Genomic DNA, 55548 nt, shown 5'->3' with positions numbered 1-55548 from the left:
GGTCAAGGACCTGACCGCGGTGGCCGGGGTCCGCATGACGCTGGGATCTGCGGTCTTCGCCGACTTCGTCCCGCAGGTCTCCGCCGCGGTGATCGAGAAGCTGCGGGCCGCGGGCACCGTGATGACCGGCAAGACGAACACGCCGGAGTTCGGGCTGCCCTGCTACACCGAGCCGGACGTCGCACCGCCGGCCCGGACGCCCTGGGACCTGACCCGCACCGCCGGCGGCTCCAGCGGTGGGGCCGCGGCGGCGGTCGCGGCCGGGCTCGCCCCAATCGCGCTCGGGAGCGACGGCGGGGGCTCGATCCGGATCCCGGCCTCGGTCTGCGGACTGGTCGGCTACAAGCCCTCCCGCGGGCGCATCAGCAACGCGCCGTTCGGGCCCGACCCCGTCGGGCTCGTGACGCACGGGCCGCTCGCGCGGACCGTCGCCGACGCGGCGGCCTTCGTCGACGCCGTCGCCGGGCCGGTCGCCGGCGACCCGTGGTGGGCGGCCCCGCTCCCGCCGGGGGAGACGTTCCTGGCCCGCACCGAAAGCGACCCGCCGCGGCTGCGAATCGGTCGCTTCGCCGCCGGAGTGCTGGTGGCGGCCGAGTTCCACCCCGACGTGCTGGCCGCCTGGGAGCAGGCATCGACGCTGCTGACCGAGCTCGGCCACGAGGTCGTCGACGTCGAGCCGCCGGCGGCGGCGGAGCACCACCCGCACTTTCTCGACGTCTGGTCGTCGCTGGCCGCGAGCGGCCCGGTGCCGCCGGGGGCGGAGGAGCGGCTGCGGCCGCTGACCCGCTGGCTGCGCGAACGCGGCCGGTCGGTGGACGCCCCACGCCTGCTCGGTGCGATCGGCGAGCTGCAGGGGCTGGCGCGGACGACCGCGCGGGCGTGGGCGGGGTTCGACGCGATCCTCACCCCGACCCTCGCCACGCCGCCGGTCCGCATCGGCGAACTGCGCAACGACGAGGACCCGGCCGCAGACTTCGCCGCCCAGTTCGCGTTCACGCCGATCACGTCCTTCTTCAACCTCACCGGTCACCCCGCGGTGTCGCTGCCGCTCGGAACCGGGGAGGGTGGGCTGCCGCTCGGCGTCATGCTGGCGGGGCGCCCGGCGGGTGACGGCGACCTGCTCGCCCTCGCCGCTCAGATCGAACGCGCAGCGCCGTGGGCGCATCGCCGTCCGGAAATTTGGTAGAGGACCTCCGTGACCGAGCTCTCCCCGAACCTTGTCGCCCTCGCCACCGCGTGCGGCGTCGCGACCGAGTACTGGGACTGGCGCGGCGAGTACGTCGCGGTCCCGGAGTCGACGATCGTCGCGGTGCTGGAGTCGCTGGGCTGGGAGGCGTCCACCCCGGCGGCGGCCGGACGGTCCCTGGCCCAGCTCGAGGCCGACCGTTGGCGGCGCGTCCTGCCACCGGTCGTGACGATGCGTCAGGACGCGGCCGGCCCGACCACGTTCCCGGTGCACGTACCGCACGGCGACCCGGTCGAGGTGTGGATCGAGCTGGAGCAGGCCGACCGGGCGGAGGTCCGCCAGGTGGACCGCTGGGTCGAACCGACGGTCGTCGACGGGGTGCTCACCGGCGAGGCCACGTTCGAGCTCCCGAACGACCTGCCGCTCGGCTATCACCGGATCTCGGCCCGCAGCGGTGAGCGCAGCGCCGAGAGCGCTCTGATCGTCACGCCCGCCTCGCTCGAGCTGCCCGCCGAGCTGCGCGGGCTCGACGGCGAGCCCCGGCGCAGCTGGGGTCACCTCGCGCAGGTGTACCAGGTGCGCAGCGAGCGGTCCTGGGGTCCGGGCGAGCTCGCGGACCTGGCGGCCTTCGCCGAGTGGTCGGCGTCCGAGCTCGGTTCCGGCTTCGTCCTGATCAACCCGCTGCACGCCACCGCCCCGCTCCCGCCGATCGAGCCGTCGCCGTACCTGCCGGTGAGCCGTCGCTTCGTCAGCCCGCTGTACCTGCGGGTCGAGGACATCCCGGAGTACACGAGGCTCGACGCCTCGGTCCGCGCGGCGGTCGACGCCCTGGGAGAGCCGCTGCAGGGCCGCGGCGGCGTGGACGAGCTGCTCAACCGCGACGTCGCATGGACGGCGAAGCGGGCGGCGCTCAAGCTGATCCACGGCGCCGGGCTGTCCGCGGAGCGCGCGCAGGAGTTCGCCGCGTACCGCGAGCGGGAGGGCGTCGCCCTGCTCGACTTCGCCACCTGGTCCGCCCTGTGCGAGGAGCACGGCCCGGCCTGGATGGCGTGGCCGGAGGAGCTGCGACACCCCGCGACCGAGGCCGTCGCCGCCGAGCGGACCCGGCTCACCGACGCCGTCGACTTCGCCGCGTGGTTGCAGTGGCAGCTCGACCAGCAGCTCGCCGCGGTCAAGGAGCGCGCGGCCGCCGCGGGCATGCCGATCGGCGTGATCGCGGACCTCGCGGTCGGCGTGCACCCCGGGGGCGCGGACTCCTGGGCGCTGAGTGACGTCCTCGCGATCGGCGTCTCCGTCGGCGCCCCGCCGGACGCGTTCACCCAGCAGGGGCAGGACTGGAGTCAGCCGCCCTGGAAGCCCAACCGGCTGGCCGAGCTCGGGTACGCCCCGTTCCGCGACATGATCCGCGGCGTCCTGCGGCACGCCGGCGGGATCCGCGTCGACCACGTCATGGGCATGTTCCGGCTCTGGTGGGTCCCGGCCGGGCGCAAGCCGTCCGAGGGGACGTACGTCCGTTACGACCACGAGGCGATGGTCGGCGTGCTCGCGCTGGAGGCCGCGCGGGCCGGGGCCGTCGTCATCGGCGAGGACCTCGGGACGGTCGAGCCGTGGGTGCGCGACTACCTCCACGAGCGCGGGATGCTCGGGACGTCGATCCTGTTCTTCGAACGCGACGAGGTGGGGCCGCTGCCCGCCGACGCGTGGCGGCGCCTGTGCCTGGGAACGGTCACGACGCACGATCTGCCCCCGAGCGCCGGGTACCTCGCGGGCGAGCACGTGAGCATCCGCGACCGGCTCGGCCTGCTCACCCGTCCCGCCGACGAGGAGTGGATGGGGCTCTGGGACGAGGTCGCGAGCTGGCGGGCCCGGTTGGAGGCCGAGGGCATCGACCCGGGGCCGGTCGGGGACATCCCGGCGCTGGTCGACGCCCTCCACCGCTTCCTGGCCCGGACGCCGACGCTGCTGTGCGGGGTCGCCCTCGCCGACGCCGTCGGGGACCGCCGGACGCTCAACCAGCCCGGCACCTACCTGGAGTACCCGAACTGGCAGCTGCCGCTGCTCGACGCCGACGGGCGGCCGGTCCTGCTGGAGGACCTGGCGGGGCCGTCGCCGGTGGCCGACCGTGTGCGTTCACTCGCACAGGCGTTCGCTAGTCTCACCTCGTGATCGGTACTAGCTGGCGCCCGCTTCCGAAGGCCTGGTTCCGGGCTGCCGTTCTCGGTGTTGTCCTTGCGTCCTCGACGCTCGCCGCGTCGCCGGCGATGGCGCTCACGCGCGACGACGGTGACGACCCCGGCGAGGGGATCTCGAACCTCAAGATCATCGGGATCTTCGTCGGCATTCCGGTCGGACTGATGGCCCTGATCTGGCTCACGGTCTCGATCCCGTACATGATCCGCGGCCCGCGCTACCGCCCCGGCAAGGAGTGGACGGCCGAGGCGGAGTGGTACGGCGCCCCCGGCGAGGACGGCCCGGCCGCGATCGAGAGCGGCTCCGCCGACCCGGCGCTCGAGGGTGCCCCGGCGGACGCCGGCACCGACGCCCCGGGCGGTGGGACCAGTGCTCGCTGGTGAGGCGTTCTCCGAGCGCCAGCGCGAGGAGATCGTCAAGGCCATCCAGCAGGGTCGCCGCACCAGCGGAGTGAACTTCTCGGTCTACGTCGGCGCCGCCGACGGACCGACCCGCGCCGCCGCCAAGCGCCGCCACGCCGAGCTCGGCGCCGAGGCCGCCGACACCGTCCTCGTCTTCGTCGACCCCGCCTCCCGCAGCCTCGAGATCGTCACCGGTTCCCGCGCTCGGCGCTGGGTCGACGACCGCGCCTGTGCCCTCGCCGCGATGACGATGACCACCGCCTTCGCCGCCGGCAACCTCGCCGGCGGCATCGTCCAGGGCATCCAGCTCCTCGCCGAGCACGCCCGGCACCCCGCCTCGCTCCACACCGCTCACTGAGTCCGGCGCGCTCCGCGCCGACTCCGCCGCGACGTCAGAAAAGGGTGACACCCCTTACTGCGCAGTAAGGGGTGTCACCCTTTTCTGACAGGGCGGTTCAGCCGGCGGCGCGGTCGCACTCCTGGGCGCGGAGCGCGCGCTGGACGCCGTCGCGGGCCTCGGTCAGCAGGCGGCGCAGGGCCGGGGCCGGGGAGTTCTCGGCGAGGAAGCGGTCGGTGCGCTCGACGGTGTCGGCCGAGATCCGCCACGACGGGTAGAACCCGTTGACGATGTTCTGGGCGATCTCGTTGGTGCGCTCCTCCCAGATCCGCGGGACGGCCTCGAAGTAGGGCTCGACGAACTGCTCGAGGATCTCGCCCTGCTCGATCTGGACGAACCCGCCGATGATCGAGTTCTGCATCGCGTTCGGGAGCTTGTCGTCGCCGACGACGGAGGCCCAGGCCTCCTCCTTCGCCTGCACCGTGGGACGGGCGGCGAGGGCGCCGGCGGCGTGGCGCTGGCCGGCCGCGGTGTCGTCGCGGTCGAGCTCGGCGTCGATCTCGGACTCGCCGGCGACGCCGCGGGACACCAGGCGGTGGAGCATGTGCCAGCGCAGGTCGACGTCCATCGCGAGGCCGGGGACGAGCGGCTCGCCGGCCAGCAGCGCGGCGAGCAGGTCGAGCTGCTCGTTGGTCCGGGCGACCGAGGCGAACGTGCGCGCCCAGGCGAGCTGGCTGTCGCTGCCGGGCTCGGCGGCGCGCAGGTGCTCCAGGGCCGCTGCCGCGAAGCGGGACAGCCCGGGCTCGCGGTACCCGGGGTCGGCGAACAGGAACAGGGCCGAGATCGCCTGCCGCTGCAGCGCCTGCTGGACGACGATGCCGGTCTCGCTGCCGATGCCGCGCAGGACGAGGTCGACGTAGTCACGCGCGGGCAGCTCGGCGTCGCGGGTCATGTCCCAGGCCGCGGACCAGCACAGGGCGCGGGGAAGGGACTCGGCGATGTCACCGATGTGCCGGCCGAGCGTCGCGAGCGACGCCGGGTCCAGGCGGATCTTGGCGTAGGTGAGGTCGTCGTCGTTGACCAGGACGAGGTCGGCGGCGCGCTTGCCGATCAGCTCCTTGACCTCGGTGCTCGCGCCGGCGACGTCGAGCTCGACGCGGTCGCGGCGGCTGAGCTTGCCGTCGACGAGTTCGTAGAGGCCGATGGCGATGCGGTGCGAGCGCAGCGTCGGGTAGTCCTCGGGCGCGCTCTGCTGGACGGTGAACTGCCGGAACGCCCCGAGCTCGTCGAGCTCGAAGACCGGACGCAGGACGTTGACCTGCGAGGTCTGCAGCCACTCCGCGGACCACGCGGACAGGTTCCGGCCGGAGGTCTCCTCGAGCGCCGCGAGAAAGTCCTTCAGCGTCGTGTTGCCCCACGCGTGCCGGGAGAAGTACGTGCGGATCGCAGAGACGAAGTTGTCACGTCCGACCCACGCCACGAGCTGCTTGAGCACCGAGGCGCCCTTGGCGTAGGTGATGCCGTCGAAGTTCACCTCGACGTCGTCGAGGTCATTGATGTCGGCGACGATGGGGTGCGTCGAGGGCAGCTGGTCCTGCCGGTAGGCCCACGTCTTCTCGACGTTCGCGAACGTCGTCCACGCGTTGGTCCACCGCGTCGCCTCGGACTGGCAGAGCACGCTGATGTAGGTCGCGAACGACTCGTTCAACCAGAGGTCGTCCCACCACTTCATCGTCACGAGGTCGCCGAACCACATGTGGGCGAGCTCGTGCAGGATCGTCTCCGCGCGCCGTTCGTAGGCGGCATCGGTGACCTTCGAGCGGAAGACGTAGTCCTCGAGGATCGTCACGCAGCCCGCGTTCTCCATCGCGCCGGCGTTGTACTCGGGCACGAACAGCTGGTCGTACTTCGTGAACGGGTACGGCTGGTCGAACAGCTCGAGGAAGAAGTCGAAGCCCTTGCGGGTGACGTCGAAGATCTCGTCGGCGTCGAGGTGCTCGGCGAGCGAGCGGCGACAGGCGACGGCCATCGGGACGACGAGGTCGCCGGGACCGCGGTACTCGCTGCGCTCGACGTGGTAGTCGCCGGCGACGAGCGCGACGATGTAGGTCGACATGCGCGGGGTCGCGTCGAAGACCCAGACGGACGAGCCGTCCCGGCCCGGCACCGGTCGCGGCTCGGGGGTCTCGGCGTTGGAGAACACGGCCCACTGCGCGGGGGCGAGGACGGTCAGCTGGAACGTCGCCTTGAGGTCGGGCTGGTCGAAGCAGGCGAAGACGCGCTTGGCGTCGGCGACCTCGAACTGCGTGTACAGGTAGGTGCCGTCGTCGACCGGGTCGCGGAAGCGGTGCAGGCCTTCGCCGGTGTTCATGTACGCGCAGTCGGCGACGACGCGCAGCGTGTTGTCCGCGGCGATCTCCGGCAGGTTCACCCGGGTGCCGTCGAAGTGCGTGGCCGGGTCGAGCGCCTTGCCGTTGAGGGTGATCTCGCTCACCGACGGGGCGATCAGGTCGAGGAACGTTCCGTTCTCGCGGCCGACGAGCCCGTCGAACTGCACGACGGTCGTCGAGCGGAACGTGCGGTTCTCGCCCGACGGGTCCGGGACCAGATCGAGCTCGACCGCGTAGGAGTGGACGTCGACCGTGGCGGCGCGGGCCGCCGCCTCGTCGCGGGTCAGATTCTTGCCGGGCACTGAGGAACTCCTGACTCGTTCGACGGGACGGCTCATCCTTCCACGCGGGGTGGGCAGGACTTTCACAGGAATGCGCCGAGTGGGGCGCAGGTTGCACCTGGTGAGGACCTACGGAACGGAGTACCCCGTGAGTGAGCGCAGCACCGTCGATTTCTGGTTCGACCCGCTCTGCCCCTGGGCGTGGCTGAGCTCGCGATGGATGCTGGAGGTCCAGACGGTCCGGCCCGTCGACGTCAAGTTCCATCTGATGAGCCTCGCGATGCTCAACGAGGACCGTGACATCCCCGACGAGTACAAGAAGCTGCTGGCGACCGGGAAGAACATCGGCCGCGTCGTCATGGCCGCGCAGGTCGGGCACGGCGACGAGGTGGTCCCCGGCCTGTACACCGAACTCGGCCGCCGCTTCCACCACGAGGACCGCGAGCGCGACCAGGGGACGGTCGCCGAGGCACTCGCCGCCGTCGGCCTGCCCGCCGACCTGATCGAGGCCTGGGACGACGAGAGCTGGGACGAGAAGGTCCGCGCCTCCCACGAGGAGGGCCAGAACCTGGTCGGGCTGGACGTCGGCACCCCGATCATCCGCGTCGCGGGCACCGCGTTCTTCGGCCCGGTCGTGACCCCGGCCCCCGCCGGTGAGGACGCCGGCAAGCTCTGGGACGGCGTCGTGCTGGTCGCGTCCACGCCGGGGTTCTACGAGCTCAAGCGGACCCGCGACGAGGGTCCGCGCTTCGACACCGGCGCCGCGCCCCTGCACGACCGGGCGGCCTGACGCCCGACTGGGCTTGTTTGGCAGACTCGCGCCATGCGCGTCTACCTGGGGTCCGACCACGCCGGCTTCGAGCTCAAGGACCACCTGCTGCGGTGGTTGGAGGAGACCGGGCACGAGCCGGTGGACTGCGGCCCGACGATCTACGACGCCCAGGACGACTACCCGCCGTTCTGCCTGGCCGCCGCGGCCCGCACCGCGCAGGACCCGGGCAGCTTCGGCGTCGTCCTCGGCGGATCGGGCAACGGCGAGCAGATGGCGGCGAACAAGGTCCCGGGCATCCGGGCCGCGCTGGTCTGGAGCGAGGAGATCGCCTCGCTCGCTCGGCAGCACAACAACGCCAACGTCATCAGCATCGGTGCGCGCATGCACACGCTCGAGGAGGCCGCCCGTTTCCTCGAGGTCTTCCTCGACACCCCCTACAGCGACGAGGAACGGCACAACCGCCGCATCGGCATGCTCGCCGACTACGAGAAGACGCACGAGCTTCCGCCGCTCCCCGGCGAGGAGGCCGAGAGCGCGCACCCCGAACTCCTGACGTGACGCGGACCTGAAGGGCCGTCAGAATGCGCATCGGAGTCGTGGGCGCCGGCGGCGTCGGCGGCTACTTCGGTGCGCGGCTGGCCGCGGCGGGGCACGATGTCGGCTTTCTCGTCCGCGGCGCGCAGCTGACGGCGCTGCGGACGAACGGCATCGAGATCCACAGCCCGCGCGGGAACCTGCACCTGTCGAGAGTGCGCGCGAGCGACGACCCGGGTGAGCTCGGCGCTCACGACGTCGTCCTGCTGGCGGTGAAGGCGTACGCGATCGACGGGGCACTGCCGGCGCTGAAGTCGCTGCTGGGGCCGGACGGCTTCGTCGTTTCGTTGCAGAACGGCGGCGTCGCCCCCGCCGAGCGTGTCGCGGCCGTCACCCGGACCGTCCACGCCGTCCTCGAGCCCTCCGCCCGCGCCGCGGCAGCGCAGTTGTGAAAAAAGGGTGACACCCCTTACTGCGCAGTAAGGGGTGTCACCCTTTTTTCACAGCTAGCCGAGCTCGCGGAGGCGGGGCATGACGTCGGCGGAGAACTGCTCCATGAAGCGGACCTGGTCGGCGCCGGGGAAGTGGATGACGAGGTTGGTGAAGCCCGCCTCGATGTAGGGGCGGATGCCCTCGACGGCCTCGTCGGGGGTGGAGGCGACGATCCAGCGCTTCGCGACCTGCTCGATGGGCAGCTCGTCGGCGAGGCGCTCCATCTCCTGGGAGCTGGAGACCGAGTGCTTCTGCTCGGCGGTCAGCGACAGCGGCGCCCAGAAGCGGGTCGCGTTGAGGGCGAACTCGGCGTCATGGTCGTAGGAGAGCTTGACCTCGATCATGCGGTCGAGGGAGTCCATCGACCGGCCGGCCTTCTCCAGGCCCTCGTGCAGTGCGGGGACGAGTTCCTCCTGGTAGAGGGCCATGCCCTTGCCGGAGGTGCAGATGAACCCGTCCCCGGCGCGGCCGGCGTAGCGGGCCACGACCGGGCCGCCCGCGGCGACGTAGATCGGGATCGGCTGCTCCGGCTTGTCGTACACCGTCGCCCCGACGGTGGTGTAGTACTCGCCGGAGTGGTCGACGGAATCCTCGGTCCACAGCCGGCGCATCAGGTCGATGGCCTCGCGCATGCGGGCGAAGCGTTCCTTGAACTCCGGCCACTCCATGCCGGAGACCGCGATCTCGTTCAGCGCCTCACCGGTCCCCAGGCCGAGCATGACCCGACCCGGGTAGAGGCAGGCCATGGTCGCGAAGGCCTGCGCGATCACCGCGGGGTTGTAGCGGAACGTCGCGGTGAGCACCGACGTACCCAAGGTGATGCGCTCGGTCCGCTCACCGACGGCGGTCATCCACGCCAGCGAGAACGGCGCGTGCCCGCCGTTGTGCCGCCACGGCTGGTAGTGGTCGGACACGACGGCCGAGTTGAAGCCGTACCGCTCCGCCGCCACGCCGAACTCGACCAGTTCCCGCGGCCCGAACTGCTCCGCCGACGCCTTGTACCCGATTGCGATCGCCATGACGGAAACCTAGCGACCACCCGGCAGCGAGGTGTCACGGCGTGTGCTCCAGGGCTGTCGGAAGAGCAGGTAAAGGATCGGGAAGGCCCCGGGCGGGCTCCGGTTCGGGGCCCGGAGCCGCTGCTACGTTCCGCGGTCATGAGCGTCGTGGAGGAGACCGGTGGCTTCGAGCTGCGCCGGCTTGCGTTCGTCCTCGCGCTGGTGCTGACGGTGGCCGCGATCGCGGTCGGAACCTGGGTCCTGGGCTCCGGCGACGATTTCACCGAACCCGACCGGACCCCGCTGGTGGCGGACCTGAGCGCGCCGACGCGCGCCGAGCCTCCGCTGTCGGTCGCCCCGCCGCCCGGCGACTCCGGCTGAGTTCGGCCCGGCAGGTGCGCCGCGGGACGTACCATGCCGAAACCGGACACATTCTCAGGAGCTCTCACGTGCGATTCCGTCCCGCCGCACTGGCTGCCGCCGTCGTGCTCGCCACCGCCGCCCTGCCGGTCTCGCCCGCCTCCGCGGGGACGCACATCAACCCGGGGACCAACCCGGGGATCAACTGGGCCCCGGTCGAGAGCGCCACCATCTACCCGGGCGTCGGGACCGAGGCCGGCGGCGCCGGCTGCACGGCGAACTTCGTGTTCACCGACCGCGCGGAGAACGTGTACATCGGCCAGGCGGCGCACTGCACCTCGGCGGAGGGCAGCCCGCTCAGCGGCAGTGGCTGCGCGTCGCCGTCCCAGCCGCTCGGGACCCGCGTCTCGCTCGGGTCGTCCGGCGTCAGCGGCGAGTTGGCCTACAGCAGCTGGCTGACCATGCAGAAGGTCCGCGAGACCGATGAGATCACCTGCCTGAGCAACGACTTCGCGCTGATCCGTATCCCCGCCGAGGCGGTCGCGAAGGTCAACCCGTCGGTGCCGCTGTTCGGTGGCCCGACCGGTGTGATCGACAACGGCGGTCTGCCGGCGGGGGAGCCGGTGTACGGCTACGGCGCCTCCGGCCTGCGCGCCGGCATCGAGACTCCGCAGCAGGGCTTCAGCCTCGGCACCGAGCCGCCCGGCTGGTACCACCTGGTCTACCTGCTCCCGCCCGGCGTCCCGGGGGACTCCGGCGGCGGGCTGATGGACTCCTCCGGCCGGGCGGCGGGTGTCCTGATCTCGCTGAACACCCTGCCGCCCGGGAGCAACGGGCTGACCGACCTCGCCCATGCCCTCGCCTACGCGCAGCAGCACTCCGGCATCAAGGGTCTGACGCTTGTCCCCGGCACGGAGTCGTTCACCGGCTGATCACCGGGTGATCACCGGGTGAAGTGCGCGGCGTGGTCCACCACGCCGACCTGGATCGAGTAGGTCTCGTAGTAGCGGTCAACGCCGGCGCGCTGGGCGGCCCGGTGCTCGGGGTGGTCGCGCCACGCGTCGTGGCTCGGCCGGTCCGCGAACGTCACCAGCGTGACGCGCTCGCCGTCGGCCGCGGTGAAGATCTTGTGCTCGACGTAGCCGGGCATCGTCCGCGCCAACTCGCTGATGCGCGTGGCGTGCTCGACGTACTCGTCGCCGGCGTCCGCGGCGAGGCGGGACCGGAACACGGTGACGACCTGCCCGACGCGAAGTTCCACGCGGGGAATTGTGCCCCGGAACGAGGCCCCTCGTCCGAACGGACGAGGCGAAACCGGCCGGACGGTGGACAGGTCGGTGCTTGTCCCGCGCGTCTCAATGTCGGGATCGTCGTAATCAAGCTGGCTTTACGGGGGAATCGTGTTCGGTCTGAAGAGGGACATCGGTCCGCATGTCCGCCTGGTCGCGCCCGAGCTGGGGCGGCACCGGGAGCCGAGCCTGCGTCTGCGCGCCCACCGCCGGGGCGTCGACAACATCCTCGCCGAGGTGATGCGCATCGAGCGCACCGCCGACGGCGCCGCCAGTCGGCTGCTCGCCAGCCAGCTCGCCGAGGCGGCCGTCGCCGTCCTCACCGAGCTCACGGGTGAGGACTTCGCGCCGCTGCGCGAGAAGCTCGCCAACCACGCCCACCTCGGCTGTTCGGTCGCCACGGCGGAAGACATGTCCGACGGCTGCGCCGTCGGTCTGACGGAGCCTCATGTCGACACCGCGCTGCTCTACCTGGCGCTGGAGAACAAGGTCGAGGACGAGCTGATGAAGGCCGTCACCGACTGGATGATGGAGGCCGGGTACTACCTGCGCCGCACCGGCCGCGAGGTCGCGGACATCGTCCCCGCCCTCCGCACCGACCTGCCCCGCCTGTTCCCGCAGCGCGTCGTCGCGCCCGCGCCGGCGAAGCCTGCCGTGCCGGCTCCGGCCCGGCCCGCTCCGGCGAAGCCCGCGGTGCCGGCTCAGGGTCAGCGCCGGGTCAACCCTGCGGTCCACTCGGGCTGAGCACGTCCGCCCCGGCGGCGGCCCACTCGGCCTCCGTCGCGTCGCGCACGGTCTTGGCCATCGCGACGAGGTCGTCCAGCGGCACGCCGGTGGCGAAAAGCTCGAGCGTGTAGCCCGGGGCGATCTCCCAGGCCACGACCGCGCCGCTGCCCGGGTCCTCGGGGTCCATCGTCCAGAACGCCGGGTGCCCGTTGATCTCCCCGTCGGTCGCGGTGGACGTCTCGGAGACCGACTCGGTCTTCCGCTCCGCCAGGGACTGCGTGTACGCGGTCAGTGACAGGTAGGCGTCGGTGTCGTCCGTCGCCGGGCCCGCGTACTCCGTGTACCAGTCGACGCCCGGCAGCGCCCCGAGCGGTTCGGCGCGCTTGCGCTTGGCGTCGCGCTCGTCGGCGCGCATCCGGACGACGTCGGTGAGCTCCCAGTCGGGGGCCGGGGTCGCGTCGGGAAACAGCGCGTAGTGGGGGTCGGGCAGGTCGGCCTGGGCGGCCTCGGCCTGCGCGGCGGCGGCCGGCTGCGCCGGGTCGTCGGAAGCTCCGCCGCACCCGCCCACCGCGAGCAGCGACGCCAGAACCACGGCGAGTGTCCAACGCTTCACCCGCACATCATCACCGTCGCGGCCCCGATCCGCAGCGCTCCGACGTTAACGGTTCGGTCAGGCGCAGGGAGATCAGCGCGGGCGGGATCGGCGCGGGCGGGATGGGCGCGGGTCAGCGCGGCGCCGCCATGCGCTCGGCGATCCAGGCCGCGGCGATGGGCCAGGCGTCGTCGAACAGGGCCATGCCGTGCTTGCGGCTGTCGAAGACGATCAGCCGGGACGGGACGCCGGACGCGAGGTTGACCTGGTGCAGCCGGATCGCCCCCTGCGGGTCCACCCACTCGCGGTTGCCGGCGAAGATCAGCATCGGGGGGTCGCCCGCGTCGATCCTGGTGAACACCGCGCGCTTCTCCGCGATCTCCTCGCACGTCTCCGGCGTGCAGTTGATCAGGTCCTCGGTGAGCGCCTCGGCGAGGTCCTCGGACAGGTGCGTCAGCATCGTGTTCTTGGCGACCAGAGCGAAGTCGACCGGCGCGGACAGCGTGATCAGCCCGCGGGCGAGCTTGCGGCCCGCGCCCTGCGTCAGGGCGGAGGCGGCGACCTCACCGCCGGCGGACGAGCCGATCACGACGATGCGGGACCGGTCCACGTGCAGATCGGGCGCGTGTGAGTGGATCCACCGCAGCGCGGACACGACGTCCCGTCGCTGCGAGGGCCACCGGTGCTCCGGGGCGAGGCGGTAGTTGACCGAGATCGCGACGTACCCGAGGTCGACGGCCGCCTGGGCGGCCTCCTGCATGTCCTCCTTGTCGCCGCCCGTCCACGACCCGCCGTGCACGAACACGATCGTCGGCGTGAGCGCCTGGCCGGGCTTGGCGATGGCGGCCGACGCCGGGAGGTAGAGGTCCAGGTTGTGCGCCGGGTCCGGGCCGTAGGAGTAGTCGAGGACCTGCGGCCGGGCGTCCTCGGCGACGGAGTAGAAGGACCCGGCCCCGATGGCACCCGCGGTCACGATCGCGAGTGTCAACGACACCACGACCGGAATCGCGTACCTGATGCGCATCTCGGCCCACCCCGAAGCCCCGGCACCCGCACTTCAGGTGCCGTGGGTGGGACGATAGGTGCGGAAGTGGCGGATGGCCAGTTGCGCAGGCTGCGGCGTCGCTTTCGCCGGCCCGGTCAGCCCGCCTGGCGCGGCGCGAAGACCAGCGAGTCACCGGCCAGGGCGGCCCGGTAGAACTCGGCGATGCTGTGGTGGTGACCCACCGTGATGCGCCGACTGACGCGCTCGGTCGGGTGCACACGCTGCCCGTTCGGGAGCTCGACGGCCGCGGTGCGGCACGCATCGTCGAAGACCCAACGACCACCCGCGTTGCGGACGAGCAACTCGCCGACGAAGGCGCCCATGCGCGCTGCCATCGCGGACCGTGTCGTGACTGCGCGCTGGCCGGGCAGGACGAAGCGGTCGCAGAGCTCGTCGAGGTGCTCGACGTCCGTGCCGTCCCAGCCGAAGCGGAACTCCGCGGCCGTGGAGTGCAGGAAGACCTCGGCCAGCGCCCGCATCGCGTGCGCGGTCTCGGTGTCGCTGGGCGGCTGGCGGAACAGGCCCCGTGTGAACGCTCGCATCTCGCCCCCCCGGCGTGTCTCGTCTGACGATCGTCAGCAACGTGACCTCCCATGATGCGACGGCGGACCCGGAGTCCGCAGCCGATTTCGTCTGAGCGGGCTACGTACCCCGTCCGCCCGGGAGGCATTCCTCGACCGCCGCGATCAGGCCCCGGACATGGCTTCACTCGCCGGGGACAGGCCTTACTCGCCCGGTCCGGCGAGTGAGGCGCGGCTCCGGCGAGTGAGGCGCGGCTCCGGCGAGTGAAGCGCAGGTGCTATCCGGCGACCTTGCTGAGCTTGTCCAGCGTCCCGGCGAGGTGCTCCTCCTTCAGGAACGGCATCAGCGCGCGGAACTGCGGGTCCTCGACCGCGCTCCAGTCGTAGATCTGGGTGACGGTCGTCCCGCCGGAGGAGTTGGGCTCGAGCTCGAAGGTGAAGGTCTGGCCGCCGGGCTTCATGTCACCGAGGCGGTCGAGGGTGTCGCCCGCGAGCCCGCACGGGGACCAGCCGATGCGACGGCCCGGCTCGAAGGCGGTGACGCGGGAGGTCACCTGGTAGTCGTCGAGGATCGAGTTGTTCATGTTCATCGTGAACTCGTCGCCCACGGCCGAGACCGGACCGCCGGCCGCGAGGCCGAGGACCATCCCGGCGCCGTCGATCTCCGGGTGCCGGGCGGGGTCGGCCAGGACGGCGAAGATCTGCTCGGCGCTGGCATCGACGTCGCGGCTGACTCTGAGCTGGTCGGACATGGCGCTCCTCCTGGGACACGCGCGGACGGGGGCTGGGTCGGTCGGCTCTCCGGGGATCTGTGTGCAGGGCCGAGGCGGACATTACGGCTCAGGGACGCCGATTGGGGAGATCTGGCGGTTACCGTGGTTCTCGCTCAGCTCCCGGGCGTCGTGGCCGACAGGGGCGAGAACTCCTCGGATTGGTGGCCCATGTCGACGCTGTCCGGCACCGACGTCCGCACCGACGACTCCTACGTCGCGGGCATGGAGCGCCTCGTCGACGCCGTGCGCGACCTGGCCGGGGCCCGGGGGCTCGACGACGTCGTCGAGATCGTCCGGCACGCGGCGCGGGAGATCGCGGCCGCCGACGGGGCCACCTTCGTCCTCCGCGACAACGGCCGCTGCCACTACGTCGACGAGGACGCGATCGCGCCGCTGTGGTCCGGGCACAAGTTCCCGATGGAGCAGTGCATCTCGGGCTGGGCGATGTTGAACGCGCAGCAGGTCGTCATCCCGGACATCTACGTCGACGACCGCATCCCGCACGACGCCTACCGGCCCACGTTCGTCCGGTCGCTGACGATGACACCGGTGCGTGCGGCCGAGTCCGTCGCGGCGATCGGCGTCTATTGGGCGAGCAACCACGAGGCGACGGCGACCGAGCGGCGGCTGCTGCAGGCACTGGCCGACAGCACCGCGGTGGCGATGGAGAACGTCCGCGTGCTCGCCGAGCTCGAGGAGCGGCGCGCGTTCGAGGCCCGCAAGCGCGAGGAGTGGCTGCAGGCCTGTCTGCACATCACCCGGGATTTGCTCGACGGGACCGCGTCCGACCCGCTGCCCGGGATCGCCGAGCAGGCGCGCTGGGTCGCGGGCGCGGACACCACGCACGTGCTCCTGCTGACGGCCGACGGCGCCGAGGTGGAGATCGCGGTGGCGGCAGGGGAACTGGCGATCCAGCGCCCGGGCGAGCGGTACCCGCTGGGGAAGACGTACTCCGGGCTGGTCGTCGAGACCGGTCAGCCCGTGCAGGTCGACAACGCGCAGACCGAGAACCGCGGGGCGGTCGCGCACTCGTTGGTCTCGGCGCCGATCGGGCCGCTCCTGGTCGTGCCGATGATCGCGGCCGGCCGCACCCGCGGCACGATGGTGATGACCCGTCAGGCCGGGGAGGCGACGTTCGACGAGGTCGACGTCGACCAGGCGACGGCGTTCGCCAACCACGCGGCCATCGCGCTCGAGTTCGCCGACGCGCGGCAGGCCCTGGACGAGCTCGCCCTGCGCGAGGAGCGGGACCGGATCGCGCGGGACCTCCACGACGACGTCATCCAGCGGCTGTTCGCGGCGGGCATGTCCCTGCAGGGGCTGCTCGGCACGCTCGGTGACGGGCCCGGCGCCGAACGGCTCGACCGGTCCATCGTCGACATCGAGAAGACCGTCGCCGGTATCCGCAGTGCGATCTACCGGATGCGGACGCCGCTGGGGCTCGGCAACGCGGGTCTGCGTGACCGGGTGCTGGAAGTCCTCGGCGAGGTGACGCCGCTGCTGGAGGCCGCCCCGGCCGTGCGGTTCGAGGGCGCGCTCGACGTCATGGCGGACACGGACCTCGTCGAGGACGTCGTCACCGTGCTGCGTGAGGCGCTGACCAACGTTGCCAAGCACGCGAAGGCGTCTCACACGTGGGTCGAGATCTCGTACCTCCCGGGGGCGCGGGAGCTCGTCGTCGAGGTCACCGACGACGGCGTCGGGCTCGGGGAGCCGGCCCGCCGCAGCGGGACCGCGAACCTGGCCGAGCGGGCGCGCCGACGCCGCGGGACCTGCGTGTTCACCTCGCCCACGCCCGGTTCCGAGGCCGGGACGTCTCTGCGTTGGGCCGTCCCCGTCGACTGAGCGCGCGTAGCATCGCGACATGGCCTCCTCGACGGTCCCGGGCGCCCGGCGCCGTCCTGCGCCGGAGCTCATCGAGCCCGGCGGGATCCTCTGGGAACTGACCGGCCAGCGGCTCTACGTCGCGGTCACCGGCAGCGCGTTCGTGCTGCAGGTGATGCACCCGGCGATCGGGACCGTCGTCGACCAGCGGTCCACCTTCCGCACCGACCCGTGGGGCCGCGCGGAGCGCAGCTTCGCCTCGGTGCAGACCTGGGTCTACGGCGGGCAGACCGCGATCGACGAGGGCCGGCGGTTGCGCGAGATGCACAAGGACCTGTCCGCGGTCGACGCATACGGGAAGCGGCACCACGCCCTGACCGCCGAGCCCTGGGCCTGGGTTCCCCTGACGGCCTTTCACGCGATCACGTCGTACTCGCGGTACTTTCTGCCGCGTCCCCTGACGGAGGCTCAGCTCGAGCAGGCGTACGCCGAGGTCCTGCAGATGTGCCGGATCCTTCAGGTGCGTGAGGACCTGCTCCCGCCGACGCCGGCCGCGTTCTGGGCGTACTACGACGGCATGATCTCCCGGACGCTCGTCGATCACCCGACGGCGCACGACGTCCTCGACCTCGCGGCCCGCACGCCCCCGCCGCCGATGCTCCCCGCCCCGCTCCGGCGGCTGTGGAGGCCGGCCGGCGCTCTCGGCGGCGAGATCAACCGGCTCGTGATGGTCGGGACCCTCCCGCCCGCCGCCCGGGCCAAGCTCGGCCTGTCCTGGAGCGGGTTCGACGAGCGCCGCCTCCGCGCCATCGGCACCGTCCTCGGCCGCGCCAACGCCGTCCTCCCCGAGCGGGTGAAGTACCTCGACATCGCCTACGAGGCCCGCCGCGCCACCCGCGCCACCGAACGCTTCGAACGCACCCTCGCCACCCGCCCGCTGTAGGGCCGGGACGCGCCCCATCGTCCGAGGAATGGCGCGTCATAGCGCGCGATTCCCCGGACGATGACCTGAGGACCAACGTCCCGACTTGCTCCGATCAACCACCGATCGCGCCGAGGTCCGTCATCCTGCGGCCGTGGACAGACGCAGCTTTCGCGCGCGCATCTTCGGCGGGGCGGGCGTCGCACTCCTCGGCCTGACTGGCTGCGGCATCGGCGGCGATTCCGTCGTTCCTTCCGACGCAGGTCCGGACCGGTCGCCGATCGTCGAGGCGCCGCTGTCGCCCAGCGCCGGGGCGCCGTCGCCCTCGGCCAGGCCGGCCCCGGTGGGTGACCCGGCGGAGCGCATCCCGGTCCGGCTCCCGCTCGCGAACTGGCACCTCGTCGACTCCGCCTTGGCGAGCACGGTCTCGGTGACGACGGAGGACCCGGGCGATGAGTTGCCGAAGGCGTCGAAAGCGTCGGCGGTCATCGAGCTCGCGGAGGGGCAACTCGCGAAGCTCGGGGAGAAGCCCGCGGAGGACCGATCGGTCACGATCGTCCTGAGCCGCGCCCAGTGGGCATTCGTCCTCGAAGAGCTGCGGGACTGGCTCGCGGTCGCAGAGTCGATGCCGGACGAGCCCGAGGTGGCGGAGTCCGTTCCCACGGAACGGGAGACGATCGCGCTGATCGAGCGCCAGGTGGCGAAGGCGCAGAAGGTTCTCGCCGGCCCGAGGGCTCCCGGGACGGCGACGCGGGCAGGAACCCGCCACTTCGCTGAGGCCTTCGAGCACCAGGTCTGGCTGGCGCCCTTCGACGCCTACCCCGTCGACGAAAAGTCCTGGCTCAAGGAGCAGGTGCTCGGCGTCAGTGGCGGTGCGGTCGTGATCCGGACCGGCGTCAGCTGGGGCAACGTCGACCTGACGGTGCGTGCCTTCGCCGCGGCTCCGGCTCCCCTGTCCGAGGGACTCGGCGACTGGGACGTCGGCGAGGAGGAGACCTTCGAGATCACCGAGCCGCTGCACGCCTTCGGCCCGCTGGGGCTGTGGTGGGCGGAGAACGCCTTCGTGCCGGCGCGCCCGGGGCTCTACCGGGTGCGCGTCCTCGCTTCCGGTCGGGTGCCGGACAACGGCTACGACGAGGTGGAGGGCCGGTCGGGGGAGCGGTACGAGGTTTCCTTCTGGCCGGTCACGAACCGTGCCCCGCACCTTCGCTACGGCGACGACCGGCTCTCCTCGCCGAGTTACGCCCCGTACAGCGACACGGGCGAGGACTACGGCGACGAGTAGTGGCGGCGAGGCTCCGGGACACACCCCGTCGTCCCGGAGCCTCGGTACTGCCGCCCACTGAAGACGTCGTCTGACCGGTTCGGGGAGTTCCCGGACGGCGGCGGAAATCCTTCTCTCGTTCCGAGCCCGGGCGTAGGTTCGACAGCCATGGGCACGCCGGCTGAGGTCTCCGAGTGGGCCGCGCGGGTCGCGACGCAGTTGACCGACCTCGGTCCCGAGCTCTCGACGCACATCATGGCGACGGTGCACGAGATGCCGCAGGACGCCGAGATGCACGCGGCCACCGAGACGAACGCGATCGCGCACATCGGGGCGATGGCGGCCCTATTGCGGTTCGGAATCCCGCCGGAAGGGATTGAGGCGCCGGCGCAGGCCACGGACTTCGCGCGGCTGATGGTGCATCGGGGCGTCGCGCTGCCGACGCTGCTGCGGTGCTACCACGTCGGCCAGGCGAAGCTGTGGCGCCAGTGGGTCGACGTCGTCTTCGAGAACGTCAACGACCCGGACGAGTTGAAGCGGCTCGTGACCTGGTCCACCGACTTCGTCTCGACCTACCTCGACGCGGTCCGGGTCCACGTCGTCGCGGCCTACGAGGACGAACGGCGCCGTTGGGAGCGGAGCCAGGCCGCAGCCGCGGAGGACGCGATCCGCGGCGTCCTGGCCGGCCAGGCCGTCGACAGCGACGAGGCGAGCCGCCGGATGCGGCACGAACTGCGGCGGCATCACGTCGCGGTCGTGTTGCGGCCGGACCCGGTGGAGGAGCCCAGCGCCCACGTCGCGGCACTGGAGGGCGTCGTCCGGCAGATCGCGGAGATCCTGGGAGCCGGTCAGCCCCTGCTGATGCGGGCGACGGACCGGTCGGTCTGCGGGTGGGTGAGCTCTGTCGAGGCGCCGGGGGCGACAGCGCTGGAGGCGCTGGAGGACTGCGTGCTCCCGCCGAACTGCCGAGGAGCGTTCGGCAACCCCGGCTACGGCCTCGACGGGTTCCGCGAGTCGCACCTGCAGGCGCGGCAGGCGCTCCGGGCCGCCGGCAGCCGGCTGGTGTCGTTCGCCGCGACGGGGTTCGGGTCCACCCTGCTGGCCGATCCCGAGTCCGCCGCGCGGTTCGCCACCGCCGAACTGGGGGCCCTCGCCGGCGCCGGCGCCACCACCGCCCGGTTGCGGGAGACGCTCGAGGCCTACCTCGCCGAGGGGGCGAGCCACAAGCGGGCGGCCGCCCGGTTGACGCTGCACGAGAAGACCGTCGAACAGCGTGTCCGCCGGGCCGAGGAGCTGCTCGGTCGACCCCTGGCCGGGCGCCGCGCGGCGGTCGAGGCGGCCCTGCTGATCCATCGGCTCCTCGACGCCTGACCCGCAGGGGACAAATCGCTCCTCCGGCGATAGATCACGGGCGCAAATGGCTCCCGTGAGGACATGGGCGACTCGTTCGGCGATATCTACGGTTTCGCGCATCCCCACGCCGAAGGACGCGCGATGTCAATTCTTGAGTTCGCCGCGACCGACCTCGCCACACCCGAGGTCATCGCGAATCCGTATCCCGCCTACGCGGCGCTGCGCCCGTACTCACCGGTCCCCGGCTACGTCGACTACCCGCCCGGAACGGTGCCCGGCGTCGACGAGCCCGTGGTGGCCTGGGCGCTGCTCACGCACGAGCAGGTCCGCGAGGCGGCCCGGGACCACCAGACGTTCTCCTCCCGCGACCCCCTGCAGGAGGCGAGTGACGCCCCGACACTGATGTTGGTCAACACCGACCAGCCGCTGCACTCTGCGCACCGCAAGGTCGTCAACACCGTCTTCACCCGCAGCCGGGTCGAGGCGATGCGGCCGTGGCTCGTCGAGCGGGTCGGGCAGCTCGTCGCCGACCTGCCGGCCGGGCAGGAAATCGACGCGGTGCACGAGCTGTGCGCCCACGTCCCGGCCGTCGTCATGTGCAAGTTCTTCGGAGCTCCCGACTCGGACGCCCCGAAGTACGAACGGTGGGCGAACGCGTTCATGCTCTCCGCCGACCTCACCGGCGAGGAGCGGAACGCCTCCAACCTGGAGCTCGGCGGCTACTTCGTGGCGCTCTGTCAGGCGCGGGCCGAGGCCCTCGCGGCCGGTGAGGAACCGGGCGACGGCCTGATCGACGCGCTGCTGCTCGCGGAGGCGGACGGCGAGAAGCTGACCTTCGAGGAGATCGTCCGGTTCTGCATCACGCTGGTCGTCGCCGGCAGCGAGACCAGCATGTACTTCGGCGCGAACGTCGTCGACGCGCTGCTCGACCACCCCGAGGCCGCGGCCCGCGTGCGCGAGGACCGCAGCCTGATCAAGGCCTTCCTCGACGAGACGCTGCGCCTGACCGGCCCGCCGCAGCGGCTGTTCCGCGTCGCGACCCGCGACGTGCAGGTGGGCGAGGCGCAGATCAAGGCGGGGGACTGGGTGGCGTTGTTCTTCGCCGCCGCGAACCACGACCCCGAGGTCTTCCCGGACCCCGAGCGCTTCGACCTCGACCGGCCGAACGCGAACCGGCACATGACCTACGGCCTCGGCATCCACTACTGCCTCGGCGCCCCGCTGGCGACCCTCGAGGTCGAGGTCATGGTCGGCGCGTTGTTCGACCGCTTCGAGCGGATGGAGCGCGGGCCGTCGGAGCCCGTCCCCCAGACCGCCACTCTCCTGCAGCACAGCCGAACCCGCATTCCCATCGTCCTCCACGAAAAGAGCACTGCGATGACCGCCCCCACCTCGACCGAGAGCCTCAACGTCCGGACGACCCGCACGATGTACGCCGCCGTCCCCGCCGGCGACGCCGAGACCGTGATGGCCAACATCCACCCGGACATCGAGACGTACTACTACGGCACCGACGACGTGCCCTACGCCGGCACGTACCACGGCGCCGCGGGGTTCGGTGAGTTCCTCCAGCGGGTGGGCAGCTCCGTGGAGGTGCTCGCGATGGATCCGCAGCTGATCATCGAACAGGGTGACCACCTCGCGGTGTTCGGACACCTGAAGTTCCGGACGTTGAAGGGGACCGAGTTCGAGTCGGACTTCGCGCACATCATCGAACTGCGGGACGGCAAGTGGTTCGTCTTCCGTGACTTCGCGAACTCGGCCCTGGTCGCGCGCGTCTTCGCCTCGGAGAAGTGACGACATGACGACACGCAGACGATTCCGCTGGGGCCTCGGGCCTGCCGTCGCGGTGATCGTGGCGGGCAGCCTCGTAGCCGGATGCGGTGGATCCGCGATCGAGGGCGCTGACGCACCGTCAGCGATCGTCGATGCCGGGACCGGCGCCGCCGAGACGACCGACCTGACGGGCGGTGCGGAGCAGGCCGACACTTCTGGCGCGGCCGCCACCGATGCCGCCGCGGTGTCCGGGGCCGACACCGCCACGGGCGCCGCGGCCACCGGGACGGCCGCGGCGCCCACGGGCTCGGGCGGGGCTGCGGCCGCGACCGGGACCGGCGCGGCCGCCACGGGCGGATCCAAGGGCAAGGGCGCCGGTGCGGCCGCCGGTGCGGCCGGATCGAGCCTCGCCGCGGCCGTGCAGCGCACGGTCGAGACGGCGCCGATCTTCGGCGGCAAGGCGGTCTGCAAGCCGGCCCACCTCTCGCCGGTCAACATCGGCAACGTCAGCACGCTGTCCGGCGTCCTCGGTGAGCTGTTCTCGCCGGTGCGCTCGGCGCTGGAGACGTTCGCGACCTCGCAGAATGCGTGCGGCGGCCTGAACGGTCACCGCATCAACCTGATCGTCGACGACGACCAGGGCGACCCGGCGACGGCGTCGACGAAGGTCCAGCAGATGATCCAGAACAAGAAGGTTTTGGCGTTCGTCGGCAACATCCAACTGCTCACCGTCGACGCGGTGGCCCCGGTCATCCGCAAGTACGGCGTGCCGATCCTGGGCTCGGACCTGACCAACAACACGTGGTTCACCAATCCTCTGATGTTCCCGCAGGGCTCGAGTGTGCAGGCGATGGCGTACGGCTACATCGACGCGGCGCTGAACCACTTCAAGACCCCGAACATCGGCCAGGTCTGGTGCATCGAGGTGCCCCGGGCGTGCGAACAGATGGAACGCGCGTTCCAGGAACTCGCACCGATGATGGGCGCGAAGGTCAAGAAGACGATCCAGGTCTCCATCACCGCCCCGTCGTACGTGCAGCAGTGCCTCGACCTCAAGAACGCCGGCGTCGAAGCACTGGGTCTGTCCTTCGACGCGGCCTCGCAGCACCGGTTCGCCCGGTCGTGCACTCAGGTGGGCTACCACCCGAAGGTCTTGCCCTACCCGCTCGGCGTCGGCAACGAGAAGCAGTTCCTGCAGGGCAACAAGTGGCTGGGCAACGCCTACGTGCCGATGAACCACTTCCCGTGGTTCGCGAACTCGACGCCGGCCGAGAAGTACTGGCAGGCCTCGATCAAGAAGTTCAACCCGGGCTTCACCTCGGGTGGCACCGCCGCCATGGGCTGGGCGAGCGGGGCGATGCTGGTCGCCGCTTCCGCCGGCCTGTCGGCCGAGAACCCGACGACGCAGCAGCTGCTCGAGGGCCTCTGGACCTTTCAGGGTCAGCAGTGGACGACCCTCGGTGGGCTGACGCCGCCGCTGACGTTCGGCAAGGACCAGAACCCGCGGGTCCCGTACTGCCTGTACGCCGCGATCTCGAACGCGGACAACACGGGTTGGGTCAAGGCGGTATCGAAGCCGGTGTGCACCGACGTCCTCGCCCCCAGCGACCCGCAAGCCAAGGCTCGGGGGTAGCGGCGTGGATCTGTCCTGGCTCAGAAGTCAGTGGGACCGCGTCCTCGCGATCGGTCTGACCGTGGCCGGTGCCGTGTGCCTGCTCGCCGGGTACGCCGGCGTGGCCGACTCACAGCTGCTCGCCGAGCAGACGCGGTACATCACCTCCGGCGGTCTCGGTGGCCTGTTCCTGCTCGCGCTCGGGGTGACGCTGTGGGTGTCCGCCGACCTCCGGGACGAGTGGCGCAAGCTCGACCGGATCGAGCGGATGCTGGCCGGCGGTGTCCTGCGCTGGGCGGAACCGCCGGCGGCCGCCCGGACCGACCGTGAGATCCCCGAGATCCCCGAGATCTCCGAGGTCCCCGAGATCTCCGAGGTCCGCGACCGCACGCCGGTGGCGTTCCGTGAACTCGCTTAGCCCTCCCGTCGCCGCGCCCCTGTGGTCGGTGCGGGCGCACCTCGTCCACGGGGTGCTCACCGCACTGGGCGCGGTCCTGTTCCTCGCCGGGACCGCGGTCGTGGCGAACGAGAAGGTCTACGCGGACCAGGAACCGGGTCTGGCCGTGGCGACCGTCGGCGTCGTGCTCGGCGGAGCCGCGGGCCTGCTCCTGCTGGTCCACGGCCGGCGCCGGGTGGCGGTCCGGCGTGACCAGTTGCTGAGCCCGGTACCGGCCGCGCCTGGCGTGACGGGGGCGACGGCCCGGACCCGATCGGCCGACCCGGCCGGGTTCGTGGCCGGTGAGGGTCTCGTGCACTTCCACCGGCGGGAATGCTCGATGGCGCAGGGCCGGGGCTGGCCCGTGTCCGACCGCGCCGGCCACGAGCGGGCGGGTCGCCGGCCCTGTGGGGTGTGCCGCCCGTGAACTCGTTCCTGAACTACCTCGTGCCGGGCATCGCCGACGGCTCCGTCTACGCCCTGGCCGCTCTCGGCCTCGTGCTGACCTACAAGACGTCCGGCGTGTTCAACTTCGCGCACGGTGCCTTGGCGGCGACCGCCGCGTACGTCTTCTACGAGGGGTACGTCGAGCAGGACTGGCCGTGGCCGCTGGCGTTCGCAATCAGCCTGCTCGTCGTCGGTGTCCTCGGCGGGCTCGTCCTCGAACGCCTGGGGTCGCTTCTGGCCTCGGCACCGACCGTAACCACGGTCGTCGCCACCGTCGGCCTGATGGTTCTGCTGCAGTCGTTGATGACGGCGATCTACGGGGCCGCGGACAAGAAGAGCGGGGACTTCCTCCCCACCAACGGGCCACGCCTCGGGGACGTCACCATCTCCTACGGCGACATGCTCGTCACGGTGTTCTGCCTCGCGGCGGCGGGCGGTCTGTTCCTGTTCTTCGGGCGGACCCGCATCGGCAAGGCCATGACCGCGGTCGTGGACGACCCCGACCTGCTGGCGCTGCAGAAGTCCAACCCCGCCGTGGTGCGCCGGCTGTCCTGGATTCTGGGGTCCTGCTTCGCCTCGATCTCCGGCATGCTGCTGGCCCCGAAGCTCGGGGTGTCGGTCAACGTCCTGGTGCTGATCGTCATCGCGGCCTACGGAGCCGCGGCGGTGGGGCTGTTCCAGAACCTGCCACTGACGGTGGCCGGCGCCTTCGCCATCGGCGTGATGGTGAACTACTTCCCGGCGCAGGCGCAGAAGACCGACTCGCTGTTCCTGCAGAGCCTGCCGCGGAACATTCCGTTCCTCGTGCTCCTGCTGGTCTTCCTGTTCGTGCCGGCGCGGTTGCTCACCGAACGCGGCATCCGCAACGTGCGCCGGTTCGAGGCCCCACGCAGCTTCTCGCCCCGCGTCACCGGCACGGGTCTGGCCGGTCTCGCTGCGGTGCTGCTCCTGGTGCCGCACGTGGTGGGCGAGACCGACATCACCACCTACAGCGCCTTTCTTGCCTACGCGATCATCTTCCTGTCGCTGGGGATGCTGCTCTACATGTCGGGGATGATCTCCCTGGCCCACATGGGTTTTGCGGCGATCGGTGCCACGGTCTCCGGCAAGCTCATGACGCTCGGGTTCTTCGACTGGCTCCCCGTGGTCGGTGGGCGGACGGTCTCCTGGCCGGTCGCGATCCTGCTCGGCGGCCTGGTGGCGGTGCCGTTCGGCGCCGTCGTCGCGATTCCCGCGATCCGACTGGCCGGGATCTACGTGGCGATCGCGACGTTCGGTTTCGGCATCCTGCTGCAGCAGGCCTTCTACCTCGCGCCGGTCATGTTCGACGTCGGCGCGCTGGTGCAGCACCCCCGGCCGGGTACCGAATTCTACGTCCCGGGCACGGCCACCGCTGAACCGGTCGAGGGCCGGGCGGCGTCGCTGCTCGGCGTCGACTTCGAGAACGAGCGCAACTACTACTACCTGGCGCTCGCGGTGTTCTTCCTGATGGCCGCGATCGTCCTGCTGGTCCGGCGCAGCCGGCTGGGAACGTTGCTGCGGGCGCTCGCGGACTCGCCGACGGCGCTGGCCGCGCACGGGGCGAACATCAACGTGATGCGCGTGCTGGTGTTCTGCCTGTCGGCGTTCATGGCCGGTGTGGGTGGCGGCGTCCTGGCGGGCGTGACCCAGTCGGCGAGCGGTTCACCCGGTGGCGTCTTCGACTACACCACCTCGCTGATCATGGTGGCGGTGCTCGGGTTCTGCGGACGGCGGCCGATCCTGTCCCCGCTGGTCGCGGCGTTCGTCTACCAGGTCATCAAGATCTACCCGCCTTTCGACCACCCGACCATGATCGAGTACCGCGGCGTCATGTTCGGCGCGCTCGCGATCCTGGTCGCGATCTGGCCGGCGCTGAACTGGAACGTGCTGTGTGGCCCGCGCGGTCGGGAACGCGAGGCGGAGCCCTACGGGCTTGGACTGCCGCGGCGACCGGGAGGAGCCGCTCCCGGTGCGGCCGGCGGACGCCTCGGCGCCGGTGCTGGTCAGCGTGGGAGGGCCCGATCGTGAGCACTGACCTCGAGGTCGCGAACGTCACCGTGCGGTTCGGTGGGATCGTCGCCGTCGACGACGTCTCCCTGTCCGCGCGGGCGGGGCAGATCACCGGGCTGATCGGGCCGAACGGGGCCGGGAAGACGACGTTCTTCAACGCCTGCACCGGGCGCAACCGGCCCCGGTCCGGCACGGTCCGGCTCGGCGGGCACGACCTGCACGCGCTGCGGACCTCACGGCGGGCGCACCACGGCCTGGGCCGGACGTTCCAGCGCATGGAGCTGTTCGAAAGTCTGACGGTGCGTGAGAATGTCGTCTGCGGGCCGGCCGCTCATCTGTCCGGCTCCCGGCCGCTCGGGCTCATCCACTCGACCCGTCGGGAGACGCGGCAGATCAACGGGTGGGCGGAGCAGGCACTCGGCCGCTGCGGGATCGCCGACCTGGCGAACCGCGTGGTCGGCGACCTGTCCACCGGGCAACGTCGTCTGGTGGAACTGGCCCGGGCCATCGCCACCCCGTTCCGGTTCCTCCTGCTCGACGAGCCGTCGTCGGGGTTGGACGTCTCCGAGACCCAGGCGTTCGGTGCGGTGCTCAGCGACTGGGTGGCCGAGACCGGTCACGGCATTCTGCTCGTCGAGCACGACATGGCGCTGGTGTCGGAGATCTGCGAACAGATCTACGTGCTCGACTTCGGCAAGGTCATCTACAGGGGCACGACCCGCGAGGCCCTCTCCAGCGACCTGGTCAAGGCCGCGTACCTCGGGGAGGCCTCCGTTGTTTGAGCTGCGCAACATCACGGCCGGCTACGACACCGGGACGGTCCTGCGGGACGTCTCGCTGACCGTGCCGAACAACGCCACCGTTGCCCTGCTCGGGCCGAACGGCGCGGGAAAGACGACGCTGCTGCGGGTGGCCTCCGGGCTGCTGAAGCCGTACTCGGGGCAGATCATCGTCGACGACGTCGACGTCACGGGAGCCGCGCCGCACCAGCTCGCCCGCAAGGGCGTCATCCACGTGCCGGAGGGGCGCGGGATCTTTCCCTCCCTGACCGTCGCGGACAACGTCCTGCTGCAGTCACCGCCGGGCCGGTACCGGCACGGACTCGCGATCGCGGCGTCCACGTTCCCGCGACTGGGGGAGAGGGCCCGTCAGATCGCCGGGACGATGAGCGGCGGGGAGCAGCAGATGCTCGCGCTCTCCCACGCCTACGTAAGCAACCCGCACGTGGTCCTGCTCGACGAGGTGTCGATGGGCCTGGCGCCCAAGATCGTCGAGGAGATCTTCGAGTACCTGACCGATCTCGGACGCCGCGGCGTCGCGCAGCTGCTCGTCGAGCAGTACGTGGGTCAGGCGCTCCGCATGGCCGATTTCGTCTACATCCTCGACCGCGGCCGGATCAGCTTTGCCGGCGAGCCCGGGGAGATCAGTGAGGAGACCATCATGAACAGCTATCTCGGGTCGTTGTCGTCATGAGGGCGTCGCGATGGGTGGCCGGCCTGGGAGCGCTCGGCGTGATCGGGACGTCGGCCCTGGTGCTCGGAGCGTCGAGTCCGGCCGCGGCCGACGACACGCGCTACAACCTCTCGGCCCGCGGTGACGCGTTCTACTTCGAGGTCAACGGCGACGAGATCCCGGTGTCGCCGAAGAACGACGCCGGCTCCCTGACCGCGGCGGCGGAGACGAAGAGCTCCGGCGGGAGCACCGGGTACGCGGGGATGCCGTACTGGGGCAACACCGTGCAGTACCTGCCGGGGACACTCAACGGGATCCCGAACCAGTTCGGAGCCCCCGACCTGCAGATCCCGTTCGCCGTCCTGCCCGGCTACATCTCGACCTCCTCGACGGGCACGCCGGAAGCCTCGGAGGACTTCGGTTTCGGCCGCATCGAGTCTCGCAGCGCCCAGGACGGGGCGTCTTCGTCGGCGTCCTACGGCGCCCCGGGGAGCATCCCGGCGCCGAACCAGCAGCAGACCGCGAACGCCACGACGGAGAGCACCGGCACCACGGTGTCCGCCGTCGCGTCGGGGAGCTCGTCCGGCTTCGTCAGCGGACCGCTCGAGGTGGGGCACTCGACCGCGATCGCCTCGATCAAGCAGACCGTCGGGCGGACCGCGCAGGTCGAGAGCAAGACGTTCGGCCGGTTCGCCGTGAACGGCCAGGAGTTCGGGTTCGACCAGAGCGGGTTCCGCTACCTCGGCCAGGGCATGTCGAGCGAGGACGCGATCGCCGGGGCGAACAGCGCCCTCAACGCAGCCGGCATCGCGCTCGAGCTCGCGCCGGTGGTGACCGACAAGGACGAGACCGGCCGAACGACGTACTCGATCGGCGGTCTGATGGTCACGACCACCCAGGACAGCCCGAGCGGCGCCGGCACCTTCACGGTCACCTACGTGCTCGGCCGGGCCTCCGTCGGCGCGGGCGTCGCGAGGATCGGGTTCGGCACGGCGGCGGGAGCGGCCGGCTCCGGCACGGCCGCCGCGACGGACGGGGCCGCCGTCTCGGACGGCGTCGCCGACACCGCGATCGTTCCGTCGCTGGACGACCGCTTGCCCGCCGCACTGACCGCCGCACTGCCCGCGGGACTTGCCGCGGACGCGGCGGCGGTCCCGTCGGCGGTGCTCCAGCTGGGTGCGGACGGCGCGCTCGTCCCGGTCGGGGAGGTCGTGGCCGGGCAGGCCCTGCCGAAGGTTCTCGGCGTCGCGCTGAGCGGGAGTCCGACCGGCGCGCGGGGCGAGTGGCTCTACGCCCCGCTGCTCCTGGCCGGGGTGGTCGTCCTGGTCGCGCGGTTCGGCGCGGTGCCCGGGCGGACGCGCTCGCGCTGACGTCGGTGCCCTAGCCTTCGGGACATGGCTTCCAACAACGTCTTCCTCGACATCGCGATCGGCGGGCAGCCCGCCGGCCGGCTGGTCTTCGAACTCCACTCCGACGTGGTGCCCAAGACCGCGGAGAACTTCCGCGCGCTCTGCACCGGTGAGCACGGCTTCGGGTTCAAGGGCTCGAAGTTCCACCGGATCATCCCGGGCTTCATGTGCCAGGGCGGTGACTTCACCCGCGGCGACGGCCGGGGCGGCAAGAGCATCTACGGCGAGAAGTTCGCGGACGAGAACTTCACGCTCAAGCACACCGGCCGCGGGACGCTGAGCATGGCCAACGCCGGCCCGAACAGCAACGGCTCGCAGTTCTTCATCTGCACGGAGCAGACCCCGTGGCTCGACGGCAAGCACGTCGTGTTCGGCGCGCTCGTCTCGGGCGAGGAGACGCTCGACGCCATGGAGACGCAGGGCTCGCAGAGCGGCGCGACCAAGGCCCCCGTCGAGATCGTCGACTGCGGAGAGGTGCCCGCAGCCTGAGCGCCACCCTGGTCGCCCGCGGTCTCGCCGCCGCCCACGGGGACCGGACCCTCTTCTCGGGGCTGGACCTCACCATCGCCCCCGGCGACGTCGTCGGCGTCGTCGGGGCGAACGGGGCGGGCAAGTCGACGCTGTTCCGCATGCTCGCCGGGTTGATCCCGCCCGGCGCGGGACAGGTCACGCTCTCCCCGGCAACTGCGAACGTCGGTTACCTGCCGCAGGAGCTGGCGGCGGTCCCGGGAGAGAGCGTCGGGGACCTGATCGCCCGGCGCACCGGCAACGCCGCCGCGCAGGCGGCGTTCGACGCCGCCAGCGCCGCGCTCGCGGAGGGCCGTCCGGTGGACGGCGTCCCCGCGGAGGACGCGTACAGCGTCGCCCTCGAACGCTGGATGGCTCTCGGCGGCGCCGACCTGGAGGAGCGCGCCGAGGCGACGCTGTCCGACCTCGGTCTCTCGGTCGACCTCACCGTCCCGATGACCTCGCTGTCGCGGGGGCAGGCCAACCGGGTCAGCCTCGCCGCCCTGCTGCTGGCCCGCTACGACGTCTTCCTGCTCGACGAGCCGACCAACGACCTCGACCTCGACGGCCTCGACCGCCTGGAGAAGTTCCTCGCCGGCCTGCGGACGGGCGTTGCGGTCGTCAGCCACGACCGCGAGTTCCTCGCGCGCACCGTGACGCGGGTCGTCGAACTGGACCTGGCCCAGCAGAAGGTCTCGGTCTACGGCGGTGGCTACACCGCGTACCTCCACGAGCGCGAGGTCGCGGCGCGGCGGGCCCGCGAGGAGTACGACGAGTACGCCGACCGCGTCGGCGACCTCACCGAACGGGCGCGGACGCAGCGGGCCTGGATGGAGAAGGGCGTCAAGAACGCCCGTCGCAAGGCGACCGACAACGACAAGTTCGGCCGCAAGTTCCGCTCCGAGGCGACGGAGAAGCAGGCGGCGAAGGCCCGTCAGACCGAGCGCCTGCTCGAGCGGCTCGACGTCGTCGAGGAGCCCCGCAAGGAGTGGAAGCTCCAGATGGAGATCGCGGTCGCGCCGCGGGCCGGGGCGGTCGTGGCGACCGCGAACGGTGCCCTTGTCCGCCGGGGCGACTTCACGCTCGGCCCGGTGCACCTGCAGGTGGACTGGGCCGACCGCGTGGCGATCATTGGCCCGAACGGGTCGGGCAAGTCGACCCTGCTCGCTCTGCTCCTGAGTCGTCTGCAACCTGACGAGGGGTCAGCATCGCTCGGCCCCGGGGTGATCGTCGGCGAGATCGACCAGGCCCGCTCGGCCTTCACCGGTGCCGCGACGCTGCTGCGCGCCTTCGGGGAGCAGGTGCCCGACGAGACCGAGGCCGACGTCCGGACCCTGCTCGCCAAGTACGGACTCAAGTCCCAGCACGTCCTGCGTCCGGTCGAGAGCCTGTCGCCGGGGGAGCGCACGCGCGCCGGGCTGGCGCTGCTGCAGGCCCGGGGCGTCAACCTCCTCGTCCTCGACGAGCCGACCAACCACCTCGACCTGCCGGCGATCGAGCAGTTGGAGCAGGCCCTCGAGTCGTTCCCCGGGACCCTGCTGCTGGTCTCCCACGACCGTCGCCTGCTCGAGGCCGTCCGGGTCAACCGCCGGATCGCCGTCGACAATGGCCGCGTCACCGAGCAGCCCGTCTGACAGCGCCTGGCCCGGGTTCGGACATTCCGCCCGAACGTCAACCAATCGGCCGTCGCGAGCACAGAACTGTTCAGTCCCGGATCAAACCTGGCTCGAAGATGCGGTGGACCGGGCGGGCGCTCGCCTAGGGTCGGAAGCCGGCTCGCGGACGACCTGGGGGGTCTGAAGGTGGCACGGCATCGCACGAGCGCGCGGGGGAGCCGTCGGGTGTCCCCGGCGGTGCCGGCACTCGCCGTTGTCGCGGTCCTCGGCGCCCTGCTGCCGCTCGGCTCGGCGAAGGCGGACCCGTTCCCGCTGCCGATCCCGCCGATCCCGCTGCCGCCGATTTTGTCGCCGGACTGCAGCACCGCGAGCAAGCCCATCGTCCCCACGAGCGTCACGGTGGAGGACCTCGACGACGAGATTCCCGTCGTCGCCCTGAAGCGCAAGCGGAGCGACGTCCCCGGCACCCCGCCGACCACCAAGGCCGGCCGGTGGGTGATGGCCTTCGACCTCGACAGCGGCATCCGCCCCGGCGCCCGCGCGGGCAACGCCCTGTTCAATGCGCACACCTGGCCCGACGGTAGCGCTCTCGGCAACGCCCTGCTCCGCGAGCTCCACGCGGGTGAGTCGATCGTCGTCAGCTCCGACGAGGGCACGTTCTGCTACGAGGTGAGCGACCGGCTCGAGGTCCGCGCGAGCTCCCGCGAGGCCGCCGAGCGGTACTTCGCCCGCGGCGGCGCCCACCAGCTCGCGATCGTCGTCTGCTCCGGCAAGCGCCTCGGCCCGGGGAAGTGGACCCACCGCACGATCTGGTACGCCACCCCGGTGCGCTGATCGGAGGGCGATGACGAACACGCGGGAGTTCCACCTCGAGGGCCAGGAGTTCGTGCTGCTGCAGTCGCTGCTCCAGCTCGCCGGGCTGTGCGGCACCGGCGGCGAGGCGAAGCTCCTCATCGTCGACGGCCACGTGACCGTGGACGGCGAGGTCGAGACCCGGCGCGGGAAGAAGATCCGCGCGGGCCAGCGGGTTTCGTGGGCCGGCGTGGACATCGAAGTGCTCGCCTGATCGCCCGCGTGCCCGCGAGTGACCGAACGGGGGAGTCCGGCTGCAGGAGCTGGCTTCAGAACCGCCTCCGCCGGGTGATATCATGAGTGGTATCAAGCGGGAGGTGTGTCGTGGCGTTCCCCATCCGTGGCCTCCCGGACGAGGTCGCCGAGAAGCTGGACCAGATTGCGGCCCAGCACGGGCTCAGCCGAAATGCGTACGTCGTCGAGGTCCTCACGACCCATGTACGTGAGGCTCGCCCCGAAGCCAGCCAGGACCGATTTGCGGCCGCCGCCGCCCTCGCGTCCGACTTGGGTGACGAGGACGTGATGCGGGCAGCCTGGTCGTGACCGATTGGGTCGTGGACAAGTCCGCGCTCTGGAAGCTGCCGCATTCGCCGGACTACGCGACCTGGCTCGAGCGCATCAATCGTGGCCGGGTCTGGGTGGGACTTCCCACGTCGCTGGAGGTCGCCGTGTCCAGCCGGGACGCGAACCACTGGCCGGCGATGAAAACTGATCTCTTGGCCCCGCTCTTGACCCTGAACGCGACACCGCGGTCGGAGGACATCGCGATGGAGATCATGGAGGCGCTGGTCGGAGCCAAGCTTCATCGCACCGTTTCTCTGCCTGACGTGCTGATCGCCGCCCTGGCCGTCGAGCACCGGCTGACCGTCCTGCACGACGACCAGGACTTCGAGCGCATCCACTCCGTGTACGGCGACCGGCCGGACGTCGAGCGGCTTCGACTCGCACGCTAGGACCGCATCTCGCCGACCGGAGCGAGCTGGAGGGAGGTGGCCATGACGACGATCTCGTCCCGCGAGTTCAATCAGGATGTCAGCGCCGCCAAGCGATCGGCGACGAACGAGCCGGTGATCATCACTGATCGCGGCGAACCCTCGCACGTCCTGCTATCGATCCAGGAGTACCGCCGGCTGCTCGTCGATCGGCGCACCATCGTCGACTGGTTGTCGGCCGACGACGACATCGAGCTTCCCGACGTGAGGATGGACCTGCGGCTGACGGCTCCTGATCTGTGAGCTACCTGCTCGACACCAATGTGATCAGCGAGTTGCGCAAGTCCCGGCAGCGAATCGCCGAACCGGTCCGGTCCTGGGCCGAGCGACAGATCACCCACGAATTGTCCGTCAGCGTGATCACGGTCATGGAGATCGAGATCGGCGCGCATCGAGCGCCGCGACGAGAGCCAAGGCGCGGTCCTGCGCCGCTGGTTCGACGAGGAGTTGTTGGCGGCCTTCGAAGGTCGAGTGCTGCCGATCGACCCTCGGACGTCGTCCGACGCGCCGCGACGCTTCACGTTCCCGACCCGCGACCCGAGAGGGACGCGCTGGTTTGCTGCCACCGCTCTGACTCACGGTCTTGCCGTCGCAACTCGAAACGTCGCCGACTTCGAGCTTCTAGGAGTGCCGGTGTTGAACCCGTGGGGCCAGGAGCCCGGCGCGTAGCTGGTTCTGGACCCGGCGAGCGCATGCTCGCGCCCTACCTCGGCGGCGCCGGCGCCTTGATTCTCTATAGAGCCGTAATCGGCAGCCCATCGCTGCGTCTGCTCATCCCGTCTGCTTGCGGCGCGCGCTGGACGGGAGCGACTACCCTGCGGGACATGGCGTTCGAGCGGATCGCGGCCGACCCGGGGATCATGGCTGGCGTCCCGTGCATTCGGGGCACGCGGATTCCGGTGGCCACCGTGGTGGGCATGGTCGCGGAGGGGATGACGGCGGCGGAGATCATCGCTGACTTCCCGCAGCTGACCGCAGCTGACATCAGCGATGCGCTCCGCTTCGCCGCCGCCGCGGTCGATCAATCCACTCTGCCGCTGCCGCACACGGCGTGAGATTCCTGGTCGACGAGTCGCTGCAGCAGGGGCTCGTGGGCCTGCTCGGCGGTGCCGGTCACGACGCCACGCACGTGCTCGACCTGGGGATGGGCGGCGCGCCCGATGCGGAGGTGCTCGGCCGCGCGCTGGCTGAGGACCGGATCGTGGTCACCGCCGACACCGATTTCGGAACGCTCCTCGCGCTGAGCGGAGCGGCCGGACCCAGCGTGATCCTGCTGCGACGCGGCCACCGTCGAACCCGGGAACGGGCCAGCGTCATCCTCGACGTGTTGAGCGTGGCCGAGGACCGTCTGCGTGGTGGCGCTGTCGTGACCATCGACGAGATGCGGATCCGCATTCGGAGGCTTCCGATCGAGCGGGCGTGAGCGGTCCTGCGCAACCCAGGCCGCGCACCTGGACCCGCTGCACGCCCGTCGGCCCGGTGACGGTGGCGAAGTCGTACCGGCTGCTCCGCGCGATCATGACCACCGCCGTGGAGGACGGCCTGATCCGCCAGAACCCGTGCCCCATCAAGGGCGGGGGAATGGAGGCGAGCCCGGAGCCCGCCGGGCGGGGCACCGTCGCCATTTCCGACGTGATCGTCCCCGACCTGGGCTGGCACCTGCAGCGCTTAGCCGAGCCGGGCCCCGCCGGTCGCGTCTTCGTCGGTCCGAACGGTGCGGCCCCGCGGCGCAACAACTTCACCGCCATCCGGCGCAAGGCCGTCGCCGGCGCCGACCTGTCCCGGGAGCTCCACTTTCACGACCTGCGGCACTCGGGTAACACCCTCGCGGCCGCGACCGAGGCGAGCCTGGCCGAGCTGATGCGGCGGATGGGTCACGCGGAGCTCGAGGGTTGACCTGCGGTGGAGCGTGGAGCGGGTGACCGGGATCGAACCGGCATGACCAGCTTGGAAGGCTGGGGCTCTGCCATTGAGCTACACCCGCGAGGTGCGGGGGACAGCCTAACGGCCGAGGTCACCCGGCCGGGTGGGCGATGTAGTTGACGGCGCCGGGAGCCGCCGCCGGCCCGACGCCGGAGCGCTCGATCTTGCAGGCGTTGATGGTGAACTGGGTCGCGGAGGTCGGCTGGGCGGACCAGGAGAAGGTCTGCAGCAGGGCGGCTGTCGCGGAATCCGCCGGGGTCACGACCAGGACGCTGTCCAGCAGGCTGGCTCCGGCGGGCGCGCCGGCGGTTCGGGCGGCGGTGACGGTGCTGCGGAGGCACCACTGGGCGCCCTGAGTCCCGGTGAGCGGGCTCCAGGTGAACCCGGCGCCCTTGCCGCGGAAGGTCGGCTGGATCGCGTCCTTGCCGTTCTTCCCGGCCGGGCCGGCGGGGCCCGGGACGCGGGCGGAGGGAGCCAGTTCCTTGAGCCCGAGCGAGCCGTCCTTGACGTCCCTGCCGGTCAGGGACCCGTCCTTGACGTCCTTGCCGGTGATCTGGGTGGCGGCGTAGGCCGAGCCGGCGGAGCAGGCGACGACCAGGGCGACGGTGGCGACGACCCCGGCCGGGGTCGGACGAAAACGCGACATGGCCAGCAATTGACCCCGATCGTCCGGGCCGGGCGCAATCCTCCGTCCGGCCCCTTCAGATCACCCTCCGGAACGCCGACAACTCGGGGCGAGAAGTCGAGGGGGGCCCATCATGTTCACACCCGAGCACGCCCGGATCGCGGACGACGCACGCCTGGACGCCGTGCGCTGGATCGGCGAGGCCATCCTGAACATGGATGTCTCGTTCGACCGGGTCACACGGCTGTTGTCCCATTTGACGGGGGCGCCGCTGGCGGCGTTCTCCCTCGTCGGGCTGGAGAAGCAGTTCCTGCCCTCGGTCTTCGGGGTCGAGGAGCTCGAGGAGAACGACAACGTCGGGGACGCGTTCTCCCGCGCCTGCATCGAGGCCGGCGACGTCCTCGTCGTGCGCGACGCGATGATCGACTTCCGATTCGCCGACTCGCCGATGGTCATCGGGGCCCCGTACATCCGCTTCTACGCGGGCATGACGGTGCGCGCCCCCAACGGCCAGCCGGTCGGGACCCTGTTCGTCGTCGACACCAAGCCCCGCCAGTTGGAGGACGGCGACCTGGCCGCCTTCGCGGACCTGCGCGCCCAGCTGGAGGAAATGATCCTGCTGCGCACGCTCTCGGTCCGTGACCCGGGCACCGGCCTGTACAACCGCCGGTACTTCGAGGAGCTCCTCGAGCGCGAGTACCGCCGCAGCGCCCGCAACTCCACGCCACTGACCTACATGTCGGTCGACATCGACCGCTTCGGCTCCTACAACGACGAGTGCGGGCCGGTGGCCGGCGAGCACGCGATCAAGGCCGTCTCCGCGGCCCTGCAGGAGTGCTTCGGCCGCGGCGGCGACGTCGTCGCCCGGATCGGCGGCGCGACGTTCGCGATCCTGCTCCCCGACACCGACCCCAAGGGCGCCGAGCTGATGGCCGAGCGCTGCCGGGTCGCGGTCGAGGAGCTCGACCTGGTCCACGACGGCGCGCCCGACGGGCTGCTCACGATCAGCCTCGGCGTGGTCGCCGGCGTCCCGGTGCCCGAGGTCGGCGGGGTCGAGGCGCTCGTGCGCCTCGCCGACGACGCCCTCGGCCGCGCCAAGGCCGGCGGCCGCGACCGGGCCGAGCACGTGATCCTCGGCGCGGAGCGCTAAGGCCAAGGGCTCAGTCCGCGACGTCCACCTTCGCGACGACGTGGTCGACGCGGACCCGGACGACCAGCTCCCCGGGGACGCCGTTGCGTTCGGCGTACTCGGACTCCCGGTCGGGGCCCATGTACCGGGCGCCGAGGATCCCCGCCCAGCGGTGGACCTCGTCGAGGTCGGCGCTGGTGGTCGCGGTGCCCCGGATCATGACGAAGTTGAACGGGGGTCGCTCGTCGTCCCAGCACAGGCTGACGCGGGGATCCCGGGCGATCGCCTTGCCCTTGACCGTGTCCGCGCCGGTGGTGAAGACGATCTCGTCCCGGCCGCCGCTGCGGTCCAGGGCGGTCCAGACCGGCACGACCTGGGGCGACCCGTCCGCCCGGACCACGGCGAGCTTCGCCGTCCGCGCCGGGGTCCCGCCCACGAAGTCCTGCCACCAGCCCTCGGGTGCGGCGGTGTACCCCATCGGCGGTCCCTCCACCCTCGCTGACCTGGGACTGTGGCCGCGGGCACTAGACTGCCCGCCACGCCGCGGGGCGTAGCGTAGTGGCTAGCGCGCCTGCTTTGGGGGCAGGAGATCGGGAGTTCGAGTCTCCCCGCCCCGACCGGAGGTCGGGACGAGGAGCCTCGAAGATGTTCGAGGCTCCTCTTCCTGGCCGCCCCGCTCAGGAAGATCAGCCAGTCCGGGCCGTCCCCGAGAACTCGTATCCAGCAGTCCAGCTTGAGGAGAACCACGTCGTGAAGAGCGCTGTCGAGACCCTGAACCCGACCCGGGTCCGGCTCACCGTCGAGGTTCCCTTCGAAGAGCTGAAGCCCAGCCTCGACGCGGCCTACAAGAAGATCGCCGGCCAGGTGACCGTCCCGGGCTTCCGCAAGGGCAAGGTTCCGCCGCAGATCATCGACCAGCGCTTCGGCCGCGGCGCGGTGCTGGAGGAGGCGGTCAACAACGCCATCCCGCAGTTCTACGCCGACGCGGTCACCTCCGCCGAGATCGAGGTCCTGGGTCAGCCGCAGGTCGACGTCACCAAGTTCGAGGACGGCGACGAGCTCGCGTTCACCGCCGAGGTCGACGTTCGCCCCACCATCGAGCTGCCCGAGTACAAGGGCCTTGCGATCACCGTCGACCCGGCCGAGGTGACCGACGAGGACATCGACGAGGCGCTGACCCAGCTGCGCTCGCGCTTCGCCGCCTTCACGACCGTCGAGCGTCCCGCCGAGGACGGTGACTACCTCACGCTCGACCTCTCCGGCGCCACCAAGGACGGCGAGAAGATCGACGAGGCCCAGGCGACCGGCCTGACCTACGTCGTCGGCTCGAAGACCCTCGTCGAGGGCCTGGACGACGCCGTCACCGGCATGTCCGCGGGCGACGAGAAGACCTTCTCCTCCAAGCTCGTCGCCGGCGACCGCAAGGACGAGGAGGTCGACATCACCGTCACCGTCACCGCGGTGAAGGTGCGCGAGCTCCCCGAGGTCGACGACGAGTTCGCCCAGATGGCCAGCTCCTTCGACACCGCCGAGGAGCTGCGTGCGGACACCGCCCAGTGGGTCGCCCGCAACAAGAAGCTGAACCAGGGCGGCCAGGCCCGGGACAAGGTCCTGGAGACCCTCCTGGAGCAGATCGAGATCCCGCTGCCCGAGGCCTTCCTGCACAACGAGGTCCACTTCCGCCAGGACTCGATCCGCAACCAGCTCGCCCAGGCGGGCCTGAGCCTCGAGGCCTACCTCGAGCACGAGGGCCAGACGCAGGAGGAGTTCGACGCGGACGTCGAGAAGCGTGCCGCCGAGGCCATGCGCGCCCAGTTCCTCCTCGACGCGATCGCCCGCACCGAAGAGGTGACGATCACCCAGGAGGAGATCACCCGCCACCTCATCGAGCGCGCCCAGCAGTCGGGCATGAACCCCGACCAGTTCGCGCAGCAGATCGTCCAGGCCGGCCAGGCGCAGATGCTCGTCGCCGAGGCCGTCCGCGGCAAGGCGCTGGCGATCCTCCTGACCAGCGCGGTCGTCACCGACACCGACGGCAACGCGGTCGACCTGTCCGACCTCCTCGTCGACGGCGTCGGGCCGGCCGGCGAGGGTGACGACACCGAGGCCGAGGACACCGAGGCCGAGGTCGCCGAGACCCTCGCCGCGGCCGAGGAGACCGAGGGCGACGCCCCCGCGGGCGGGGCCGCGAGCATCGCGATCCCGACCATTCCGGGCACCTGACGTTTTCGCTCTCGGCGCAGGGCGCGCGTGCCCGCCCTGCACTGCCCTGCGCTGACAGCGAACTCGGCCGGATTCGGGAAGGCCGAGGCCACCCTGGGCATTAGGGTCGTCGACGCGGCGAGGAAGATCGTCGCCGGAACGACCGACCCACGAAGCAGGTGAGGATCGAGTGCCCACATCCGACGGATATGGATTGACCCGGCTCGAGATGGCCCGCGGCGCCGAGAACGGTGGCGGCCTGGGGGAGCGCGTCTACGAGCGCCTGCTCCGCGAGCGCATCATCTTCCTCGGTTCCGAGGTCCGTGACGACATGGCGAACGCGCTCTGCGCGCAGATGCTGTTGCTCGCGGCCGAGGACCCCGAGAAGGAGATCTGGCTGTACATCAACAGCCCTGGCGGCTCGGTCTCGGCCGGCATGGCGATCTACGACACGATGCAGTACGTCAAGCCCGACGTCGGCACCGTGGCGATGGGTCTCGCCGCCTCCATGGGGCAGTTCCTGCTCTGCGCCGGCGCCCCCGGCAAGCGCTACGCGCTGCCCAACGCGCGGATCATGATGCACCAGCCGCTGGGCGGCCTCGGCGGTACCGCCTCGGACATCAAGATCCAGGCCGAGCAGATGCTCTACACCAAGAAGCGTCTGGCCCAGCAGATCGCCGAGCACACCGGCCAGACGCTGGAGCAGATCGAGAAGGACTCCGACCGCGACCGCTGGTTCACCGCGGAGCAGGCCAAGGAGTACGGCTTCGTCGACCACGTCGTGAGCAGCGCCCGGGACGTCACCGGGGCCGGAGGGACCGCATGAGCCTGAACGACAAGCCCCTGCATCTGCCGGAGGCGCGTTACGTCCTCCCGCGGTTCGTCGAGCGCACCAGCCAGGGTTACCGCGAGTACGACCCGTACGCGAAGCTCTTCGAGGAGCGCATCATCTTCCTCGGCGTCCAGGTCGACGACGCGTCCGCGAACGACGTCATGGCCCAGTTGCTGACGCTGGAGTCGATGGACCCGGACCGCGACATTCAGATCTACATCAACTCGCCCGGTGGCTCGTTCACCGCGCTGACGGCGATCTACGACACGATCCAGTTCGTCAAGCCCGACGTGCAGACCATCTGCATGGGCCAGGCGGCCTCGGCCGCAGCGGTCCTGCTGGCGGCGGGCACCCCGGGCAAGCGCCTCGCGCTGCCGAACGCGCGGATCCTGATCCACCAGCCCGCCCTCGAGGGCGGCGGCGGCCAGGCCTCCGACGTCGAGATCATCGCGAACGAGGTCCTGCGGATGCGGTCGCTGCTGGAGGAGATGATCTCCAAGCACACCGGCAAGGACATCGAGGACGTCCGTCGCGACATCGAGCGCGACAAGATCCTGACCGCTCAGCAGGCCAAGGAGTACGGGATCGTCGACGACGTGATCTCGTCCCGCAAGACCTCGCTGCTCGCGGTCAACGGGCAGGGCTGAGCCGCTCTCACCGTCCGCGCGCGCTGAACGTCTGACCTGCGGGAACTGACCGATGGACTGACCATTCGGTCAGTTCCCGCCGGCATGTTCGGCGCGGTGTGGCGGACGGTGTCCGCTCACAGCGGAATGCCCCGACTCGCCCGCTCAAGGTGGTGTGGCTCCGGGGCGCCGGAAGGTACCGTCAAGCGTCGGCTGCAAAGCCTGCAACCCGGCTGAACTGCTGGCCTGCCTTAAGGAGACTGGACCGCGTGGCACGCATCGGTGATGGCGGCGACCTGCTCAAGTGCTCGTTCTGCGGCAAGAGCCAGAAGCAGGTCAAGAAGCTGATCGCGGGTCCGGGCGTCTACATCTGCGACGAGTGCATCGATCTCTGCAACGAGATCATCGAGGAGGAGCTCTCCGACTCGACCGAGGTGCGCTGGGACGAGCTGCCCAAGCCCAAGGAGATCTGCGAGTTCCTCGACCAGTACGTGGTCGGCCAGGAGTCCGCGAAGAAGGCGCTCTCCGTCGCGGTCTACAACCACTACAAGCGCGTCCAGGCGGGCGAGGCCGGCAAGACCTCCGCCGGCGGTGACGCTGTCGAGCTCGCGAAGTCCAACATCCTGCTGATCGGCCCGACGGGCTGCGGCAAGACGCACCTGGCCCAGACGCTGGCGCGCATGCTGAACGTCCCGTTCGCGATCGCCGACGCCACCGCGCTGACCGAGGCCGGTTACGTCGGTGAGGACGTCGAGAACATCCTGCTCAAGCTGATCCAGGCCGCCGACTACGACGTCAAGAAGGCCGAGACCGGGATCATCTACATCGACGAGGTCGACAAGATCGCCCGCAAGAGCGAGAACCCGTCGATCACGCGCGACGTCTCCGGCGAGGGCGTGCAGCAGGCCCTGCTGAAGATCCTGGAGGGCACGACGGCCTCGGTGCCGCCGCAGGGCGGGCGCAAGCACCCGCACCAGGAGTTCATCCAGATCGACACCACCAACGTGCTCTTCATCGTCGGCGGCGCGTTCGCCGGACTGGAGAAGATCATCGAGGGTCGCGTCGGCAAGAAGGGCATGGGTTTCTCGGCCACGCTCCACTCGCGGACCGACCTCGACAAGACCGACGCCTTCGGCGAGGTCATGCCCGAGGACCTGCTCAAGTTCGGCATGATCCCCGAGTTCGTCGGCCGGCTCCCGGTCATCACGAGCGTCAAGAACCTCGACCGTGACGCGCTCGTGAAGATCCTCAAGGAGCCGCGCAACGCGCTCGTGAAGCAGTACCAGAAGCTCTTCGAGCTGGACAACGTCGAGCTCGAGTTCACCGACGACGCCCTTGAGGCGATCGCCGACCAGGCCATCATGCGCGCCACCGGCGCCCGCGGCCTGCGCGCGATCATGGAAGAGGTCCTGCTCTCGGTGATGTACGAGGTGCCGTCGCGCTCCGACGTCGCCCGCGTCGTCGTCACCGCCGACGTCGTCCTGGAGAACGTGAACCCGACGCTCGTTCCGCGGGACGTCGAGCGCAAGCGCGAGCGCCGCGAGAAGTCCGCGTAGGACACGTCTCACCCCGCCCGTTTGCAATTCCGGGCGGACCTCCACAGCATGAGCGGGTAGTTTCTCGACCACCTTGCTCGAATTTCTTCTGGAGGCGCACGGACGATGAACGACAGCTGGAGTTTCGAAACCAAGCAGATCCATGTGGGGCAGTCGCCGGACGAGGCGACCCACGCGCGGGCCCTGCCGATCTACCAGACGACGTCGTACACGTTCCGGAACACCGAGCACGCGGCCGCGCTGTTCGGGCTGGCCGAGTTCGGCAACATCTACACGCGCATCATGAACCCCACCCAGAACGCGGTGGAGGAGCGTGTCGCCGCGCTCGAGGGCGGCGTCGCGGCGCTGCTCGTGGCGAGCGGCCAGGCGGCCGAGACGCTGGCGATCCTCAACATCGCCGAGGCCGGCAGCCACATCGTGTCCTCGGCCGCGCTCTACGGCGGCACGTACAACCTGCTGCACTACACGCTGCCGAAGCTCGGTGTGGAGGTCACCTTCGTCGAGCCCGACGACCTGGACGGGTGGAAGGCGGCCATCCGGCCGAACACCAAGCTGTTCTTCGCCGAGACGGTCTCGAACCCGCGCAGCGACATCCTCGACATCTCCGCGGTCGCCGAGGTCGCGCACGCGGCCGGCCTGCCGCTGATCGTGGACAACACGATCCCCTCGCCGTACCTGATCCGTCCGCTGGAGCACGGCGCCGACATCGTCGTCCACTCGGCGACGAAGTACCTCGGTGGCCACGGCACCGCGATCGGTGGCGTCATCGTCGACGGTGGCCGCTTCGACTGGGCCGCCCACAGCGAGCGCTTCCCGGGCCTCACGACGCCGGACCCGAGCTACCACGGCGTCGTCTACACCGACGCCGTCGGCCCGATGGCCTACGCCATCAAGGCGCGCGTGCAGCTGCTCCGCGACATCGGCCCCGCGATCTCGCCGTTCAACGCCTTCCTGCTCGCCCAGGGCATCGAGACCCTCTCGCTGCGCATGGAGCGCCACGTCGCCAACGCGCAGAAGGTCGCGGAGTGGCTCGAGGCCCGCGACGAGGTCGAGTCGGTCAACTACGCCGGCCTGAAGTCCTCGCCGTGGCACGGCCGCATGGCCAAGTACGCCCCGCGCGGTGTCGGCGCCGTGCTCGCCTTCGAGATCGCGGGTGGCATCGAGGCCGGCCGTCGCTTCGTCGACGCGCTCGAGCTGCACAGCCACGTCGCGAACATCGGCGACGTCCGGTCCCTGGTCATCCACCCGGCGTCGACGACCCACTCGCAGCTGACGCCGGACGAGCAGGTCACCACCGGCGTCACGCCGGGCCTGGTGCGCCTCGCGGTCGGCCTGGAGCACATCGACGACATCCTGGCGGACCTGGAGGCCGGCTTCCGCGCGGCCAAGGGCGCCTGAGCACGTCCGCACACCGGGCGTAACAGCGGTTTCAGGAGCACAGTGTTCGCAGCCCATTGGGTGGAGGGCGACCCCGTCGGGGACCGGCTCTTCGCGGATCTCGGTCCCCTCGACCTCACGTTGGGTGGTTCCCTCCCGGGGGTGACGCTGGCCTACGAGACGTGGGGGGCGTTGGACGCGCAGGCGTCCAACGCCGTCCTCGTCCTGCACGCACTCACCGGTGACTCGCACGTGGTGGGGGAGCCCGGCCCCGGGCACCCCACCGGCGGGTGGTGGGACGACCTGATCGGCCCGGGCCGGCCGCTGGACACCGGCGAGGTGTTCGTCGTCGCGGCGAACATCCTCGGCGGGTGCCAGGGCAGCACGGGGCCCTCCACCCGCGGCCCGGACGGGCGGCGGCTGGGCTCGCGGTTCCCCCGCATCACCGTGACCGACCAGGTCGAGGCCGAGCGCCGGCTCGCGGACGCGCTCGGCATTCCGCGCTGGGCCGCCGTGCTCGGCGGCTCGATGGGCGGCATGCGCGCCCTGGAGTGGGCGCACACGTACCCCGACCGCGTCGGGGCCGCGCTGGTGCTGGCCGTCGGCGCGCAGGCGACCGGGGACCAGATCGGGACGCAGTCCACGCAGATCGCCGCGATCACCGGCGACCCGCTGTGGAACGGCGGCGACTTCGACGACTCGGCGCCCGAGCGCGGGCCCTGGCGGGGCATGGAGATCGCCCGCCGGATCGCGCACCTGACGTACCGCAGTGAGCAGGAACTGCAGGACCGCTTCGCCAACGCGCCGCAGGACGGTGAGGACCCGTTCGCGCCGGTGGAGCCGGGCCGCTTCGCCGTCCAGTCCTACCTCGACCACCAGGCGGGCAAGCTGACCCGTCGCTTCGACCCGGGCACCTACGTCGCGCTCTCGGACGCGATGAACACCTGGGACGTCGGACGCGGGCGCGGCGGGCTGGAGGCCGCGCTCGGCTCGATCGAGGTGCCGATGGTGGTCGCGGGCGTCGACTCCGACCGGCTCTACCCGCTGTGGCAGCAGGAGCAGATCGCCACGGCGCCGGGGACCGTCAAAGGTCTCCGGGTGATCTCCTCGCCCTACGGGCACGACGGCTTTCTCATCGAGCACGACCAGGTCTTCGCGCTCGCCGCCGAGACCGTTGCGCTCGGCCTCGCGAACCGGGCCGGCGGCGGCGACGTACGCTGACGCGGACGCTGCCCGGCGACCGAGCTGACGAGGGATCATGGCCGAACGTGACTGGGGTTTCCGCACCCGTGCCATCCACTCCGGCGCCCAGCCCGACCCGCACACCGGCGCCCGGGCAGTGCCGATCTACCAGACGGCGAGCTTCGTCTTCTCCGACACCGCGGACGCCGGCAGCCTGTTCGCGCTGCAGAAGTACGGGAACATCTACTCCCGCATCGCCAACCCGACCGTCGCCTCGCTCGAGGAGCGGATGGCCTCCCTCGAGGGCGGGCTCGGCGCGATCGCGACCGCCAGCGGCCAGGCCGCCGAGTTCCTGACGTTCGCCGCGCTCGCCGGCGCCGGTGACCAGCTCGTCGCCGCCGGGTCGCTGTACGGCGGGACGCTGACGCAGCTCGACGTGACGCTGCGCCGCTTCGGCGTCGACACGGTCTTCGTGCGGGGCACCGACCCGGCCGACTACGCGGCGGCGATCACCGACGCGACCAAGGGCCTGTTCGTCGAGGTGGTGTCGAACCCATCCGGTGAGGTCGCGGACCTCGCGGGCCTGGCCGAGGTGGCCCACGCCGCCGGGGTGCCGCTGATCGTCGACGCCACGATGGCGACGCCGTACCTGTGCCGGCCGATCGAGCACGGCGCGGACATCGTCATCCACTCGGCCACGAAGTTCCTGGGCGGGCACGGCACCACGCTCGGGGGCGTTCTCGTGGAGTCCGGGCGCTTCGACTGGGCCAACGGCCGCTTCCCGCGCATGACCGAGCCGATCCCGAGCTACGGCGGCCTGACCTGGGCCGGGAACTTCGGCATCTACGGCTGGCTGACCCAGGTCCGTTCCGAGCAGTTGCGCGACATCGGCCCGGCGCTGACGCCGATGGCGGCGTTCCTGCTGCTGCAGGGGATCGAGACGCTGCCGCAGCGGATGTCCGCGCACGTCGCGAACGCCGCGGCCGTCGCCGCGTGGCTGGAGGCGGACCCGCGGGTGTCCTACGTCCGCTACGCGGGGCTGCCCTCGCACCCCCACCACGAGCGGGCACAGCGTTACCTGCCGGAGGGGCCGGGCGCGGTGTTCTCGTTCGGCGTCGTCGGCGGCCGCGCGGCGGGGGAGGCGTTCATCGAGAACGTCCGGCTCGCCTCGCACCTGGCGAACATCGGCGACGTCCGAACGCTCGTCATCCACCCGGGCAGCACCACCCATCGTCAGCTGACGGAGGATCAGCTGGCGGCGGCGGGCGTGCCGGGCGACCTGGTGCGCATCAGCGTCGGGCTCGAGGACGTCGACGACATCCTGTGGGACCTCGACCAGGCGCTCGCCGCGGCGCAGAAGGCGGTGGCCTCGTGACCGGAACCCCGGCGGCGAATCTCTCCATCGGGGAGCGGGCCCGGATCGTCCGTGAGACGCGGTCCGTCGCGGTCCTCGGCGCCTCGGCGAATCCGGCGCGGGCGAGCTACTTCGTCTCGACCTACCTGCTCGCGAGCACCAACTACGACGTCTACTTCGTCAACCCGACGGCGTCGGAGATCCTCGGCCGGCCGGTGTACCCGAGCCTCGACGCGCTGCCGGTCGTCCCCGACCTCGTCGACGTCTTCCGCCGGGCGAGCGAGCTCGACGAGGCGCTGACCGACACCATTCAGGTCGGCGCGAGGACCTTCTGGCTCCAACTCGGTCTCACCGACGCCGCCGTCGAGGCCCGCGCCGCCGAGGCGGGCCTGCAGGTCGTCGCCGACCGGTGCCTCAAGATCGAACACGCCCGCTTCGCCGGGGGCCTCCACCTCGCCGGCTTCGACACCGGCGTCATCGACTCCCGCCGGTCCGCCCGCTAGTTCATCGGCCGCTTCGCGAGGCCGCCCGCGCACCACGCGGCGTAGTCGAACTCGTCGGGGTTCGCCATGAGGTGCTCCGAGCGGTCGGCCCAGACCTCGAGCCAGGAGTTGCCGCTCGCGCGGGCCTTCGCGATCAACGGCTCGAGATCGGCGGCGGGGACGGATCGGTGGGCCGACCGCACCGCGTCCCCGATCAGGACGTAGAGGGCGCCGAGCAGATAGCGCCGCGAGGGACAGGCCTCGTCCGCGACCAGGTCGATCAGGACGCCCGCGTGTGCCGGGGTGGCGAGGACGAGGTCCCAGTCCTCCATCGGCTCCAGGTCGTTGCAGCCGGCCCACTTGCGGATCTCGTCCGGCGTCGGGTTCGCCGCGTCGGCGAACTTGACCTTCGGTTTCGGCACCGCTCAGCCCCCCACGGGAAGGCCGAGGCCGGGAAGGACGGTGGCGCCGGGGATCTCGGCGACCGCGGCCCCGGGGAGCTCGACCTTCGACCGGCGCAGGCCGCTGCCGATGACGACGCGAGAACTGGCGACGACGGCGGGGTCGACGAGCAGGACGTAGTTCTCCGGGAGCCCCAGCGGGGTGATCCCGCCGTACTCCATGCCGGTGTCGGCGACGGCCTCCTCCATCGGGGCGAACGAGGCCTTCCGGGCGTTCACGTGCCTGCGGACCAGCCCGTTCACGTCGGCTCGGGTGGTGGCGAGGACGAGGCAGGCGACGGGCGTCACGGTCTCGCCCCGGCGGCCGTGGACCACGACGCAGTTCGCGGACTCGGCCAGGGGCTCGTCGTAGGCGGCGCAGAACGCGGCGGTGTCGGCGAGCTCCGGGTCGATCTCGGCGACCCGGATCGCGTCGACGGGGGTGCGCCCGGCCCAGGCGGCGACCGCGGCGGCCACGGGCGGGGCGAGCAGGTCGGTCCGGGCGGCGGCGGGCGAATAGTCGAGCGAAGTCACGCACCCCATCCTGCCTGGGTATATCGGTTCGGACCGAGGGGCTCCCGCTCCGTAGACTTCCGCGCGTGACTGACCAGACCACCCGCGCTGCCGCTGACCTCCCGACCCGCTACACGCCGGCGGAGGTAGAGGGTCCGCTGTACCAGCGGTGGGTGGCTGCGCGGTACTTCGAGGTCGACGCGAACTCGGACAAGCCGGCGTACTGCATCGTCATCCCGCCGCCGAACGTGACCGGGTCGCTGCACCTCGGCCACGCGTTCGAGCACACCCTGATCGACGCCCTGGTCCGCCGCCGCCGCATGCAGGGGTACGAGGCGCTGTGGCTGCCCGGCATGGACCACGCCGGCATCGCGACCCAGAACGTGGTCGAGCGCGAGCTGGCCAAGGAGGGCGTCTCCCGCCACGACCTCGGCCGCGAGGCGTTCGTGGAGAAGGTCTGGGAGTGGAAGGCCGAGTCCGGCGGCAAGATCCTGGGCCAGATGAAGCGCCTCGGCGACGGCGTCGCCTGGGAGCGCGAGCGCTTCACGATGGACGAGGGCCTGTCCAAGGCCGTCCAGACGATGTTCAAGCGGCTCTACGACGACGAGCTGATCTACCGCGCCGAGCGCATCATCAACTGGTGCCCGCGGTGCCGGACCGCGCTCTCGGACATCGAGGTCGAGCACCAGGAGGACCCGGGCGAGCTCGTCTCGATCCGCTACGGCGACGGGGACGCCTCGATCGTCGTGGCGACCACGCGCGCCGAGACGATGCTCGGTGACACCGCAGTGGCGGTCCACCCGGAGGACGAGCGCTACCGGCACCTGATCGGCACCACCGTCGAGCTGCCGTTGACGGGGCGTCAGATTCCGATCGTCGCCGACGAGCACGTCGACCCCGAGTTCGGCACCGGCGCCGTGAAGGTGACACCGGCGCACGACCCGAACGACTTCGCGATCGGCCAGCGGCACAACCTGCCCTCGGTTCCGATCATGGACGAGGCCGCGATCGTGACCGCGCACGGCCCGTTCCAGGGCATGGACCGGTTCGAGGCCCGGCCCGCCGTCGTCGCCGCGCTGCGTGCCGAGGGCCGCATCGTCGCGGAGAAGCGGCCGTACCTGCATTCGGTCGGGCACTGCTCCCGGTGCAAGACCGTGGTCGAGCCGCGCCTGAGCCTGCAGTGGTTCGTTCACGTCGGCCCGCTGGCTCAGGCCGCGGGCGACGCGGTGCGTGACGGCCGCGTGACGATCCACCCCAAGGAGCTCGAGCCGCGCTGGTTCGCGTGGGTCGACAACATGCACGACTGGTGCATCTCCCGCCAGCTGTGGTGGGGCCACCGGATCCCGGTCTGGTACGGCCCGAACGACGAGGTCGTCTGCGTCGGGCCGGACGAGGAACCGCCGAGCGGCGATGGCTGGACGCAGGACGAGGACGTCCTCGACACCTGGTTCTCCTCCGCCCTGTGGCCGTTCTCGACGCTCGGGTGGCCGGAGCGCACGCCGGAGCTCGCGAAGTTCTACCCGAACTCGGTCCTGTACACGGGCTACGACATCCTCTTCTTCTGGGTCGCCCGGATGATGATGTTCGGCCTGTACGCGATGAAGGATGACGCTCCGTCAGGCCGCGACATCCCGTTCCACACCATCGGCCTGCACGGCATGGTGCGCGACCAGTTCGGCAAGAAGATGAGCAAGTCCTTCGGCAACGCCGTGGACCCGCTCGACTGGATGGACGCCTACGGCTCCGACGCGCTGCGCTTCACGCTGGCCCGCGGGGCGAACCCCGGCACCGACGCGCCCATCGGTGAGGACTGGGTGGCGGGCTCGCGCAACTTCTGCAACAAGCTCTGGAACGCGACCCGGTTCGCGCTGATCAACGGCGCCACCGTCGAGACCGCGGTGCCGCCGCGCGAGCAGCTCTCCCCGGCGGACCGGTGGATGCTCTCGCGGCTGCACGCGACCGTCGCCGAGGTCGACGCGTTCTACGAGGACTACGAGTTCGCGAAGGCCACCGAGGCGCTCTACCACCTGGTGTGGGACGAGTTCTGCGACTGGTACCTCGAGCTCGCCAAGGCCCCGCTGGCCCGCGGCGGCGCGGAGGCCGAGACCACCCGCGCGGTGCTCGGCCACACCCTCGACGTCCTGCTCAAGCTGCTGCACCCGGTGATCCCGTTCGTCACCGAGGAGCTCTGGACGACGCTGACCGGCGGCGAGTCGATCGTCATCGCCCCGTGGCCGACCGCGGACGCCTCCTGCGCCGACGCCGACGCCGAGGCCCAGATCACCGCGGTGCAGGACCTCGTCACCGAGATCCGCCGCTTCCGCTCCGACCAGGGCGTCCCGCCGTCGAAGAAGGTGGCTGCGCGCATCACCTGCGACGGCAGCGTTCCGGGTCTCGCGGAGCACGCCGACCAGGTCCGCGCCCTGACCCGGCTTACCGAGCCCGAGGACGGGTTCACGGCCGGCGCGACGCTCGAGCGCAAGGGCGCGGTCGTCGAGCTCGACCTCTCCGGCGCGATCGACGTCGGGGCCGAGCGGGCCCGGCTGGAGAAAGACCTCGCGGCCGCGCGCAAGGAGATCGAGGTCGCCGACGCGAAACTCGCCAACGCCGCCTTCCTCGCCAAGGCGCCGGAGTCGGTCGTCGCGAAGATCCGCGGGCGCAAGGAGACCGCCGAGGCGGACGTCGCCCGCATCTCCGGTCAGCTCGACGCACTGCCCGCGTCGTGACGTCGCCCGCAGGGGAGTTGAGCGTCGCCGAGATCGAGGCGGCGCTGCTCACCCGGTGGCCGGAGTCGAAGCTCGAGCCGAGCCTGGACCGGATCCGCGCGCTGACCGACCTCCTCGGTGAGCCGCAGACGTCGTACCCCGTCATTCACATCACCGGGACCAACGGCAAGACCAGCACGGCGCGGATGATCGAGTCGCTGCTGCGCGCGTTCGGTCTCCGCACCGGGTTGTTCACCAGCCCGCACCTGGAGACGCTGCGCGAGCGGATCTGCTTCGACGGGGAGCCGATCGACGAAGAGCGCTTCGTCGAGACCTACCGCGACGTCGAGCCGTACCTCGGTCTGGTCGACGCCAAGTCGGAGGCGGAGGGCGGGCCGCGGCTCTCGTACTTCGAGGTGATGGTCGGGCTCGCCTACGCGGCGTTCGCCGACGCCCCGGTCGACGTCGCGATCGTCGAGGTCGGCATGGGCGGCGCCTGGGACGCCACGAACGTGGCGGACGGTCAGGTCGCGGTCGTCACACCGATCGCGATCGACCACGTGAACTACCTCGGCGACACGATCACCGGGATCGCGGGGGAGAAGGCCGGGATTCTCAAGCCCAACGCCTTCGCGGTGCTCGCGCAGCAGTCGGTCGAGGTCGCGGAGATTCTGCTCGGCCGCGCGGGCGAGGTCGAGGCCACCGTCGCGCGCGAGGGCCTGGAGTTCGGGCTCCGCGGGCGCCTGGGTGCGGTCGGCGGGCAGGTGCTCGCGATCCAGGGTCTCGGTGGGCTGTACGAGGAACTGTTCCTGCCGCTGATCGGCGAGCACCAGGCGCACAACGCGGCCTGCGCCCTCGCCACCGTCGAGGCGTTCCTCGGTGGGGGCCGCGGGGAGCTCGACGTCGACGTCCTGCGTACCGGCTTCGCCGCCGTCCGCTCGCCGGGTCGGCTGGAGGTCGTCCGCCGCTCGCCGACGATCGTCCTCGACGCGGCGCACAACCCGCACGGCGCGGAGGCGACCGCCGCCGCGGTCGGCACCGACTTCGGCTTCACCCGGCTGATCGGCGTCCTCGGCGTCCTGTCCGACAAGGACGCCCGCGGGATCCTCGCCGCGTTCGAGCCCGTGCTCGCCGAGGTCGTCATCACCAACGTCCCCGGCCCGCGGTCGATGGACGCCGACGCGCTGGCCGCCCAGGCCGTCGAGATCTTCGGCGAGGACCGGGTCGAGGTCGTCCCGCGCCTCGACGACGCGATCGAGGCCGCGGTGGCGCTGGCCGAGGACGGCGCCGACGACCTCGGAGGGCTCGGCGTCCTCGTCACCGGGTCGGTCGTGCTCGCCGGGGCGGCGCGGCACCTGCTGCAGGGCACACCCGCGCGGGATCAGGCGTGAGCGGCGAGTACGAACCTCGTGGCCTGACCGAGGCCTCGCGGATCAAGATGACCCGCCGGCTGTGCTCGGTGGTGCTGATCTTCGAGGGGCTGGTCGTGTTCTTCGGGGCGCTGGTCGCCTCGCGCATGTCCGACGACGTGTCCTCCGGCACGGCGCTCGCGGTCGGGGGCGGGCTCGCACTCGGGTGCGTGCTCGCGACCGGGCTGCTGCGCTCGCCCGCGGGGATCCCGGTCGGCTGGGCGATGCAGGTGCTCGTCCTGCTCACTGCGATCGTGGTGCCCGTGATGGTGATCCTCGGCCTGATCTTCGGCGGGCTCTGGATCGCCGCCCTCCGGATCGGGCGGATGGTCGCCGAGGGTTACCCGGGTGGCGGCGGATAGGCTCGCCGCGTTCCGCGCACTGTCGAATCGCACTTGCCTAGGAGTTCCGCGTGTCCGAGAAGACCCTCGTCCTCGTCAAGCCGGACGGCGTGCGCCGCGGCCTGGTGGGCCAGATCCTGTCCCGCTTTGAGGCCAAGGGCTTCACGATCGAGGCGATGAAGCTCCAGACCGTCGACAAGCAGCTCGCCGACCAGCACTACGCCGAGCACGTCGAGAAGGGCTGGTACCCCGAGCTCCGCGAGTTCATCACCTCGGGCCCGCTGGTCGCCCTGATCCTCTCCGGCGACGAGGCGATCACCGTCGTCCGCGGCATCGTCGGCGCCACCGACGGCCGCAAGGCCGCCCCGGGCACCGTCCGCGGCGACTTCTCGCTCTCCAACCAGGAGAACCTGATCCACGCCTCCGACAGCGCCGAGTCCGCCGCCCGCGAGATCGCGCTCTGGTTCCCGGAGCTCTGAGGCACCGCTCCCCGCGCTTCCCTGCACTTCCCGACCGGCCGCTCGCTCCGAGCGGCCGGTCGTTTTTTGTGCCCGTATCGGGCCATAACGGGCGCCCGCCGGAAGCGTGGCTGTGAAGCGCCGCGCCGTCGCGCGTCGCTGCCGTGATCTTGACCTGCGCATGGCTATCGTCGCCTCACACGGGGTATAGCTTCACACCTGTCACACCCGTCACTCTCGCCCCGGAAGGCTCGTCTGATGACAACACTCGAGACACCGCCCACCGGGACGGGACTGGCCCCGGAACACAAGCTCGTCATCGACGACGCCCCGGAGGCGAAGGTCCCGGCCCCCCGGCCGGCCACCCCTGCGCGGAACCCGCTCGGCGGGTTCTCCATGGCCTCGCCGATGTCCAAGTTCGTCGGCCGCGACATCGGGGTCGACCTCGGCACCGCGAACACCCTCGTCTACGTCCGTGGCCGCGGCATCGTGCTCAACGAGCCGTCCGTCGTCGCCATCAACACGATGACGGGCGCGGTCGTGGCCGTCGGCTCCGAGGCCAAGCAGATGATCGGCCGCACCCCGGCGCACGTCGTGGCCGTCCGGCCGCTGCGCGACGGTGTGATCGCGGACTTCGAGATCACCGAGCGGATGCTCCGCTACTTCATCCAGAAGGTGCACCGCCGCCGCTACTTCGCGAAGCCGCGCGTCGTCGTGTGCGTGCCCTCGGGCATCACCGGCGTCGAGCGCCGCGCGGTCATCGAGGCCGCCAGCCAGGCCGGGGCCCGCCAGGTCCACATCGTCGAGGAGCCGATGGCGGCCGCGATCGGTGCCGCGCTCCCGGTGGCCGAGGCGACCGGCAGCATGGTCGTCGACATCGGCGGGGGCACCACCGAGGTCGCGATCATCTCCCTCGGCGGCATCGTGAACGCCCAGTCGATCCGCACCGCCGGTGACGAGTTCGACGAGGCGATCATCAACCACGTCAAGAAGGTCTACTCGCTGATGCTCGGGGAGCGGTCGGCCGAGGAGATCAAGATGACGCTCGCCGCGGCGGTTCCGCTGGCGAACCCGGAGGTCGCCGAGATCCGTGGGCGTGACCTCGTGACCGGCCTGCCGAAGACGATCGTCGTCTCGTCGGAGGACGTCCGCGACGCGATCGCCGAGCCCGTGCAGGCGATCATCGACGCCGTCCGCAACACGCTCGACTCGTGCCCGCCCGAGCTCGCCGCCGACATCATGGAGCGCGGCATCATGCTCACCGGCGGCGGCGCGCTCCTGCGCGGTCTGGACCAGCGACTGTCGGACGAGACCGGGATGCCGGTCGTCATCGCGTCCGACCCGCTGGACTGCGTCGCGCTCGGCGCCGGCAAGTGTGTGGACGAGTTCGACGCGCTGCAGGCCGTGATGGCCCCGCACAACCCGTACCAGCACCGCTTCTGACGCGAGGTCGCTCATGGTCCGCGACACCGCGGCGACGCGTCTCACCCTCGGCGCGCTGCTGGTGGGGGCGTTCGCCCTCGCCAGCATCGACGCTCAGGCCGGAGACGGGTCGTCGCCGCTGCACCCCGTGCGCAGCGCCGCCGCGACGGTGCTGAGCCCGCTGCAGTCTGCCGCGACGACCGTGACCAACCCCGTCGTCCGTATCGCGGGCGCCTTCGGCGGGGCGAACGCCGACGCGCGCCGCATCGAGGAGCTCTCGGCGCAGAACGTCGCGCTCCAGGCGCAGCTTCGCGACGCCCTCGCCCGGGGCACGTACACCGACCGGTCCGAAGCACTCGCCGACATCGCCGCCGCGACCGGCACAAACCTGACGACGGGTCACGTCATCGCCCTCAACGCGATCGACGGCTACTCCTGGACGGTCGTGATCGACCGCGGCCGCGCGCACGGCGTGGTCGTGGACTCCGCCGTGCTCAACGCGTCCGGGCTCGCCGGCCGGGTCCTGTCCGTCACCGAGAAGACCGCCACGGTGCTCCTGCTCGCCGACCCGATCCTCACCGTCGGGGTGCGGGTGACGGACACCGGCCAGGTCGGTTCGCTCGACGGGACCGGCGGCGACCTGCTGCGGCTGAAGCTCTTCAACCCCAACGCGCGCCTCGCCGTCGGCCAGGACGTGCGGACGTTCGGCTCGCCCGGCGGCGCGCCGTACCCCGCGGGCATCCCGATCGGCGAGATCGTCGACATCCAGGGCGCCGGCGGCCCCGCCCCGGTGGCGTTCGTCCGCCCCTACGGCGAACTCTCCGCCCTCGACGTGGTCGGCGTCGTGACTGGCCCTCAGGAGACTGCCCCTCAGGAGAAGCGGTGAGCCCGGCCACCGCCCACGCGCTCCGGCTGACCGGCCTCGCCCTGCTGGGGCTGCTCGCCGCGCTGACGCAGGTCTCGCTGATCGCCCGGCTCGACTGGCCGGGCGCGGGGCAGCCCCAGCTCGCCGCTCTCGTGGTGCTGGCCGTCGCCCTGCGCTCCGGCCCGCGGGCCGGGGGAGTCGCCGGCTTCGGCGTCGGTCTGCTGCTCGACCTGCTCCCGCCCGCCGACCACCCGGCGGGCCAGTGGGCGTTCGTGCTCTGCCTGCTCGGCGCGCTCGTCGGGTTCCTCGCCACGGACGTCGCCGAGTCGGCGCTGCTCGGCATCGCCGTCGGGGGAGTCGCCGCCGCGCTGGCGCCACTGCTGTTCACGCTGCTCGGTCAGCTGCTGGGTGACCCGCGGGCCGGGGTTCTGCACGCGCTCGCGACGCTGCCGTCGGTCGCGCTCTCGACCCTGCTGCTCGCGCTGGTCGTCCTGCCGCTGAGCCGGCGGCGCCGGCCGCAGCCGATCCCGGCCGAGATGCCGCTGGCCCGCGTGCCGCTGGGGGTCCGGTGAGCGAGGGCGTGGCGCGCACCGGGCGTCGCGTCCGGGTGCTGCAGGGAATCGGGCTGTCACTGATGGTCCTGCTCGGGGGCCGGCTGGCGTACCTGCAGTCGGTCGACTCCGACGCGTACGCCGCGGCGGCCGACGCCAACACGATCCGCGAGGTC

Annotated in this window: 60 protein-coding genes, 2 tRNA genes and 1 pseudogene (2 of these 63 running past the window's edge); 51 read left to right on the top strand and 12 right to left on the bottom strand. The window is 71.3% G+C overall.

Translation table 11 applies throughout. The annotated features are described in order from the left end of the window. The 4 genes in view from SPOPO_RS0125545 to SPOPO_RS31635 are tightly spaced (at most 9 nt apart) and all read left to right on the top strand, a layout consistent with a single transcriptional unit that may run on beyond the window. Positions 1–1186 carry the 3' portion of an amidase gene (locus SPOPO_RS0125545; RefSeq protein ID WP_019878048.1) on the top strand. It extends 242 nt beyond the left edge of the window, so only the last 1186 of its 1428 coding nucleotides appear in the window; its start codon lies beyond the left edge, outside the window; it ends in the stop codon at positions 1184–1186. A 9-nt stretch (positions 1187–1195) separates the two neighbouring features. Then, on the top strand, positions 1196–3352 hold the full coding sequence (gene malQ / locus SPOPO_RS0125540; RefSeq protein WP_019878047.1) for a 4-alpha-glucanotransferase: 2157 nt from the start codon (positions 1196–1198) through the stop codon (positions 3350–3352). Then, a complete protein-coding gene (locus SPOPO_RS35380; RefSeq protein ID WP_051098459.1) occupies positions 3349–3759 on the top strand; it encodes a hypothetical protein in 411 nt (136 codons plus the stop codon). Before malQ ends, SPOPO_RS35380 begins: the two co-directional genes overlap by 4 nt. Then, positions 3746–4135: a DUF5130 family protein gene (locus tag SPOPO_RS31635; protein WP_019878045.1), complete on the top strand. Its 390-nt coding sequence runs from the start codon at positions 3746–3748 to the stop codon at positions 4133–4135. The genes SPOPO_RS35380 and SPOPO_RS31635 overlap by 14 nt, the downstream gene beginning before the upstream one ends. Positions 4136–4232: 97 nt before the next feature. Here SPOPO_RS31635 and pepN read toward each other — a convergent pair whose 3' ends face one another. Continuing rightward, positions 4233–6806 carry an aminopeptidase N gene (gene pepN / locus SPOPO_RS0125520; protein WP_019878044.1) on the bottom strand — a complete coding sequence of 858 codons (2574 nt, stop codon included), beginning with the start codon at positions 6804–6806 and terminating at the stop codon, positions 4233–4235. A 127-nt stretch (positions 6807–6933) separates the two neighbouring features. Between pepN and SPOPO_RS0125515 the strand changes: the two genes are divergently transcribed. Genes SPOPO_RS0125515 through SPOPO_RS31630 form a run of 3 tightly spaced genes read left to right on the top strand, consistent with a single transcriptional unit; the run spans position 6934 to position 8543 of the window. Beyond that, positions 6934–7575: a mycothiol-dependent nitroreductase Rv2466c family protein gene (locus SPOPO_RS0125515; protein ID WP_019878043.1), complete on the top strand. Its 642-nt coding sequence runs from the start codon at positions 6934–6936 to the stop codon at positions 7573–7575. 33 nt (positions 7576–7608) lie between these two features. Next, entirely contained in the window at positions 7609–8115 is a 507-nt protein-coding gene (locus tag SPOPO_RS0125510; protein ID WP_019878042.1) for a ribose-5-phosphate isomerase, read from the top strand. 23 nt (positions 8116–8138) lie between these two features. After that, positions 8139–8543, top strand: a complete 405-nt coding sequence (locus SPOPO_RS31630) for a ketopantoate reductase family protein (protein ID WP_019878040.1) — start codon at positions 8139–8141, stop codon at positions 8541–8543. Positions 8544–8597: 54 nt separating this feature from the next. On the opposite strand, the gene fgd is transcribed toward SPOPO_RS31630, so the two are convergent. Next, on the bottom strand, positions 8598–9602 hold the full coding sequence (fgd, locus tag SPOPO_RS0125500) for a glucose-6-phosphate dehydrogenase (coenzyme-F420) (protein ID WP_019878039.1): 1005 nt from the start codon (positions 9600–9602) through the stop codon (positions 8598–8600). A gap of 138 nt (positions 9603–9740) precedes the next feature. On the opposite strand from fgd, the gene SPOPO_RS0125495 reads away from it, so the two are divergent. Further along, entirely contained in the window at positions 9741–9962 is a 222-nt protein-coding gene (locus SPOPO_RS0125495) for a hypothetical protein (protein WP_019878038.1), read from the top strand. 68 nt (positions 9963–10030) lie between these two features. Next, on the top strand, positions 10031–10873 hold the full coding sequence (locus tag SPOPO_RS0125490; RefSeq protein WP_019878037.1) for a hypothetical protein: 843 nt from the start codon (positions 10031–10033) through the stop codon (positions 10871–10873). 11 nt (positions 10874–10884) lie between these two features. Here the strand turns inward: SPOPO_RS0125490 and SPOPO_RS0125485 are convergent, their stop codons facing one another. Beyond that, the gene (locus tag SPOPO_RS0125485) at positions 10885–11202 is read right to left on the bottom strand and encodes an antibiotic biosynthesis monooxygenase family protein (protein WP_019878036.1); all 318 of its coding nucleotides are present in this window, start codon (positions 11200–11202) and stop codon (positions 10885–10887) included. 139 nt (positions 11203–11341) lie between these two features. Here SPOPO_RS0125485 and SPOPO_RS0125480 point away from each other — a divergent pair, with 139 nt between their 5' ends. Continuing rightward, a complete protein-coding gene (locus SPOPO_RS0125480) occupies positions 11342–11974 on the top strand; it encodes a hypothetical protein (protein ID WP_019878035.1) in 633 nt (210 codons plus the stop codon). On the opposite strand, the gene SPOPO_RS0125475 is transcribed toward SPOPO_RS0125480, so the two are convergent. From SPOPO_RS0125475 to SPOPO_RS31620, 4 genes are all read right to left on the bottom strand, one after another. Continuing rightward, positions 11949–12569: a hypothetical protein gene (locus tag SPOPO_RS0125475; protein WP_019878034.1), complete on the bottom strand. Its 621-nt coding sequence runs from the start codon at positions 12567–12569 to the stop codon at positions 11949–11951. The genes SPOPO_RS0125480 and SPOPO_RS0125475 overlap by 26 nt on opposite strands. 112 nt (positions 12570–12681) lie before the next feature. Further along, on the bottom strand, positions 12682–13572 hold the full coding sequence (locus SPOPO_RS33305; protein WP_019878033.1) for an alpha/beta hydrolase: 891 nt from the start codon (positions 13570–13572) through the stop codon (positions 12682–12684). 116 nt (positions 13573–13688) lie between these two features. Next, positions 13689–14135: a DUF3806 domain-containing protein gene (locus tag SPOPO_RS0125465; protein WP_019878032.1), complete on the bottom strand. Its 447-nt coding sequence runs from the start codon at positions 14133–14135 to the stop codon at positions 13689–13691. Between the two features lie 257 nt (positions 14136–14392). Beyond that, on the bottom strand, positions 14393–14866 hold the full coding sequence (locus tag SPOPO_RS31620; protein ID WP_019878031.1) for an SRPBCC family protein: 474 nt from the start codon (positions 14864–14866) through the stop codon (positions 14393–14395). Between the two features lie 189 nt (positions 14867–15055). Here SPOPO_RS31620 and SPOPO_RS31615 point away from each other — a divergent pair, with 189 nt between their 5' ends. The 23 genes and pseudogenes from SPOPO_RS31615 to SPOPO_RS31600 all read left to right on the top strand — a co-directional run bounded on the left by SPOPO_RS31615 (position 15056) and on the right by SPOPO_RS31600 (position 35276). Next, positions 15056–16732 (top strand): sensor histidine kinase, encoded by a 1677-nt coding sequence (locus tag SPOPO_RS31615; protein WP_019878030.1) that lies wholly within the window; start codon positions 15056–15058, stop codon positions 16730–16732. Between the two features lie 19 nt (positions 16733–16751). Further along, a complete protein-coding gene (locus SPOPO_RS0125450) occupies positions 16752–17654 on the top strand; it encodes an oxygenase MpaB family protein (protein WP_019878029.1) in 903 nt (300 codons plus the stop codon). 133 nt (positions 17655–17787) lie between these two features. Then, positions 17788–18918, top strand: a complete 1131-nt coding sequence (locus SPOPO_RS0125445; RefSeq protein ID WP_019878028.1) for a hypothetical protein — start codon at positions 17788–17790, stop codon at positions 18916–18918. Between the two features lie 147 nt (positions 18919–19065). Then, positions 19066–20268, top strand: a complete 1203-nt coding sequence (locus SPOPO_RS0125440) for a PucR family transcriptional regulator (RefSeq protein ID WP_019878027.1) — start codon at positions 19066–19068, stop codon at positions 20266–20268. Positions 20269–20391: 123 nt separating this feature from the next. After that, entirely contained in the window at positions 20392–22047 is a 1656-nt protein-coding gene (locus SPOPO_RS31610) for a cytochrome P450 (RefSeq protein WP_156870239.1), read from the top strand. A 4-nt stretch (positions 22048–22051) separates the two neighbouring features. Then, on the top strand, positions 22052–23659 hold the full coding sequence (locus tag SPOPO_RS0125430) for an ABC transporter substrate-binding protein (RefSeq protein ID WP_084671546.1): 1608 nt from the start codon (positions 22052–22054) through the stop codon (positions 23657–23659). A gap of 4 nt (positions 23660–23663) precedes the next feature. Beyond that, positions 23664–24056, top strand: a complete 393-nt coding sequence (locus SPOPO_RS0125425) for a hypothetical protein (protein WP_019878024.1) — start codon at positions 23664–23666, stop codon at positions 24054–24056. Beyond that, positions 24043–24501, top strand: coding sequence for a hypothetical protein (locus tag SPOPO_RS0125420; protein WP_245541757.1), 459 nt, complete (start codon positions 24043–24045; stop codon positions 24499–24501). Before SPOPO_RS0125425 ends, SPOPO_RS0125420 begins: the two co-directional genes overlap by 14 nt. After that, a complete protein-coding gene (locus SPOPO_RS32075) occupies positions 24498–26570 on the top strand; it encodes a branched-chain amino acid ABC transporter permease (RefSeq protein WP_169577229.1) in 2073 nt (690 codons plus the stop codon). Before SPOPO_RS0125420 ends, SPOPO_RS32075 begins: the two co-directional genes overlap by 4 nt. Continuing rightward, the gene (locus SPOPO_RS33300) at positions 26567–27334 is read left to right on the top strand and encodes an ABC transporter ATP-binding protein (RefSeq protein ID WP_051098453.1); all 768 of its coding nucleotides are present in this window, start codon (positions 26567–26569) and stop codon (positions 27332–27334) included. Before SPOPO_RS32075 ends, SPOPO_RS33300 begins: the two co-directional genes overlap by 4 nt. Continuing rightward, positions 27327–28025 (top strand): ABC transporter ATP-binding protein, encoded by a 699-nt coding sequence (locus SPOPO_RS0125410; RefSeq protein WP_019878022.1) that lies wholly within the window; start codon positions 27327–27329, stop codon positions 28023–28025. The genes SPOPO_RS33300 and SPOPO_RS0125410 overlap by 8 nt, the downstream gene beginning before the upstream one ends. Further along, positions 28022–29374 carry a hypothetical protein gene (locus SPOPO_RS0125405; RefSeq protein ID WP_156870237.1) on the top strand — a complete coding sequence of 451 codons (1353 nt, stop codon included), beginning with the start codon at positions 28022–28024 and terminating at the stop codon, positions 29372–29374. Before SPOPO_RS0125410 ends, SPOPO_RS0125405 begins: the two co-directional genes overlap by 4 nt. A 24-nt stretch (positions 29375–29398) precedes the next feature. After that, positions 29399–29902: a peptidylprolyl isomerase gene (locus tag SPOPO_RS0125400; protein ID WP_019878020.1), complete on the top strand. Its 504-nt coding sequence runs from the start codon at positions 29399–29401 to the stop codon at positions 29900–29902. Further along, entirely contained in the window at positions 29899–31554 is a 1656-nt protein-coding gene (locus tag SPOPO_RS0125395; RefSeq protein WP_028985117.1) for an ATP-binding cassette domain-containing protein, read from the top strand. Before SPOPO_RS0125400 ends, SPOPO_RS0125395 begins: the two co-directional genes overlap by 4 nt. A 207-nt stretch (positions 31555–31761) precedes the next feature. After that, on the top strand, positions 31762–32370 hold the full coding sequence (locus SPOPO_RS0125390; RefSeq protein WP_019878018.1) for a class F sortase: 609 nt from the start codon (positions 31762–31764) through the stop codon (positions 32368–32370). Positions 32371–32380: 10 nt separating this feature from the next. Continuing rightward, complete coding sequence (locus tag SPOPO_RS0125385) at positions 32381–32602, top strand: RNA-binding S4 domain-containing protein (RefSeq protein ID WP_019878017.1); 222 nt, start codon at positions 32381–32383, stop codon at positions 32600–32602. A 110-nt stretch (positions 32603–32712) separates the two neighbouring features. Next, positions 32713–32931 carry a type II toxin-antitoxin system VapB family antitoxin gene (vapB, locus tag SPOPO_RS0125380; RefSeq protein WP_019878016.1) on the top strand — a complete coding sequence of 73 codons (219 nt, stop codon included), beginning with the start codon at positions 32713–32715 and terminating at the stop codon, positions 32929–32931. After that, on the top strand, positions 32928–33341 hold the full coding sequence (locus SPOPO_RS0125375) for a PIN domain-containing protein (protein ID WP_019878015.1): 414 nt from the start codon (positions 32928–32930) through the stop codon (positions 33339–33341). Before vapB ends, SPOPO_RS0125375 begins: the two co-directional genes overlap by 4 nt. 42 nt (positions 33342–33383) lie before the next feature. After that, positions 33384–33623 carry a type II toxin-antitoxin system Phd/YefM family antitoxin gene (locus SPOPO_RS0125370; protein WP_019878014.1) on the top strand — a complete coding sequence of 80 codons (240 nt, stop codon included), beginning with the start codon at positions 33384–33386 and terminating at the stop codon, positions 33621–33623. Further along, positions 33620–34049: pseudogene (locus SPOPO_RS36100) on the top strand (PIN domain-containing protein). Before SPOPO_RS0125370 ends, SPOPO_RS36100 begins: the two are co-directional and overlap by 4 nt. A gap of 155 nt (positions 34050–34204) precedes the next feature. Further along, positions 34205–34435: a DUF433 domain-containing protein gene (locus SPOPO_RS0125365; protein ID WP_028985115.1), complete on the top strand. Its 231-nt coding sequence runs from the start codon at positions 34205–34207 to the stop codon at positions 34433–34435. After that, positions 34432–34803, top strand: coding sequence for a DUF5615 family PIN-like protein (locus tag SPOPO_RS0125360; RefSeq protein WP_019878012.1), 372 nt, complete (start codon positions 34432–34434; stop codon positions 34801–34803). Before SPOPO_RS0125365 ends, SPOPO_RS0125360 begins: the two co-directional genes overlap by 4 nt. Positions 34804–34859: 56 nt before the next feature. After that, a complete protein-coding gene (locus tag SPOPO_RS31600; RefSeq protein WP_019878010.1) occupies positions 34860–35276 on the top strand; it encodes a site-specific integrase in 417 nt (138 codons plus the stop codon). Between the two features lie 14 nt (positions 35277–35290). On the opposite strand, the gene SPOPO_RS0125350 is transcribed toward SPOPO_RS31600, so the two are convergent. Next, a tRNA-Gly gene (locus tag SPOPO_RS0125350) sits at positions 35291–35364 on the bottom strand. Between the two features lie 30 nt (positions 35365–35394). Continuing rightward, complete coding sequence (locus tag SPOPO_RS0125345; protein WP_019878009.1) at positions 35395–35949, bottom strand: hypothetical protein; 555 nt, start codon at positions 35947–35949, stop codon at positions 35395–35397. Between the two features lie 112 nt (positions 35950–36061). On the opposite strand from SPOPO_RS0125345, the gene SPOPO_RS0125340 reads away from it, so the two are divergent. Continuing rightward, positions 36062–37078 (top strand): sensor domain-containing diguanylate cyclase, encoded by a 1017-nt coding sequence (locus SPOPO_RS0125340; protein WP_019878008.1) that lies wholly within the window; start codon positions 36062–36064, stop codon positions 37076–37078. A 10-nt stretch (positions 37079–37088) separates the two neighbouring features. Here the strand turns inward: SPOPO_RS0125340 and SPOPO_RS0125335 are convergent, their stop codons facing one another. Next, a complete protein-coding gene (locus SPOPO_RS0125335; protein WP_019878007.1) occupies positions 37089–37535 on the bottom strand; it encodes a PPOX class F420-dependent oxidoreductase in 447 nt (148 codons plus the stop codon). A 66-nt stretch (positions 37536–37601) separates the two neighbouring features. On the opposite strand from SPOPO_RS0125335, the gene SPOPO_RS0125330 reads away from it, so the two are divergent. The 9 genes from SPOPO_RS0125330 to SPOPO_RS0125290 all read left to right on the top strand — a co-directional run bounded on the left by SPOPO_RS0125330 (position 37602) and on the right by SPOPO_RS0125290 (position 46689). Further along, positions 37602–37674, top strand: a tRNA-Pro gene (locus SPOPO_RS0125330). A 133-nt stretch (positions 37675–37807) separates the two neighbouring features. Then, positions 37808–39280, top strand: coding sequence for a trigger factor (gene tig / locus SPOPO_RS0125325; RefSeq protein WP_019878006.1), 1473 nt, complete (start codon positions 37808–37810; stop codon positions 39278–39280). 208 nt (positions 39281–39488) lie between these two features. Continuing rightward, positions 39489–40085 (top strand): ATP-dependent Clp protease proteolytic subunit, encoded by a 597-nt coding sequence (locus SPOPO_RS0125320; RefSeq protein ID WP_033387379.1) that lies wholly within the window; start codon positions 39489–39491, stop codon positions 40083–40085. Beyond that, a complete protein-coding gene (locus SPOPO_RS0125315; protein WP_019878004.1) occupies positions 40082–40738 on the top strand; it encodes an ATP-dependent Clp protease proteolytic subunit in 657 nt (218 codons plus the stop codon). Before SPOPO_RS0125320 ends, SPOPO_RS0125315 begins: the two co-directional genes overlap by 4 nt. A 248-nt stretch (positions 40739–40986) precedes the next feature. Next, complete coding sequence (gene clpX, locus SPOPO_RS0125310; RefSeq protein WP_019878003.1) at positions 40987–42273, top strand: ATP-dependent Clp protease ATP-binding subunit ClpX; 1287 nt, start codon at positions 40987–40989, stop codon at positions 42271–42273. A 105-nt stretch (positions 42274–42378) separates the two neighbouring features. Next, a complete protein-coding gene (locus tag SPOPO_RS0125305; protein ID WP_019878002.1) occupies positions 42379–43671 on the top strand; it encodes a bifunctional o-acetylhomoserine/o-acetylserine sulfhydrylase in 1293 nt (430 codons plus the stop codon). A gap of 42 nt (positions 43672–43713) precedes the next feature. Beyond that, entirely contained in the window at positions 43714–44871 is a 1158-nt protein-coding gene (metX, locus tag SPOPO_RS0125300) for a homoserine O-acetyltransferase MetX (protein WP_051098451.1), read from the top strand. Between the two features lie 37 nt (positions 44872–44908). After that, on the top strand, positions 44909–46207 hold the full coding sequence (locus SPOPO_RS0125295; protein ID WP_019878000.1) for an O-acetylhomoserine aminocarboxypropyltransferase/cysteine synthase family protein: 1299 nt from the start codon (positions 44909–44911) through the stop codon (positions 46205–46207). After that, positions 46204–46689 (top strand): CoA-binding protein, encoded by a 486-nt coding sequence (locus SPOPO_RS0125290; RefSeq protein ID WP_019877999.1) that lies wholly within the window; start codon positions 46204–46206, stop codon positions 46687–46689. The genes SPOPO_RS0125295 and SPOPO_RS0125290 overlap by 4 nt, the downstream gene beginning before the upstream one ends. On the opposite strand, the gene SPOPO_RS0125285 is transcribed toward SPOPO_RS0125290, so the two are convergent. Together SPOPO_RS0125285 and SPOPO_RS0125280 are read right to left on the bottom strand one after the other, a co-directional pair. After that, positions 46686–47090 carry a hypothetical protein gene (locus SPOPO_RS0125285; protein WP_019877997.1) on the bottom strand — a complete coding sequence of 135 codons (405 nt, stop codon included), beginning with the start codon at positions 47088–47090 and terminating at the stop codon, positions 46686–46688. The two genes, SPOPO_RS0125290 and SPOPO_RS0125285, sit on opposite strands and share 4 nt — an antisense overlap. 3 nt (positions 47091–47093) lie before the next feature. Next, positions 47094–47651: a YbaK/EbsC family protein gene (locus SPOPO_RS0125280; RefSeq protein WP_033385193.1), complete on the bottom strand. Its 558-nt coding sequence runs from the start codon at positions 47649–47651 to the stop codon at positions 47094–47096. Positions 47652–47707: 56 nt separating this feature from the next. Between SPOPO_RS0125280 and SPOPO_RS0125275 the strand changes: the two genes are divergently transcribed. From SPOPO_RS0125275 to mrdA, 8 genes are all read left to right on the top strand, one after another. Further along, entirely contained in the window at positions 47708–50347 is a 2640-nt protein-coding gene (locus tag SPOPO_RS0125275) for a valine--tRNA ligase (RefSeq protein ID WP_019877995.1), read from the top strand. Next, on the top strand, positions 50344–51717 hold the full coding sequence (locus SPOPO_RS0125270) for a bifunctional folylpolyglutamate synthase/dihydrofolate synthase (RefSeq protein ID WP_033385191.1): 1374 nt from the start codon (positions 50344–50346) through the stop codon (positions 51715–51717). Before SPOPO_RS0125275 ends, SPOPO_RS0125270 begins: the two co-directional genes overlap by 4 nt. Beyond that, complete coding sequence (locus SPOPO_RS0125265; RefSeq protein ID WP_019877993.1) at positions 51714–52097, top strand: DUF4233 domain-containing protein; 384 nt, start codon at positions 51714–51716, stop codon at positions 52095–52097. The genes SPOPO_RS0125270 and SPOPO_RS0125265 overlap by 4 nt, the downstream gene beginning before the upstream one ends. Positions 52098–52147: 50 nt before the next feature. Further along, on the top strand, positions 52148–52555 hold the full coding sequence (gene ndk / locus SPOPO_RS0125260; protein ID WP_019877992.1) for a nucleoside-diphosphate kinase: 408 nt from the start codon (positions 52148–52150) through the stop codon (positions 52553–52555). 375 nt (positions 52556–52930) lie between these two features. Beyond that, entirely contained in the window at positions 52931–53977 is a 1047-nt protein-coding gene (locus SPOPO_RS0125255) for a rod shape-determining protein (RefSeq protein WP_028985112.1), read from the top strand. A gap of 13 nt (positions 53978–53990) precedes the next feature. Beyond that, positions 53991–54842, top strand: coding sequence for a rod shape-determining protein MreC (mreC, locus tag SPOPO_RS0125250; RefSeq protein WP_019877989.1), 852 nt, complete (start codon positions 53991–53993; stop codon positions 54840–54842). Next, complete coding sequence (gene mreD / locus SPOPO_RS31595) at positions 54839–55393, top strand: rod shape-determining protein MreD (protein ID WP_019877988.1); 555 nt, start codon at positions 54839–54841, stop codon at positions 55391–55393. The genes mreC and mreD overlap by 4 nt, the downstream gene beginning before the upstream one ends. Beyond that, on the top strand, positions 55390–55548 hold the start of the coding sequence (gene mrdA / locus SPOPO_RS31590; RefSeq protein WP_019877987.1) for a penicillin-binding protein 2. The gene runs 1959 nt beyond the window's last position; the window shows 159 of its 2118 coding nt (coding positions 1–159); the start codon lies at positions 55390–55392; its stop codon lies off the right edge, out of view. Before mreD ends, mrdA begins: the two co-directional genes overlap by 4 nt.

The sequence above is a fragment of the Sporichthya polymorpha DSM 43042 genome (assembly GCF_000384115.1).
GTDB classification, from domain to species: Bacteria; Actinomycetota; Actinomycetes; order Sporichthyales; family Sporichthyaceae; genus Sporichthya; species Sporichthya polymorpha.
The sequence above is the reverse complement of the archived record's forward strand: the minus strand, read 5'-3'. Positions and strand labels throughout refer to the sequence as shown.

What these genes read in the sequence shown, in the direction of transcription:
- SPOPO_RS0125510 (WP_019878042.1), top strand. Translation starts at nt 7,609, where the DNA reads ATGCGCGTCTACCTGGGGTCCGACCACGCCGGCTTCGAGCTCAAGGAC.
- SPOPO_RS31630 (WP_019878040.1), top strand. Translation starts at nt 8,139, where the DNA reads ATGCGCATCGGAGTCGTGGGCGCCGGCGGCGTCGGCGGCTACTTCGGT.
- fgd (WP_019878039.1), bottom strand. Translation starts at nt 9,602, where the DNA reads ATGGCGATCGCAATCGGGTACAAGGCGTCGGCGGAGCAGTTCGGGCCG.
- SPOPO_RS0125495 (WP_019878038.1), top strand. Translation starts at nt 9,741, where the DNA reads ATGAGCGTCGTGGAGGAGACCGGTGGCTTCGAGCTGCGCCGGCTTGCG.
- SPOPO_RS33305 (WP_019878033.1), bottom strand. Translation starts at nt 13,572, where the DNA reads ATGCGCATCAGGTACGCGATTCCGGTCGTGGTGTCGTTGACACTCGCG.
- SPOPO_RS0125465 (WP_019878032.1), bottom strand. Translation starts at nt 14,135, where the DNA reads ATGCGAGCGTTCACACGGGGCCTGTTCCGCCAGCCGCCCAGCGACACC.
- SPOPO_RS31620 (WP_019878031.1), bottom strand. Translation starts at nt 14,866, where the DNA reads ATGTCCGACCAGCTCAGAGTCAGCCGCGACGTCGATGCCAGCGCCGAG.
- SPOPO_RS31615 (WP_019878030.1), top strand. Translation starts at nt 15,056, where the DNA reads ATGTCGACGCTGTCCGGCACCGACGTCCGCACCGACGACTCCTACGTC.
- SPOPO_RS0125450 (WP_019878029.1), top strand. Translation starts at nt 16,752, where the DNA reads ATGGCCTCCTCGACGGTCCCGGGCGCCCGGCGCCGTCCTGCGCCGGAG.
- SPOPO_RS0125440 (WP_019878027.1), top strand. Translation starts at nt 19,066, where the DNA reads ATGGGCACGCCGGCTGAGGTCTCCGAGTGGGCCGCGCGGGTCGCGACG.
- SPOPO_RS31610 (WP_156870239.1), top strand. Translation starts at nt 20,392, where the DNA reads ATGTCAATTCTTGAGTTCGCCGCGACCGACCTCGCCACACCCGAGGTC.
- SPOPO_RS0125430 (WP_084671546.1), top strand. Translation starts at nt 22,052, where the DNA reads ATGACGACACGCAGACGATTCCGCTGGGGCCTCGGGCCTGCCGTCGCG.
- SPOPO_RS0125405 (WP_156870237.1), top strand. Translation starts at nt 28,022, where the DNA reads ATGAGGGCGTCGCGATGGGTGGCCGGCCTGGGAGCGCTCGGCGTGATC.
- SPOPO_RS0125400 (WP_019878020.1), top strand. Translation starts at nt 29,399, where the DNA reads ATGGCTTCCAACAACGTCTTCCTCGACATCGCGATCGGCGGGCAGCCC.
- SPOPO_RS0125385 (WP_019878017.1), top strand. Translation starts at nt 32,381, where the DNA reads ATGACGAACACGCGGGAGTTCCACCTCGAGGGCCAGGAGTTCGTGCTG.
- SPOPO_RS0125370 (WP_019878014.1), top strand. Translation starts at nt 33,384, where the DNA reads ATGACGACGATCTCGTCCCGCGAGTTCAATCAGGATGTCAGCGCCGCC.
- SPOPO_RS0125365 (WP_028985115.1), top strand. Translation starts at nt 34,205, where the DNA reads ATGGCGTTCGAGCGGATCGCGGCCGACCCGGGGATCATGGCTGGCGTC.
- SPOPO_RS0125345 (WP_019878009.1), bottom strand. Translation starts at nt 35,949, where the DNA reads ATGTCGCGTTTTCGTCCGACCCCGGCCGGGGTCGTCGCCACCGTCGCC.
- SPOPO_RS0125340 (WP_019878008.1), top strand. Translation starts at nt 36,062, where the DNA reads ATGTTCACACCCGAGCACGCCCGGATCGCGGACGACGCACGCCTGGAC.
- SPOPO_RS0125335 (WP_019878007.1), bottom strand. Translation starts at nt 37,535, where the DNA reads ATGGGGTACACCGCCGCACCCGAGGGCTGGTGGCAGGACTTCGTGGGC.
- SPOPO_RS0125320 (WP_033387379.1), top strand. Translation starts at nt 39,489, where the DNA reads ATGGCCCGCGGCGCCGAGAACGGTGGCGGCCTGGGGGAGCGCGTCTAC.
- SPOPO_RS0125315 (WP_019878004.1), top strand. Translation starts at nt 40,082, where the DNA reads ATGAGCCTGAACGACAAGCCCCTGCATCTGCCGGAGGCGCGTTACGTC.
- SPOPO_RS0125305 (WP_019878002.1), top strand. Translation starts at nt 42,379, where the DNA reads ATGAACGACAGCTGGAGTTTCGAAACCAAGCAGATCCATGTGGGGCAG.
- SPOPO_RS0125295 (WP_019878000.1), top strand. Translation starts at nt 44,909, where the DNA reads ATGGCCGAACGTGACTGGGGTTTCCGCACCCGTGCCATCCACTCCGGC.
- SPOPO_RS0125280 (WP_033385193.1), bottom strand. Translation starts at nt 47,651, where the DNA reads ATGGGGTGCGTGACTTCGCTCGACTATTCGCCCGCCGCCGCCCGGACC.
- SPOPO_RS0125255 (WP_028985112.1), top strand. Translation starts at nt 52,931, where the DNA reads ATGGCCTCGCCGATGTCCAAGTTCGTCGGCCGCGACATCGGGGTCGAC.
- mreC (WP_019877989.1), top strand. Translation starts at nt 53,991, where the DNA reads ATGGTCCGCGACACCGCGGCGACGCGTCTCACCCTCGGCGCGCTGCTG.